57 protein-coding genes and 2 tRNA genes (2 of these 59 running past the window's edge) are annotated in these 55277 nt (G+C 69.7%); 29 read left to right on the forward strand and 30 right to left on the reverse strand.

Translation table 11 applies throughout. From position 1 onward, the window contains the following. Positions 1–260, reverse strand: the beginning of a protein-coding gene (locus ACESMY_RS02020) for a lysine--tRNA ligase (protein WP_372781647.1). The gene continues 1423 nt to the left of window position 1, outside the view; the window shows 260 of its 1683 coding nt (coding positions 1–260); it begins with the start codon at positions 258–260; the stop codon falls past the left edge of the window. Positions 261–340: 80 nt separating this feature from the next. Here ACESMY_RS02020 and phnD point away from each other — a divergent pair, with 80 nt between their 5' ends. Continuing rightward, positions 341–1345: a phosphate/phosphite/phosphonate ABC transporter substrate-binding protein gene (phnD, locus tag ACESMY_RS02025; protein ID WP_372781649.1), complete on the forward strand. Its 1005-nt coding sequence runs from the start codon at positions 341–343 to the stop codon at positions 1343–1345. Here the strand turns inward: phnD and ACESMY_RS02030 are convergent. From ACESMY_RS02030 to ACESMY_RS02040, 3 genes are all read right to left on the reverse strand, one after another. After that, positions 1311–1745, reverse strand: coding sequence for a PaaI family thioesterase (locus tag ACESMY_RS02030; RefSeq protein ID WP_372781651.1), 435 nt, complete (start codon positions 1743–1745; stop codon positions 1311–1313). The genes phnD and ACESMY_RS02030 overlap by 35 nt on opposite strands. Before the next feature lie 11 nt (positions 1746–1756). Continuing rightward, complete coding sequence (locus ACESMY_RS02035; RefSeq protein WP_372781652.1) at positions 1757–2197, reverse strand: PaaI family thioesterase; 441 nt, start codon at positions 2195–2197, stop codon at positions 1757–1759. Between the two features lie 65 nt (positions 2198–2262). Then, on the reverse strand, positions 2263–2433 hold the full coding sequence (locus ACESMY_RS02040; RefSeq protein ID WP_372781654.1) for a hypothetical protein: 171 nt from the start codon (positions 2431–2433) through the stop codon (positions 2263–2265). Between the two features lie 93 nt (positions 2434–2526). Here ACESMY_RS02040 and ACESMY_RS02045 point away from each other — a divergent pair, with 93 nt between their 5' ends. Beyond that, positions 2527–3546: a ligase-associated DNA damage response exonuclease gene (locus ACESMY_RS02045; RefSeq protein WP_372781655.1), complete on the forward strand. Its 1020-nt coding sequence runs from the start codon at positions 2527–2529 to the stop codon at positions 3544–3546. Beyond that, complete coding sequence (locus ACESMY_RS02050; RefSeq protein WP_372781657.1) at positions 3547–5184, forward strand: cisplatin damage response ATP-dependent DNA ligase; 1638 nt, start codon at positions 3547–3549, stop codon at positions 5182–5184. It begins immediately after the preceding gene. A gap of 366 nt (positions 5185–5550) precedes the next feature. On the opposite strand, the gene ACESMY_RS02055 is transcribed toward ACESMY_RS02050, so the two are convergent. The 4 genes from ACESMY_RS02055 to ACESMY_RS02070 form a co-directional block, all read right to left on the reverse strand. After that, positions 5551–7836: a TonB-dependent receptor domain-containing protein gene (locus ACESMY_RS02055; protein WP_372781659.1), complete on the reverse strand. Its 2286-nt coding sequence runs from the start codon at positions 7834–7836 to the stop codon at positions 5551–5553. Between the two features lie 101 nt (positions 7837–7937). Then, positions 7938–8870: a FecR domain-containing protein gene (locus ACESMY_RS02060; RefSeq protein WP_372781661.1), complete on the reverse strand. Its 933-nt coding sequence runs from the start codon at positions 8868–8870 to the stop codon at positions 7938–7940. A gap of 130 nt (positions 8871–9000) precedes the next feature. After that, complete coding sequence (locus tag ACESMY_RS02065) at positions 9001–9546, reverse strand: RNA polymerase sigma factor (RefSeq protein WP_372781663.1); 546 nt, start codon at positions 9544–9546, stop codon at positions 9001–9003. Between the two features lie 70 nt (positions 9547–9616). Next, positions 9617–10183, reverse strand: coding sequence for an HAD family hydrolase (locus ACESMY_RS02070; protein ID WP_372781665.1), 567 nt, complete (start codon positions 10181–10183; stop codon positions 9617–9619). Between the two features lie 94 nt (positions 10184–10277). Between ACESMY_RS02070 and ACESMY_RS02075 the strand changes: the two genes are divergently transcribed. The 5 genes from ACESMY_RS02075 to ACESMY_RS02095 all read left to right on the forward strand — a co-directional run bounded on the left by ACESMY_RS02075 (position 10278) and on the right by ACESMY_RS02095 (position 15405). Further along, on the forward strand, positions 10278–12104 hold the full coding sequence (locus ACESMY_RS02075; protein WP_372781667.1) for a dipeptide ABC transporter ATP-binding protein: 1827 nt from the start codon (positions 10278–10280) through the stop codon (positions 12102–12104). 9 nt (positions 12105–12113) lie between these two features. After that, positions 12114–13175, forward strand: a complete 1062-nt coding sequence (locus ACESMY_RS02080) for a mannose-1-phosphate guanylyltransferase (protein WP_372781669.1) — start codon at positions 12114–12116, stop codon at positions 13173–13175. A gap of 79 nt (positions 13176–13254) precedes the next feature. Then, a complete protein-coding gene (locus ACESMY_RS02085) occupies positions 13255–14463 on the forward strand; it encodes a threonine ammonia-lyase (RefSeq protein WP_372781671.1) in 1209 nt (402 codons plus the stop codon). A 5-nt stretch (positions 14464–14468) separates the two neighbouring features. Continuing rightward, positions 14469–14972 (forward strand): FKBP-type peptidyl-prolyl cis-trans isomerase, encoded by a 504-nt coding sequence (locus ACESMY_RS02090; RefSeq protein ID WP_372782284.1) that lies wholly within the window; start codon positions 14469–14471, stop codon positions 14970–14972. Positions 14973–14979: 7 nt separating this feature from the next. Continuing rightward, the gene (locus ACESMY_RS02095; RefSeq protein ID WP_372781673.1) at positions 14980–15405 is read left to right on the forward strand and encodes an NUDIX domain-containing protein; all 426 of its coding nucleotides are present in this window, start codon (positions 14980–14982) and stop codon (positions 15403–15405) included. A 16-nt stretch (positions 15406–15421) separates the two neighbouring features. Here the strand turns inward: ACESMY_RS02095 and ACESMY_RS02100 are convergent, their stop codons facing one another. After that, complete coding sequence (locus ACESMY_RS02100; RefSeq protein WP_372781675.1) at positions 15422–15886, reverse strand: N-acetyltransferase family protein; 465 nt, start codon at positions 15884–15886, stop codon at positions 15422–15424. Between the two features lie 14 nt (positions 15887–15900). Further along, complete coding sequence (locus tag ACESMY_RS02105; protein ID WP_372781677.1) at positions 15901–17562, reverse strand: spinster family MFS transporter; 1662 nt, start codon at positions 17560–17562, stop codon at positions 15901–15903. Positions 17563–17701: 139 nt separating this feature from the next. On the opposite strand from ACESMY_RS02105, the gene argE reads away from it, so the two are divergent. Then, positions 17702–18868: an acetylornithine deacetylase gene (argE, locus tag ACESMY_RS02110; RefSeq protein ID WP_372781679.1), complete on the forward strand. Its 1167-nt coding sequence runs from the start codon at positions 17702–17704 to the stop codon at positions 18866–18868. Here the strand turns inward: argE and ACESMY_RS02115 are convergent. Further along, positions 18828–19868, reverse strand: a complete 1041-nt coding sequence (locus ACESMY_RS02115; protein WP_372781681.1) for a glycosyltransferase family 2 protein — start codon at positions 19866–19868, stop codon at positions 18828–18830. The genes argE and ACESMY_RS02115 overlap by 41 nt on opposite strands. Before the next feature lie 32 nt (positions 19869–19900). On the opposite strand from ACESMY_RS02115, the gene rfbC reads away from it, so the two are divergent. Then, positions 19901–20455 carry a dTDP-4-dehydrorhamnose 3,5-epimerase gene (gene rfbC / locus ACESMY_RS02120; protein WP_372781683.1) on the forward strand — a complete coding sequence of 185 codons (555 nt, stop codon included), beginning with the start codon at positions 19901–19903 and terminating at the stop codon, positions 20453–20455. 101 nt (positions 20456–20556) lie between these two features. Here the strand turns inward: rfbC and queG are convergent, their stop codons facing one another. The 4 genes from queG to ACESMY_RS02140 all read right to left on the reverse strand — a co-directional run bounded on the left by queG (position 20557) and on the right by ACESMY_RS02140 (position 24780). Next, positions 20557–21750, reverse strand: a complete 1194-nt coding sequence (queG, locus tag ACESMY_RS02125) for a tRNA epoxyqueuosine(34) reductase QueG (RefSeq protein ID WP_372781685.1) — start codon at positions 21748–21750, stop codon at positions 20557–20559. Then, the gene (locus tag ACESMY_RS02130; protein ID WP_372781687.1) at positions 21731–22417 is read right to left on the reverse strand and encodes a glutathione S-transferase family protein; all 687 of its coding nucleotides are present in this window, start codon (positions 22415–22417) and stop codon (positions 21731–21733) included. The genes queG and ACESMY_RS02130 overlap by 20 nt, the downstream gene beginning before the upstream one ends. Positions 22418–22495: 78 nt before the next feature. Then, a complete protein-coding gene (locus ACESMY_RS02135) occupies positions 22496–23443 on the reverse strand; it encodes a cation diffusion facilitator family transporter (protein WP_372781689.1) in 948 nt (315 codons plus the stop codon). 251 nt (positions 23444–23694) lie between these two features. Continuing rightward, entirely contained in the window at positions 23695–24780 is a 1086-nt protein-coding gene (locus ACESMY_RS02140) for a citrate synthase/methylcitrate synthase (RefSeq protein WP_372781691.1), read from the reverse strand. Positions 24781–24861: 81 nt separating this feature from the next. On the opposite strand from ACESMY_RS02140, the gene ACESMY_RS02145 reads away from it, so the two are divergent. Both ACESMY_RS02145 and ACESMY_RS02150 read left to right on the forward strand, forming a co-directional pair. Beyond that, a complete protein-coding gene (locus ACESMY_RS02145; protein ID WP_372781693.1) occupies positions 24862–26025 on the forward strand; it encodes a citrate synthase in 1164 nt (387 codons plus the stop codon). Positions 26026–26034: 9 nt separating this feature from the next. Beyond that, the gene (locus ACESMY_RS02150) at positions 26035–26406 is read left to right on the forward strand and encodes a TfoX/Sxy family protein (RefSeq protein WP_372781695.1); all 372 of its coding nucleotides are present in this window, start codon (positions 26035–26037) and stop codon (positions 26404–26406) included. Here ACESMY_RS02150 and ACESMY_RS02155 read toward each other — a convergent pair. After that, positions 26403–27572 (reverse strand): aspartyl/asparaginyl beta-hydroxylase domain-containing protein, encoded by a 1170-nt coding sequence (locus ACESMY_RS02155; RefSeq protein WP_372781697.1) that lies wholly within the window; start codon positions 27570–27572, stop codon positions 26403–26405. The genes ACESMY_RS02150 and ACESMY_RS02155 overlap by 4 nt on opposite strands. A gap of 143 nt (positions 27573–27715) precedes the next feature. Here ACESMY_RS02155 and ACESMY_RS02160 point away from each other — a divergent pair, with 143 nt between their 5' ends. Next, positions 27716–28519: an undecaprenyl-diphosphate phosphatase gene (locus tag ACESMY_RS02160; RefSeq protein WP_372781699.1), complete on the forward strand. Its 804-nt coding sequence runs from the start codon at positions 27716–27718 to the stop codon at positions 28517–28519. Here the strand turns inward: ACESMY_RS02160 and ACESMY_RS02165 are convergent. Further along, positions 28516–29487 carry a complex I NDUFA9 subunit family protein gene (locus ACESMY_RS02165; protein WP_372781701.1) on the reverse strand — a complete coding sequence of 324 codons (972 nt, stop codon included), beginning with the start codon at positions 29485–29487 and terminating at the stop codon, positions 28516–28518. The two genes, ACESMY_RS02160 and ACESMY_RS02165, sit on opposite strands and share 4 nt — an antisense overlap. A gap of 125 nt (positions 29488–29612) precedes the next feature. On the opposite strand from ACESMY_RS02165, the gene ACESMY_RS02170 reads away from it, so the two are divergent. The 6 genes from ACESMY_RS02170 (at position 29613) to ACESMY_RS02195 (ending at position 33106) form a co-directional block, all read left to right on the forward strand. Continuing rightward, positions 29613–29699: transfer RNA gene (locus ACESMY_RS02170), tRNA-Leu, on the forward strand. A gap of 133 nt (positions 29700–29832) precedes the next feature. After that, entirely contained in the window at positions 29833–30450 is a 618-nt protein-coding gene (locus ACESMY_RS02175) for a ribonuclease D (RefSeq protein ID WP_372781703.1), read from the forward strand. A gap of 8 nt (positions 30451–30458) precedes the next feature. Then, positions 30459–31088 (forward strand): LPS export ABC transporter periplasmic protein LptC, encoded by a 630-nt coding sequence (gene lptC / locus ACESMY_RS02180; RefSeq protein WP_372781705.1) that lies wholly within the window; start codon positions 30459–30461, stop codon positions 31086–31088. A gap of 14 nt (positions 31089–31102) precedes the next feature. Beyond that, positions 31103–31657, forward strand: a complete 555-nt coding sequence (locus ACESMY_RS02185; RefSeq protein WP_372781707.1) for an LptA/OstA family protein — start codon at positions 31103–31105, stop codon at positions 31655–31657. Positions 31658–31702: 45 nt separating this feature from the next. Then, positions 31703–32440, forward strand: coding sequence for an LPS export ABC transporter ATP-binding protein (lptB, locus tag ACESMY_RS02190; RefSeq protein ID WP_372782286.1), 738 nt, complete (start codon positions 31703–31705; stop codon positions 32438–32440). Positions 32441–32464: 24 nt separating this feature from the next. After that, positions 32465–33106, forward strand: coding sequence for a hypothetical protein (locus tag ACESMY_RS02195; protein WP_372781709.1), 642 nt, complete (start codon positions 32465–32467; stop codon positions 33104–33106). A 37-nt stretch (positions 33107–33143) separates the two neighbouring features. On the opposite strand, the gene ACESMY_RS02200 is transcribed toward ACESMY_RS02195, so the two are convergent. The 4 genes from ACESMY_RS02200 to ACESMY_RS02215 form a co-directional block, all read right to left on the reverse strand. After that, positions 33144–34721: a M48 family metalloprotease gene (locus tag ACESMY_RS02200; RefSeq protein WP_372781711.1), complete on the reverse strand. Its 1578-nt coding sequence runs from the start codon at positions 34719–34721 to the stop codon at positions 33144–33146. Further along, on the reverse strand, positions 34718–35089 hold the full coding sequence (locus ACESMY_RS02205; protein WP_372781713.1) for a hypothetical protein: 372 nt from the start codon (positions 35087–35089) through the stop codon (positions 34718–34720). The genes ACESMY_RS02200 and ACESMY_RS02205 overlap by 4 nt, the downstream gene beginning before the upstream one ends. Continuing rightward, positions 35076–36803 (reverse strand): CHASE2 domain-containing protein, encoded by a 1728-nt coding sequence (locus tag ACESMY_RS02210; protein ID WP_372781714.1) that lies wholly within the window; start codon positions 36801–36803, stop codon positions 35076–35078. Before ACESMY_RS02210 ends, ACESMY_RS02205 begins: the two co-directional genes overlap by 14 nt. A gap of 82 nt (positions 36804–36885) precedes the next feature. After that, positions 36886–37626, reverse strand: a complete 741-nt coding sequence (locus tag ACESMY_RS02215) for a helix-turn-helix transcriptional regulator (RefSeq protein WP_372781716.1) — start codon at positions 37624–37626, stop codon at positions 36886–36888. A gap of 200 nt (positions 37627–37826) precedes the next feature. On the opposite strand from ACESMY_RS02215, the gene rpoN reads away from it, so the two are divergent. The 4 genes from rpoN to ACESMY_RS02235 all read left to right on the forward strand — a co-directional run bounded on the left by rpoN (position 37827) and on the right by ACESMY_RS02235 (position 42381). Beyond that, entirely contained in the window at positions 37827–39332 is a 1506-nt protein-coding gene (gene rpoN, locus ACESMY_RS02220) for an RNA polymerase factor sigma-54 (protein ID WP_372781718.1), read from the forward strand. A gap of 1212 nt (positions 39333–40544) precedes the next feature. After that, complete coding sequence (locus tag ACESMY_RS02225; protein WP_372781720.1) at positions 40545–41168, forward strand: exopolysaccharide biosynthesis protein; 624 nt, start codon at positions 40545–40547, stop codon at positions 41166–41168. A 32-nt stretch (positions 41169–41200) separates the two neighbouring features. After that, on the forward strand, positions 41201–41830 hold the full coding sequence (hpf, locus tag ACESMY_RS02230) for a ribosome hibernation-promoting factor, HPF/YfiA family (protein WP_372781722.1): 630 nt from the start codon (positions 41201–41203) through the stop codon (positions 41828–41830). 77 nt (positions 41831–41907) lie between these two features. After that, positions 41908–42381, forward strand: a complete 474-nt coding sequence (locus tag ACESMY_RS02235) for a PTS sugar transporter subunit IIA (protein WP_372781724.1) — start codon at positions 41908–41910, stop codon at positions 42379–42381. A 62-nt stretch (positions 42382–42443) separates the two neighbouring features. Here ACESMY_RS02235 and ACESMY_RS02240 read toward each other — a convergent pair whose 3' ends face one another. The 3 genes from ACESMY_RS02240 to ACESMY_RS02250 form a co-directional block, all read right to left on the reverse strand. After that, positions 42444–42698 carry a DUF1150 family protein gene (locus ACESMY_RS02240; protein ID WP_372782288.1) on the reverse strand — a complete coding sequence of 85 codons (255 nt, stop codon included), beginning with the start codon at positions 42696–42698 and terminating at the stop codon, positions 42444–42446. A 114-nt stretch (positions 42699–42812) separates the two neighbouring features. Next, positions 42813–43235 (reverse strand): Hsp20 family protein, encoded by a 423-nt coding sequence (locus ACESMY_RS02245; protein WP_372781726.1) that lies wholly within the window; start codon positions 43233–43235, stop codon positions 42813–42815. Between the two features lie 137 nt (positions 43236–43372). Further along, the gene (locus tag ACESMY_RS02250) at positions 43373–43918 is read right to left on the reverse strand and encodes a hypothetical protein (protein ID WP_372781728.1); all 546 of its coding nucleotides are present in this window, start codon (positions 43916–43918) and stop codon (positions 43373–43375) included. Between the two features lie 180 nt (positions 43919–44098). Here ACESMY_RS02250 and ACESMY_RS02255 point away from each other — a divergent pair, with 180 nt between their 5' ends. Together ACESMY_RS02255 and ACESMY_RS02260 are read left to right on the forward strand one after the other, a co-directional pair. Next, the gene (locus ACESMY_RS02255) at positions 44099–46255 is read left to right on the forward strand and encodes a TonB-dependent receptor (protein ID WP_372781730.1); all 2157 of its coding nucleotides are present in this window, start codon (positions 44099–44101) and stop codon (positions 46253–46255) included. 73 nt (positions 46256–46328) lie between these two features. Continuing rightward, positions 46329–47000: a TetR/AcrR family transcriptional regulator gene (locus ACESMY_RS02260; protein ID WP_372781732.1), complete on the forward strand. Its 672-nt coding sequence runs from the start codon at positions 46329–46331 to the stop codon at positions 46998–47000. Between the two features lie 143 nt (positions 47001–47143). Here the strand turns inward: ACESMY_RS02260 and ACESMY_RS02265 are convergent, their stop codons facing one another. Beyond that, the gene (locus ACESMY_RS02265) at positions 47144–48511 is read right to left on the reverse strand and encodes a cation:proton antiporter (protein WP_372781734.1); all 1368 of its coding nucleotides are present in this window, start codon (positions 48509–48511) and stop codon (positions 47144–47146) included. 236 nt (positions 48512–48747) lie between these two features. Between ACESMY_RS02265 and ACESMY_RS02270 the strand changes: the two genes are divergently transcribed. Both ACESMY_RS02270 and ACESMY_RS02275 read left to right on the forward strand, forming a co-directional pair. After that, positions 48748–49326 (forward strand): DoxX family protein, encoded by a 579-nt coding sequence (locus ACESMY_RS02270; RefSeq protein WP_372781736.1) that lies wholly within the window; start codon positions 48748–48750, stop codon positions 49324–49326. A 71-nt stretch (positions 49327–49397) separates the two neighbouring features. Next, positions 49398–50342 carry a hypothetical protein gene (locus ACESMY_RS02275; protein WP_372781738.1) on the forward strand — a complete coding sequence of 315 codons (945 nt, stop codon included), beginning with the start codon at positions 49398–49400 and terminating at the stop codon, positions 50340–50342. A gap of 122 nt (positions 50343–50464) precedes the next feature. On the opposite strand, the gene ACESMY_RS02280 is transcribed toward ACESMY_RS02275, so the two are convergent. After that, entirely contained in the window at positions 50465–50869 is a 405-nt protein-coding gene (locus tag ACESMY_RS02280; RefSeq protein WP_372781740.1) for a winged helix-turn-helix transcriptional regulator, read from the reverse strand. Between the two features lie 136 nt (positions 50870–51005). Here ACESMY_RS02280 and ACESMY_RS02285 point away from each other — a divergent pair, with 136 nt between their 5' ends. After that, positions 51006–52061 carry an alpha/beta fold hydrolase gene (locus tag ACESMY_RS02285; protein ID WP_372781742.1) on the forward strand — a complete coding sequence of 352 codons (1056 nt, stop codon included), beginning with the start codon at positions 51006–51008 and terminating at the stop codon, positions 52059–52061. A 121-nt stretch (positions 52062–52182) separates the two neighbouring features. On the opposite strand, the gene ACESMY_RS02290 is transcribed toward ACESMY_RS02285, so the two are convergent. The 4 genes from ACESMY_RS02290 to ACESMY_RS02305 form a co-directional block, all read right to left on the reverse strand. Then, on the reverse strand, positions 52183–52890 hold the full coding sequence (locus ACESMY_RS02290; RefSeq protein WP_372781744.1) for a DUF4336 domain-containing protein: 708 nt from the start codon (positions 52888–52890) through the stop codon (positions 52183–52185). A gap of 11 nt (positions 52891–52901) precedes the next feature. Further along, positions 52902–53120 carry a hypothetical protein gene (locus ACESMY_RS02295; RefSeq protein WP_372781746.1) on the reverse strand — a complete coding sequence of 73 codons (219 nt, stop codon included), beginning with the start codon at positions 53118–53120 and terminating at the stop codon, positions 52902–52904. A 149-nt stretch (positions 53121–53269) separates the two neighbouring features. Beyond that, a tRNA-Ala gene (locus tag ACESMY_RS02300) sits at positions 53270–53345 on the reverse strand. Between the two features lie 125 nt (positions 53346–53470). After that, on the reverse strand, positions 53471–53944 hold the full coding sequence (locus ACESMY_RS02305; RefSeq protein WP_372781748.1) for a TIGR02300 family protein: 474 nt from the start codon (positions 53942–53944) through the stop codon (positions 53471–53473). A gap of 183 nt (positions 53945–54127) precedes the next feature. On the opposite strand from ACESMY_RS02305, the gene aroA reads away from it, so the two are divergent. Continuing rightward, positions 54128–55277: the 5' portion of a 3-phosphoshikimate 1-carboxyvinyltransferase gene (gene aroA, locus ACESMY_RS02310; RefSeq protein ID WP_372782290.1), read on the forward strand. It continues 173 nt past the right edge of the window; the window shows 1150 of its 1323 coding nt (coding positions 1–1150); the start codon lies at positions 54128–54130; its stop codon lies beyond the right edge, outside the window.

The raw sequence follows: 55277 nt of genomic DNA on the forward strand, positions 1-55277 counted from the left end.
GTCGGCCGCGCGGCCTCGCCGAAGGTGCCCATGTGCGGCAGGCCGGACGCGCCGTAGCCGCACTGGAATATCACCGGCCGGGCCAGCTCCGGCAGGGTCTGGACGGCCTCGGAGAACTTGCCCTGCGCGAACAGCGCCGCCGCCAGGTCCCGCTCGCCGTCCGAGAGGCGCAGCTTCAGGATCCGTTCGAGCAGCAGGCGCGCCTGTTCGAAGGGCCAGCTCTTCGCATCCCGAGCCTGGTGGGAAAGACCGTGCAACATGGGCTGGCGGTAGCGTCCCGGGCGGGTGGGCTCAAGCGGAGTTTTGCGCCGCCGTCACGAAGCTGGGCTATGCTTCGCCCATGATCAAACGCCACATCCCGCTCTTCGCCGCCCTCGGGGCCCTGCTGGCGCTCGGCGCCTGCGACAAGCCCGCGTCCAAGGCCGAGGCGCCCAGGACGCTGACCTTCTCCATCGTCTCCACCGAGGCGAGCCAGACCCAGATGCTGGAATGGGGTCCGTTCCTGAAGGACATGGAAAAGGCCACCGGCATGACGGTGAAGCCGTTCTTCGGCTCGAACTATTCCGCCCTCATCGAGGCGATGCGCTTCAAACAGGCCGACGTCGGCTGGTTCACCAACCAGTCGGGGCTCGAGGCCGTGCGCCGCGCCGGCGGCGAGGTCTTCGCCCGCACCACCCATCCCAACGGCAAGGACGGCTACCAGGGGGTGATCGTCGTCAAGAAGGGCTCGGGCGTGACGCTCGACAAGCTGCTGGCCTGCGGCAAGCGCTACGACTTCGGCATGGGCGACGCCAAGTCCACCTCCGGCACTCTGGCGCCCAACGCCTTCCTGTTCGGGCCGCGCGGCATCGATCCGCAGACCTGCTTCAAGACCGTCCGCTCGGCCAGCGCCGAGGCCAACCTCTATGCCGTGGGCTCCGGCGTCCTGCCCGCGGCCACCGACAACACCCGCTCGATGGACCGCCTGGCGGTGATCGGCACGCCGATGGCCAGGAAGACGATGGACAGCCTGCAGGTGATCTGGACCTCGCCGACCATCCCCGAGGACCCGATGATCTGGCGCGCCGACCTCGACCCGGCGGTGAAGGCCAGGATCTCGCGGTTCATCTTCAGCTACGGCGTCGGCGACACCGACGAGGCCAAGCGTCAGCGCGCGATCCTGGAGCGCATCCAGACCGGCCCCTTCAAACACGCCGACAACACCCACCTGCTGCCGGTGCGCGAGATGGAGGCCACCGGCCAGCTCGTCGCAGCCAAGGCGAAGAAGGATGCGGCCGGCGTCGCGAAGGCCCAGGCCTCGCTCGACCAGATCAGGACGGAAGAGGCGGCCCACCCTCAGAGCTGAGCAGGAAGTGGCCCCTGAGCGAGGCGAAGGGCTGGCTGCGGTCGTCCTGCCAGGCCTCGACGTGCACATTGGCGATGCGGCGGCCGACCTTGCGGAGATGGGCGCGGGCGTAGGAGGTCAGCGCCCGGCCGGGCCGCAGGTATTCGATGGTGATGTCGATGGTCTTGTGCACCCGCGCGGACGGCTGGGCGACCGACAGCTGGGCCAGCGCGGTCATCTCCAGGAACGCCCCGATCACCCCGCCGTGCAGGGCCTTGATGAAGGTGTTGCCCACCAGGTGCGGCGCGAACGGCAGGATGGCGGTCATCTCGTCACCGGCCAGCTCGGCGCGCATGCCGAGGAAGCGCACGTAGGGAACCCGTTGCAGGAAGGTCTCGAGCTGCTCGGCGGAAGGGTTCACGGCCGGGACGCTCACGGGCGCGGCCGGTTGAGCACGAAGGCCGCCTGGGCGGTGGCCACCAGGTCGCTGCGGTCGACGTCCCAGGCCTCGGCGCGGACGAAGCCGATGGTGCGGGTGAGCTTGTAGCAATGGGCTTCGGCGACGACGCCGGTGCGCGGCGCGGCGGGCCGCATGTAGTCGATGCGCAGGTCGAGCGTGGCGGTGGAGAAGGCTTCGGTCCCGGCCGCGGCGGCCATCGCCAGGCCGCAGGTATGGTCCAGCAGGCTGGTGACCACGCCGCCGGCGATCACCTGGGTGTCCGGGTCGCCGACCAGGTCTTCGCGCCAGGGCGCTTCGATCGATCCGCGGGCGGTCTCGACGGAGACCAGACGAAAGCCGAGGGCGGCGGCTTGGGGGACGGTGGTGGCCATGTGCTCGGCCATCTCTCGGACGACGTCAGGAACGGTGGTCATTCTCAAGCGGGTAGGGCCGAAGCCGCCCCGCGGTCAATTGCCCGATGTGGGCGCGCGGCGCGAGCCTAGTGGGCGAAGCTCGACACATAGGCGATCAGCACGGCCATCAGCGGGGTGGCGGCCATCGCGAAATTGGCGAAACCCAGGAAGGGGGAAGCGGCGTTCGACATGGTGTCCTCGTCGGTCTCGGGCGGGTGGGCGCCGGCTGGCGTCCTGACGAGGACCGATATATGCAACCGAACTCGCGAATACTTGTTAAGTCTTGGTCATGACGCCGATTTAACATGATGACGACTTGGTAAGGTTGCTAAATGAGGTCGTTCGCCTAGATGCCAGGGATGATCCGACCGCAGGACCTGCTCTGCCCGAGGCCCGAGGGGCTCTATTGCGCGCCCGGCGATTTCTACATCGACCCGGTGCGGCCGGTACCGCGCGCGGTGATCACCCACGGCCACGCCGACCACGCCCGCGCCGGCCACGGCGCGGTGCTGGCGACGCCCGAGACCCTGGACATCATGGGCGAGCGCTACGGCCTGGAGTTCGCCGGCTCGCGGCAGGCGGCGGCCTATGGCGAGGCGGTGCCGCGCGACGACGTCGAGGTGACCCTGGTCCCAGCCGGCCATGTGCTGGGTTCCGCCCAGGCCGTGGTCCGCTGGAAAGGCCTGACCATGGTGGTCTCCGGGGACTACAAGCGCCGCCGCGATCCGACCTGCCCGGCCTTCGAGCCGGTCCCCTGCGACGTCTTCATCTCCGAGGCCACCTTCGGACTGCCGGTGTTCCGCCACCCCAGCGACAAGGATGAGATCGCCCGCCTGCTGCGCTCGGTGGCCCAGTTCCCCGAGCGCAGCCACCTGGTCGGCGCCTATGCGCTGGGCAAGGCCCAGCGGATCATCCGCCTCCTGCGCGAGGCCGGTTGGGACCGCCCGATCTACGTCCATGGCGCCCTTGAGCGGCTGAACGCCCTCTATGAGCGCCACGGCATCGACCTTGGCCCGCTAGAGCCCGCCACTACCGGCAAGAAGCCCGACTTCGCGGGCCAGATCATCGTCGCCCCGCCGTCGGCCACCCAGGACCGCTGGAGCCGCCGCTTTCCCGACCCGGTCACCGCCTTCGCCTCCGGCTGGATGCAGGTCCGTGCGCGCGCCCGCCAGCGCGGCGTCGAACTGCCCCTGGTGATCTCCGACCACGCCGACTGGGACGAGCTCACCGGCACCGTCGACGAACTGCGCCCCGGCGAGCTCTGGATCACCCACGGGCGAGAAGAGGCGCTGGCGAGATGGGCGGAGATGCACGGCGTCCCGGCCCGGGCCCTGGCGCTGGTGGGCTATGAGGAAGAGGACGACGACTAGGTGCGCGCCTTCGCCGAACTCCTCGACCGGCTGTCGCTGACCGGGTCGCGCAACGCCAAGCTGACCCTGGTGCGCGACTACCTGCGCGAAACGCCGGACCCCGACCGCGGCTGGGCGCTCGCGGCGCTGACCGGCGAATTGAGTTTCGACGCGGCCAAGCCCGCCTTTATCCGCAAGGCGGTCGAAGAGCGCATGGATCCACAGCTCTTCTGGTGGTCCTACGACTATGTCGGCGACCTGGCCGAGACCGTGGCCCTGGTCTGGCCGGCCCGTCCCGGCGCCAACCGCGAGCCGGAGCTCTCGGAGGTGGTCGATGCGCTGCGCGGCGCCACGCGGGCGGAGGTGCAGGCGCTGATCGAGGGCTGGCTCGACGCCCTGCAGCCGACCGGCCGCTGGGCGCTCCTGAAGCTGATGACCGGGGGCTTGCGCGTCGGCCTGACCGCGCGCCTCGCCAAGCGCGCCGCGGCGGACATGTCCGCCTTTGGGGGCGCGGAGCCCGTGCCGGTCGCCGAGGTCGAGGAGCTGTGGCACGCGCTGCATCCGCCTTACGAGGACCTCTTCGCCTGGCTGGAGGGCCGCTCCGAACGCCCCTCCTCGGACAACCCCGGGCGCTTCCGCCCCGCCATGCTGGCCCAGGCGATCGACGAGGCCGTCGACTTCGCCAGGCTCGGCCCGGCCGACTACGCCGCTGAGTGGAAGTGGGACGGCATCCGCGTGCAGGCGGTGAACGAGGGCGGCGCGCGGCGGCTCTACACCCGTACCGGCGACGACATCTCGCGCACCTTCCCGGACGTCGTCGACGCGCTTTCCGCCGAGGGCGTCATCGACGGCGAACTGCTGGTCATGCGCGACGGCAAGGTCGCGAGCTTCGCCGACCTGCAGCAACGGCTGAACCGCAAGGCGGTCGACGCCAAGCTGCTGACGAAGTTCCCCGCCGCCATCCGAGCCTACGACATCCTGGCTGAAGGGGCTGAGGACACCCGGACCTTGTCCTTCGCCGAGCGCCGCAAGCGTCTGGAGGCCTTCGTGGCCAAGGAGGCGAGCCCGCGGATCGACCTGTCGCCGCTGCAGCCCTTCGCGAGCTGGGCCGAGCTCGCCGCGCTGCGCGCCGCCCCGCCCGCCGGCGACCCGCAGATCGCCGAGGGCCTGATGCTGAAGCGCTGGGACTCGGTCTACGAGGCCGGCCGTCCCAAGGGCCCGTGGTTCAAATGGAAGCGCGACCCGTTCCTGATCGACGCGGTGCTGATGTACGCCCAGCGCGGCCACGGCAAGCGCTCGAGCTTCTACTCCGACTACACCTTCGGGACGTGGACGCAGGATGAGGCCGGCAAGCGCATCCTGACGCCGGTCGGCAAGGCCTATTTCGGCTTTACCGACGAGGAGCTGAAGCAGATCGACAAATACGTCCGCGACAACACCCTCGAACGGTTCGGCCCCGTCCGCTCGGTCCGCGCCGAGCCGCACGCCGGCCTGGTCTTCGAGGTCGCCTTCGAGGGCCTGCAGCGCTCCACCCGCCACAAGTCCGGCGTCGCCATGCGTTTTCCGCGGATCAACCGCATCCGCTGGGACAAGCCGCCCGGCGAGGCCGACGACCTTACGACGCTGGAACGGATGCTGGAGCAGATGGAGGGGCGCTGAGGCTGCGCGTGATGCCCCGGCCGAGTGTGTGACAACTCAGGCCGGGGCGCTATCTCTGGCCGGCGACTGGAGAGAGCCGGCCATCGAAGTCTACGCGAGCACGCGTCACGCGCGGCCCGGGGTGGCCTTGCATGACACCTCAACCGTAGCATCGACGGGCGGCGCAGACAAATGGGCATGCAAACGGACACGGCGCGGCCCTTGACGCTCTCCTTCGTCAGGGCCGCGCTCGGCCGGATACGGCGCGCGAGTTGGGCTCAGGAAACGCGCCATATCGCCGTTGACCTTTAGAGCCGTGTAAGCCCGCGGGTCACGGCAATGACGTCCCAGCGCCGCGGAGTCCCTAGGTCGCCGCGAAAAAAACCTTCAATAGGCGGCGAAAAGGGTGACGCCGAGCGTCGTCGGCCTCTGCGGGGTGATCTGGCGCGCCTGGGTCGGGTTGAACTGGTTGCCGAAGGCGAAGGTGTCGCTGAAGGCGTTGGTCGGGTTGGTCACGAAGACCTGGAATCCCATCGACTTGCGGTGCATCTCGACCAGCAGCTTGGTTCGGACATAGCCGCCCATTTCCGGGAACAGCGTGTCGAAGGTCACCCGGGATTTGCCGACATAGGCGGTCTCGCCCGCCACCCGCAGGCGCCAGCCCCCCGGGACCGCCCGCTCATAGCTGACCAGCCCGCCGCCGGAGAACGGCGGGGCGTTCGGCAGGCCGTTGATCAGCACCGACAGGAAGTTGATGTTCGGGTTCGAGGTCTGCGTCTCGGTGTAGCGCCCGTTCAGCTCGAAACTCAGGCCGTTGTCGGCGCGGTAGGCGATTTCCGTCTCCACGCCCCGCACCGTCGCGTCGCCGGCGTTGGTCGTGTAGGGCAGGCCGGATTCGCGATACTGGTCGGTCTGGATGTCGGTCCACTTGTCGTAATAGATCGCCGAATTCACCGACAGCCGGCGGTCGAACGCCTGCAGCTTCAGCCCGATCTCGTAGTTGCGCAGCCGGTCCGGCGCATAGGTCGCCTGGGCCTCGGGCAGGGGCGTCGTGCCCCCGGAGTTGAAGCCGCCCGCCCGATAGCCTTCGGAATAGACCGCGTAGAGCAGGTCGCCGCCGACGAAGGTGTGCTGCAGCGAGATCTTCGGCGTGAAGCCGTTGAACCGCCCCGAACGGTCGAGCTCCCGCGGCCTGAAGTTCTCGCTCTCGGATTCGACGAGCGAGCGGGTGTGGGTGAGGATCGAGAAGACCCGGCCGCCGACGGCGAGCGTCCAGTCGGGCGCGAAGGTCCAGGACGCCTCGCCATAGGCCGCGCCCTCGTCGATCCGGTCGTGCCGATTGTCGCTGTACGCGACCTTGTTCGTCCCCGTGACGAGGTGCGCCAGGAAGTCGCTCGGCGAGTGCTCGGTGGTGCTCGAACCATAGACGCCGGCGAGCCACTGGAAGCGGCCGGTGCCGCGCGACGTCAGGTACAGGTCTTCCACCAGCATGGTGGTGGTGGTGTGCTCGACATAGGCCGAGGAGAGCGCGCCGGTGGTGAAGAGGTTCTGCGACGCCGTCGCGTCATAGAGGCTGCCGTAGGCGTGCTCGACGACGCCGGTCGACGAGGTGAGTTCGCCCCAGCTCCAGGAGCGCCGGACCTGCGCGCTCCACAGGGTGATGTCGTTGGTATGCGGCTCGGCGATCCGGGTGTCCCGCGTCAGGCCCGAACCGGCGGTCGTATATTGCGTGTCGTCCGACCTCAGGTGCTGGTCGGCGGCGGTCATCAGGACCGTCCAGTCGTCGCGGGGCTCGAACAGGACGGACAGCCGCGCGCCCTTGCGCTCGGTGCGGTTGACGTCGTCCTTGCCCAGCCGGACGTTGTCGAGATAGCCGCCGTCAATCTGGTCGTAGGCGGCCAGGCGCACGCCGATCAGGTCGCTCCTGATCGGCAGGTTGACGTAGCCTTCGATGGCCCCGCTGGGGGTGCCATGGTCGGTGACCGCCGCGGTGATGGCGCCCTCGGCCGAGACCTCGTGCAGGTTCGGCTTGTTCGAGATGATCCGGTAGACGCCGCTCAGGAAGCCGGCGCCGTAGAGCGCGCTCTGCGGGCCGCGCGCAATCTCCACCCGCTGCACATCCACCAGCCGCAGGTCCGGGTCCGGGGCGTTGTAGTTGAGCGGGATGTCGTCGAGGTAGGTGGCCACCGTGGAGCGGGCGCGTCCGGTGTAGGCGCCATCCGACAGGCCGCGCAGCAAGAGCTTGTCGCGCGCGGGCCCAAGGTTCGTGGACAGCATGCTCATCCGCGCCGCGCCCTCGGCCGCGTCGCTCGCGCCGGTCGGATAGAGGTCGGCGCCGCTCACCGCGGTGATCGGCACGGCGAGCTGCCGGGGATCGCGCACCCGCTTGGTGGCGGTCACCAGGAGCTCCGAAACCGAGGGCGGCGGGGCCGGAGGTCTGGCGGCCGGGGGCGCGGCGGCCGAGACCTGGATGGTGTTGGGCGCGATTTCCTTCCAGGCGCAGTTGGTGCCCGCCAGCAGCCGGTTCAGCGCCTGTTCGACGGTCAGCGACGCCGAAAGGGCCTCCCGGGAGTAGCCGCTGCAGGCCGCGGCGCCGACCAAGGTGACATTGGCCTGTTGCGCCAGGTCGAGCAGCGCCTCGGAATAGGGCTTGGCCTCGATGTGGAAACGCACAAGCGCGGGCGCGGCCGCGGCCGTTCCCGCACAGCTCGCCGCTGCCGCGACAAGTGCGACCGCGGCCGCGAGTTCCCGACGCCCCAGAATCGTCTTCCGCCCTATTTTCGAAGCAGCAACAGCCCCTGGGTGGAAGGTACCGCTCTAATGGGCAGCATCAAGGACAGACGCATCATAACCGACTTGGCGTCGTCCAGGACGATGACGCCGGTGATCGGGATGCGGCCCAGCTCCGGATCTCCGATGTCGATCCGCTCGGGGAACTGGCGATTGAGGTCCGCCACCACCTCGCTGAGAGGTTCGTTGCGGTAGACGAGGCGGCCGGCCCGCCAGCTGAAGGCCTCGGCCGGATCGACGAACTGGGTCTTCTCGAGCCCGGCGGCGCTGACTTCGAGCCGCTGGCCGGGGGTCAGGGCATAGACGCGATCGGCGGAGGGACGCACCTCGACCTTGCCGCGGGCGACGGTGACGGTCAGCGCGCCCTGGCGGTTGCGGACGTCGAACTGGGTGCCGACCACCCGCACCGTGCGCCCGCCCGCCGCCACGATGAAGGGCCGGGTCTTGTCGGAGACGACGTCGAAGATCGCCTCGCCGTCGTCCATCGCGACACGGCGTTCGCCTCGCTCGAACATCACCCGAAGGCGGGTCTCGGCATTGAGGTCGACGACCGAGCCGTCCGCCAGCGTGAACCGCTGGCGCTGGCCGCGTCCGGTGCCCAGGGTCTGGATCGCCGGTCCGCTGGTCAGCGAGGGCAGGATGGCCAGCGAGAGACCGGCGGCGATGCCGACGCCGCCCGCCCCGACCAGCCATCGCCGCGTCGGCGCGCGCGGGGCGACGCGGCGTCCGGCCGGCGACGCCAGCGCCTTGAGGACGCCGTCCGCGCCCGCGTCGAATTCGTGCCAGACCGAAAGCGCCGCGCGATAGGCGTGGCCGTTCTCGGGCGATTCCGCCAGCCAGGCTTCGAACGCCAGCCCGTCGCCTTCGGCCACGTCGTCGCGCTGAAGACGCGCCAGCCAGCCGGCGGCGTCGTCCATCGCGCGGTCCGCGTGTGTCGGAATGCTGGTCATCGGTTCAATCGCCCGGTCCGCGCCCACTGCGCCAGACAGCCTTTGAGACGGCGCCGTGACAACCGATCCCTAGGTCCGCGGCGAAATTCCACGCGCCTCATGAGCCCAGCCGCCGGGTCAGGTTCTTCATCGCCGCCTGGATGTGCTGCTCGACCATCTTGCGGGAGATGCCCATTTCGTCGGCCGTCTGCCCCTGGGTCAGCCCTTGCAGCTTGTTGAGCCGGAATGCCCGGCCCATCTGCGGGGGAAGCGCCGCCACCGCCTCGGCGAGCTGGCGCGTCCGCTCCCGGCCGATGATCGCCTGGTCGGCGGACGGTTCGGCGACGATGTCCTCGCCGCCGAAGGTCAGGCGCGTATCGCTGCGCCACTGGGTCTCGCGGCGGCGTGCGCGCTGGTCGGTCCGCACGTGGTCCACCATGAGGTTCGACGCCATCCGGTAGAGCAGGGGAACCGGCGCCCGCACCTCGATATCCGGCTCCAGGGCGGCGACCTTCAGATAGAGGTCCTGGACGAGGTCCTCGGCCATGGCCATCGAGCGCGTCCGGGCCGCCAGGAACAGCACCAGGGTCTCGCGCTTCTCCAGGAACGCACGGACCAGCGGGCGGTCTTCCAGGCCTCGTTCGGACGGCTCAGAGGGCGCCACGGCCATTTCCCCGCTTTGCTCAGCGCCGGCGCAGGGTCGCTGAATGCGCGGTATGGATCAGCCCGCGCAATTAGCCAACCTCGGGCGCGGGCGGCGGCAGCAGCGTCTCGGCCGCCAGGAACGCCGCCAGGTCCCCGCCCTCGAACAGCACGCCGCGGATCCCGGCCCTGAGCGCCGCCTCCAGGTCCGAGGGTTTGTCGCCCACCAGCAACGAGGCCGCCTTGTCGATCGGCCACTCGGAGAGCGCGCGCAGAATCATCCCGGGGTTCGGCTTGCGGTCCGGCGGATCGGGGTGGCGATAGGTCTCGAGCGGCGCGTCCGGGTGCTGCGGCGCATGATAGAAGGCGTCGATGTGGCCGCCGACCTTGGCCAGGTCCTCGCCCATCCGCGCGTGCAGCGCGTGCACGTCGGCCTCGCTGTAGAAGCCCCGGCCCACCCCCGACTGGTTGGTCACCACGATCACCAGCCAGCCGGCGCGGTTGAAGGCCGCCACGACCGCCTGGGCGCCGGCGATCCAGCGGAAATCCTCCCAGCGGTGGACGTAGCCCTGGTCCTCGTTCAGCACCCCGTCGCGGTCGAGGAACAGCGCAGGCCTGGGCTTACTCTTGGGCGGACTGGCGGGCGGGGTCTCGGGCACGGGGGCGACTATAGCGGCCCGGCGGGCGGTGAGGCGATTTCAAAAACCCGGGGACGCCGTCTAAGGTCGCCGCTGCCCTGCCCCGAGGTGGTGTTTGCCCGCGTCCCCGCCCGCCGTCCTGACCCTCGACGACCTGCGGGTGGACTTCGAGACCTACGACGGGACCGTGCGGGCGGTGCGCGGCGTCTCGCTCACGATCCCCCGCGGCCAGACCCTGGGCGTGGTCGGCGAGAGCGGCTCGGGCAAGAGCCAGACCTTCATGGCGGTGATGGGCCTCCTGGCCCGCAACGGCCGCGCCTCCGGCTCGGCGAAATTCCTCGGCCAGGAGCTGCTGGACCTGAAGCCCCGCGCCCTCAACCGCCTGCGCGGCTCGAAGATGACCATGATCTTCCAGGACCCGCTGACCGCGCTCACCCCCCACGTGCGGATCGGCGAGCAGATCGCCGAGCCGCTGCGCCTGCACCAGGGCCTCTCCGACCGCGACGCCACCGCGCGGGCCAGGCTCTGGCTCGAAAAGGTGCGCATTCCCGACGCGGCGGCCCGGCTGCGGCAGTATCCGCACGAACTTTCCGGCGGCATGCGCCAGCGGGTGATGATCGCCGCGGCCATGGCCGGCGGGCCGGAGCTCCTGATCGCCGACGAGCCCACCACCGCCCTGGACGTCACCGTCCAGGCCGAAATCCTCGACCTGATGGCCGAGCTGCAGCGCGAGACCGGCGCGGCCGTGGTGCTGATCACCCACGACATGGGCGTCATCGCCCGTCTCGCCGACCGGGTCTGCGTGATGCGGGACGGCGCTTACGTCGAGGAGGGGACTGCCGCCGAGGTCTTCGCCGCGCCCAAGACCGACTACACGCGGGCCCTGCTGGATGCGATCCCGCGCCTCGACCGCGAGGGCCGCGGCGGGCGGCCGGCGCCGGCCCCGGTGGCCCCGGACGCCCCGGTGGTGGTCGAGGGCCGCGAGGTGAAGGTCTGGTTCCCGATCCGCCAGGGCTGGTTCGGCGCGCCCAGGCCGCTGCGGGCGGTCGACGGCGTCTCCTTCCAGGTCCGCCGGGGCGAGACCCTGGGCGTGGTGGGCGAGAGCGGCTCGGGCAAGTCGACGCTGGCCCGCGCGGTCCTCAACCTGATCCCGGCCACCGAGGGCGCCGTCACCCTGATGGGCCGCGACATCACCCACGCCGAACGCGAGGCGATGCGCGCAGCAAGACGCGACCTGCAGATCGTCTTCCAGGACCCGCTGGCCAGCCTCGACCCGCGCGTCACCATCGGCGATTCCATCGCCGAGCCCCTGCAGGTGTTCCGCCGCGACCTGGGCCGCGCCGCGCGGGACGCCGAGGTCGCCGCCATGATGGCCAAGGTCGAGCTCGATCCCGGACTGATCAACCGCTACCCGCACGAGCTGTCCGGCGGCCAGAACCAGCGGGTCGGCATCGCCCGCGCCATGATCCTGAAGCCGCGGCTGGTGATCTGCGACGAGGCGGTCTCGGCCCTCGACGTCTCGATCCGCGCCCAGATCATCGACCTGCTGATCGCGCTGCAGAAGGACATGGGCTTGGCGATGATCTTCATCAGCCACGACCTGGCGGTGGTCCGCGAGATCAGCCACCGGGTGCTGGTGCTCTACCTCGGCCGGGTGGTGGAGACCGCCACGCGCGAGCAGATCTACCGCGCGCCGCAACACCCCTACACAAAAGCCCTGCTGTCGGCCGCGCCGATTCCCGATCCGGCCATCGAACGCTCCCGCAAGCGCGTGAAGCTCTCCGGCGAGCCGCCCAGCCCGATGGACCCGCGCGCTGCGCTGCGCTTCCTGCCCTCGCGCCTGCCGGCCGATCCGAACGCGCCGATCCTGCCGCCGCAGCTCCGGGAGATCGCGCCCGGCCACCTGGTCGCGGAGTTCGACCCGCCCGCCGAAGCGGCCTAAGAGGCGCGCGTGGCGAAGATCACCCCCGTCCTGATGTCCGGCGGCGCCGGCGCCCGGCTCTGGCCCCTGTCGCGGCGCGCCAAGCCGAAGCAGTTCCATGCCCTGGTTGGCGCCCGGACCCTGATCCAGGACACCGCCCTTCGCTTCACCACCGAGGCCTTCGGCCCGCCGATGGTGATCTGCAACCTCGCCCACGCCGATCTGGTGCGCGAGCAGCTGGCCGCGGTCGGCGTCACGCCACGGGCCCTGATCCTCGAGCCCGAGGGGCGAAACACCGGAGCCGCCGCCGTGGTGAGCGCCGCCGCGGCCGAGGAGGCGGGCTGCGATCTCGTGCTGCTGCTGAGCGCCGACGCCCGGGTGCACGATCCCGCCGCCCTGCGCGCCGCCATCGCCACGGGCGCCCCGGCCGCCGAGGCCGGCGCCCTGGTGATCTTCGGCATCACCCCGACCGCGCCCGAGACCGGCTACGGCTATATCCGCGCCGAGGCCGGCGAGCAGGCCGTCCGCAAGGTCGCGGCCTTCGTGGAGAAGCCGGACCTGGCGACCGCCCGGCGCTACGTCGCCGACCCCGCCTACAGCTGGAACGCCGGCATCTTCCTCTTCCGCGCCGACGCCTTCCTTCGCGAGGCCACCCGGGTCGCGCCGGACCTCACGGTCGCCGCCCGGGCCGCCTTGGCGCAGGCCGCGCGGGCGGGCGACACGATCGCCCTGGGCGAGGCCTTCCGCGCGACGCCCGCCGTCCCGGTCGACGTCGCCGTCTTCGAGAAGACCGACAAGGCCGTGGTGGTCGCCGCCGCTATCGGCTGGAGCGACGTCGGGACCTACGACGCGCTCTGGAGCGAGGCTGAGAAGACCGCGTCCGGCGACGTGCTCCAGGGCTCGGTCATCGCCGCCGATACGGCCAATTGCCTCGCGGTCTCCGACGGCCCCACGGTGGTGCTGTCCGGGGTCGAGGGCCTGGCGGTGATCGTCGAGAACGGCGTGGTCCTGGTCACCCGCCGAGACGCGCCGTCCGCCGTCCGCGCGGCGGTCGAGGCGGTGCGCCAGGCCGGCCGTGAGGATCTGCTCTAGACGCCGCCCGAAGACGCTGCATTGCAGCAGGACCGGCCCGCCGTTAGGTTGCGCCCCTTTTCCAAGCCCCGGCCCCGCCATGTCCCTCGCCTTCGACGACATCCTCGCAGCCAAAGACCGGCTGCAGGGTCATATCGAGCGCACGCCCTGCCGCCATTCGCGGACGCTGTCGGAAATCACCGGCGCCGAGGTCTGGGTGAAGTTCGAGAACCTGCAGTTCACCGCCGCCTTCAAGGAGCGCGGCGCGCTCAACAAGCTGCTGCAGCTCAATGCGGCCGAGCAGAAGCGCGGCGTGATCGCGGCGTCGGCCGGCAACCACAGCCAGGGCCTCGCCTATCACGCCTCGCGCCTGGGCATCCCGGTGACCATCGTCATGCCCCGCGGCACCCCCTTCGTGAAGGTGCAGCAGACCCGCGCCCACGGCGCCGAGGTGGTGATCGAGGGCGAAAGCTACGACGACGCCTCATCGGCCGCCATGGCTCTGCGCGACGAGCGCGACCTGGTGTTCGTCCACCCGTTCAACGACCTCGACGTCATGGCCGGCCAGGGCACCGTGGCGCTGGAGATGCTCGAGGACGTGCCCGAGCTGGAGATCCTGCCGGTGCCGATCGGCGGCGCGGGCCTGATCGCCGGCATGGCGACGGCCGCCAAGCATGTGAAGCCGCAGATCAAGGTGATCGGCGTCGAGCCGGCCATGTATCCCTCGTTCACCGCCCGGATGCGCGGCGTCAACGCCGGTGCGGCCTCCGGCGGCGCGACCATCGCCGAGGGCATAGCGGTCAAGCAGGTGGGCGACGTGAGCTACAGCGTCGCCCGACCGCTGGTCGACGAGGTGCTATTGATCGAGGAGCCGTTCTTCGAGCGCGCCGTGGCCCTCTACTGCAATGTCGAAAAGACCGTGACCGAGGGAGCGGGCGCCGCCTCGCTCGCCGCCCTGCTGGCCTTCCCCGAGCGGTTCCGCGGCAAGAAGTGCGGCCTGGTGATCACCGGCGGCAATATCGACACCCGTCTGCTGGCCTCGGTCCTGACCCGCGAGCTGGTCCGCGACCAGCGCCTCGTCAGCCTACGGATCATCGGCGACGACCGGCCCGGCCTGCTGGCCACGGTCTCGCGGGTCATCGGCGACATGGGCGCCAATATCATCGAGGTGGCCCACAACCGCCTCGCGCTGGACGTGCCCGCCAAGGGCGCGGAGTTCGACATCATGATCGAGACCCGCGACGCCCAGCACACGCAAGAGATCATGGATGCGCTGCGCGAGAGCGGCTATCCGCCGAGGGCTGTATGACGATGATGTTCCGTATTCTGACGATTGCCCTGGCGAGCCTCGCCCTGGCGGCCTGCCATCCGAAGCCCGCCCCGGCCGGGCAGAGCGCCGCGGCTGAGAGCGCCGCCGCCAAGACCTTCCTGGCGCAGAACGCCAAGAAGCCCGGCGTCAAGGTCCTGCCTGACGGCCTGCAGTACGAGATCGTCCATTCGGGCCCCACGACCGGCCTGAAGCCGCACCTCAACGACGAGGTGAAGGTCATGTACGAGGGCAAGCTGGTCAACGGCCTGGTCTTCGACTCCTCCTACGAGCGCGGCCAACCGGCGGCCATGCCGCTCAAGGGCCTGGTCAAGGGCTGGCAGGAAGCGCTGCAGATGATGCGGCCCGGCGACGTCTGGACGCTCTACGTCCCGCCGGAGCTCGGCTACGGCGCCGACGGCCAGGGTCCGATCCCGGGCGGCGCGGCCTTGATCTTCAAGATCGAACTCATCGACGTCCTGCCGGGCCCCGGCACCATCCAGGCGGGCTGAGGTCGCGGTGAGCGGCGGGCCGGACAACCTCGCGGCGGCCCCGGCCGGACAACCGCGGGTCGGCGTCGGCGCGCTCATCACCGACGACGCCGGCCGCGTGCTCCTGGTGCTGCGCCGGCGTGCGCCGGAAGCCGGCCATTGGGGAATCCCCGGCGGCAAGGTCGACTTCGGAGAGTCCGTCGCCGAGACCTGCGCGCGGGAAATTCGCGAGGAGCTGGGCGTCGAGATCGCCGTGGGCGACCTCGTCTGCCTGGTCGATCAGATCGACCGCGCCGAAGGGACCCATTGGGTGGCGCCAGTCTTCGGGGCCCGGATCGTCGAGGGCGAACCGTCCAACCGGGAGCCGGATGCGCTCGCCGAGATCGGCTGGTTCGAGGTCGGCGATCTGCCCGCGCCCCTGACCCTGTCGACCCGGCGCGCGCTCGGCCTCTAGCCGCGCCGAGCCGGGGTCAAAGCGCCCGGCGCATGCCGACGTGGCTGCGGGCAAAGCCCAGCCGCTCGTAGAACCGCTGGGCGTCGGTGCGGCTGTTGTGGCTGAGCAACTCGATGTTGCGGCAGCCGCGGCGGCGCGCCTCGTCCATCGCCCACGCGATCATCACCTGGCCGAGGCCCTGGCCGCGCAGGCTCGAGGCCACCCGCACCGCCTCGATCAGCGCCAGCTCCGCCCCCTGGTTGGAGAGACCGGGGATGAAGGTCATCTGCAGGGTTCCGACCACCGCGCCCGAGCCGTCCTCGGCCACCGCCAGCAGGTTGCGCGGATCGCGGTCGACCTTGTCGAAGGCCTCGAAATAGGCCGCCGGCGGCGGGTCGGCGACGACCTCCCGGCCGGCGCCCAGCGCATCATCGGCCAGTAGCCGCACGATGGCGGCCACGTCCTCGCGCCGGGCTTGCCTGAGCGTGATCGGCGACGGCATGGGTTCGGCCGGCCCTAAGCCTCCGCCCGGCGCCCGGCGGCGGCGATCATCACCGCCAGGATGACGCCCACCGCCCCGCCGGCCACCAGGCCGTCGAGGTAGAACAGCGGCGGCGGGCTCTTGAAGAACATCGAGGACGCGTTGGCCAGCGCCGCGCCGGGCAGGGCCCCGGCCACGAACAGATAGCCGGCGAGCCGCCGCGTCGACATGGCCTTGGCCGGTAGGGCGTCGGCGTTGGCCACGTCGCGGCCGATGGTCCGGCGGCTCAGGAAGAAGCAGATCATCGCCAGGGGGATGATCGCCGTCGACAGATAGACCGTCACCTTGATGCCGTGCGCCGAGGCCGCCGCGCAGGTCGCCTTGGCCGCGCCCACGGCCGCCTTGCAGGCCTGGACGTCCAGCCCCGAGCCGATCAGCCCGCGGTTGGTCATGGCGTCGGTCATCATGCCGAACGCGGTCGGTCCGCCGCCCAGGCCGATCATGTTGATCACGAACAGCAGCACCGCGGCGCTCAGCGCCCGCATGGCCGGCGGCACCAGGCTCTGGACCCCGCCATAGACCGGGCCCCACCAGGCGCCGACCCCGATGTTGGGGATCAGCAGCAGGATCAGCGCCAGCATCATGTTGTCGGTCCCGGCGGCGTACCACAGGACCGGGATGCTGACGAAGGGCACCAGGAGGGGGAAGAGCGCGTAGTTCCGCACGTCCTTGGCGCCCCAGCGGTCGGCCAGCGCCCCGCCCAGCCAGGAGCCGAACGCGCCCCCGATCCCGGCCCCCAGCCCCAGCGCCAGGCTGATGAAGCCAAGCGGCGGCTTGCCGGGCGCCGGCGCCATGCCGAACTGGCCGGCCAGCACCGTCAGCTCATGGGCGTGGTTGCGCAGGAAGAACGGCGTGAAGAACTGGCCGTGGGCGTAGCTGACGAAGGAGGTGAGCGCCCCGCCCAGCGCGAACAGCCAGAAGGTCGGCCGCATCTCGAGCGCGGAGAACACCATCAACAGCGGGATGTGGCTCGACGCATTGGCCGCGGCCTGTGCGTCGCGGCTGAGCTGGCTGCGCGGTTCGCGCAGGGTGAAGATCGCCAGCACGGCGAAGGCCAGGCCCGGCGCGCCGGCCACCAGGAAGGCGGTCCGCCAGCCGTAATGCTCGGCCACGATGCCCCCGATGGCCATGCCGAGCAGGGTGCCGATCGATATGCCCATGGAATAGATCGCCAGCGCCGTGGCCCGCTTCTCCTGCGGGAAGTAGTCGGCCAGCAGCGAGTGGGCGGTGGGCGAACAGCCCGCCTCGCCGATCCCCACCCCGGCCCGGGAGATCGCCAGCACGGCGTAGTTCTTGGCGAAGGCCGACATCACCGTGAACCCGCTCCACAGCGCCAGCGAGATCGTCATCACCCAGGGCCGGTTGCTCTTGTCCGCGATCCGGGCGATCGGAATGCCCAGGATGGTGTAGACCGCCGCGAAGAAGATGCCGCCCAGCGCCCCCATCTGGGTGTCGGTCAGGTGCAGGTCGTTCTTGATGCTCTCGCCGATGGTCGTGATGATCTGCCGGTCCAGGAAATTGACCGTGTAGATCGCCACCAGCAGGGTCAGCGCATAGCGGCCATAGCTGGCGCTGACCGGCGCGAACCGCGGCGCGGAGGGCGCAGCGGCGCCCGGCTCCAGTACGATGTCTGCCAATGTAACTCCCCTTGGATCGTCTTCTTGTTGCCCGACTGTAGGCATGGCGCCGCGATCCACGCCAGTCTCGGCGGCCCGCCGCCCGCGCCCGAACGCTTTCCTTTGAGCCCTCCGCCCAGCCGGTCTATGGCTCTCGCCCATGAGCGAGCTGGGCGCCGTCCGCGAGATCCTTGAGACCCTGGTGGGGTTCGACACCACCTCGCGCCACTCGAACCTGGCGCTGATCGAATGGGTCGAGGCCTACCTCGACGGCCACGGCGTGCCGCACCGCCGGGCCCCCAACGCCGACGGCACCAAGTCCAACCTGCTGGCGACCGTGGGGCCGGCCATCGAGGGCGGGGCGGTGCTCTCCGGCCATACCGACGTGGTGCCGGTGGACGGCCAGCCCTGGACCTCCGACCCGTTCGCCATCGTCGAGCGTGACGGCCGGCTCTACGGGCGCGGGACCTGCGACATGAAGGGCTTCCTGGCGCTGGCCCTCGCCGCCGTCCCCGATCTGGTCGCCGCCAACCCGCGCCGGCCGGTGCACCTGGCCTTTTCCTATGACGAGGAGATCGGCTGCCTGGGCGCGCCGGACCTGATCGAGGTCATCGGCCGGGAGCTGCCTCGACCGGCCTTCGTGGTGGTGGGCGAACCCACCGACATGGTGGCGGTGAACGGCCACAAGGGCATCGCCACCTTCCACGTCACGGTCAACGGCCGCGAAGCCCACTCCAGCCAGACCCAGCAGGGCGTCTCCGCGGTGATGGAAGCGGTGAAATTGATGGCGTCGCTCAGCGAGCTCGCCGAGCGGCTGGAGCGCGAAGCCGATCCCGCCTCGCCCTTCACGCCGAAGGGCGCGACGCTCACCATCGGCATCGTCCACGGCGGCACGGCGCACAACATCCTGGCGCGTGAGTGCGGCTTCGTCTTCGACCTGCGCACCCCGCCGCCGCTCGATCCGCAGGTGCTGCTGGCGCCCTTCTTCGCCCAGGCGCGCGCGCTCGACGCCGCCCTGAAGGCCCGCGCGCCGGAGGCGGGCGTGGTGGTCGAGATGCACTCCAGCGTGCCGGCCTTCGCGCCCGAGCCGGACGGCGCCGCGGAATCCTTCGCCCGGCGCCTGGCGGGCGACAACGGCCCGCCGCGCGCGGTGGCCTTCGCCACCGAGGCCGGTCAGTTCCAGCGCGCCGGCTTTTCCACAGTGCTCTGCGGCCCGGGCTCGATCGAACAGGCCCACCAGCCCGACGAATATGTCGAGATCGCCCAGATGGAACGCGGCCAGGCCTTCATGCGCCGCTTGGTGGAGTGGGCTGCCGCGGCTGGATGAACGCCCGGCGCAGCAGCAGGTCGAGTGGGTTCCAGGTCATGGCGCGCGCGATCTCCCAGGAGCTGGCGGTGCGCGTCGACTGGGCCTCGCGCCGCGCCTCCAGCGCCACGCCGATATGCCGGATCCCGGCGGCCAGGCCGCGCACCGGCGTCACGATCTCGCCCCGCGTCGCATGCCGCGCGAAGAGCACCAGGGTCGCCAATATGTGCAGCGGCAGGGTCAGCCAGAACAGCACGGCCGGCGTGTTCTTCACGAAGACCCAGAAGCGGTTGCGGGTGCCGTGGAACACCGCGAAGTCGCTGCGCCGGCCGCCGGTCGAGGCCGACCCTACGTGACGCACCACAGCGTCGGGGACCAGCAGCGTCGGCTCGCCGATCAGCCGCAGCCGGTAGCCCAGGTCGACGTCCTCGCAGTAGCAGAACAGCCGCTCGTCGAAGCCGCCCAGGCGCAGGAAGAGCTCGCGGTCGATCAGCATCGCCCCGCCGCAGGCCGAAAACACCCAGCCGGGTTCCATCGGCCCGGGGTCCTTGTGGGTGAAACCGCCGCGGAACGGATAGCCGGCCAGCGCCATGACGTCGCCCAGGCCGTCCAGCCGGGTCGGGTCGTCCGCCATCAGCTGGCGCGAGGCGAAGGCGTGGACCCCGGGGCTCGCATCGGTCGCCGCCATCAGCCGCGCCAGCCAGGCCGGCTCGGCGAAGGCGTCGGGATTGAGCAGCGCCAGCCACCGCCCCCGCGCCGCCCGCGCGCCCTGGTTCACTGCGGCCGCGAAGCCGAGGTTCTCGCTGTTCTCGATCAGCCGGATCGCCGGGTCGGCCTTGGCCGCGGCCTGGGCTGTGCGGTCGCTGGAGGCGTTGTCGACCAGGATGACCTCATAGTCAGCGAAGGTCTGGGCGCGGACCGCGGCCAGGCACTGCGCCAGCGTCGGTCCGCTCTCATAGACCACCACCACGACGCTGACCTGAGGGCCAAGGGGCTTGCCAAGCGCTGCGGCTCGCGCCATCCGAAGGGTCACTCCCACACATCTGGGCGAACATGACGAAAATCACGCCCTTGGCCCTGGCCGAGGTTCTGCATATCACGCCCAAGCGCCATGGCGATGCGCGGGGCTGGTTCGCCGAAACCTGGAGCCGCGAGGCGATGTCCGAGGCCGGCGTCGAGGCCGAGTTCGTGCAGGACAACCAGGCGTTCAGCGCCAAGGCCGGCACCGTCCGCGGCCTGCACTTCCAGCAGACGCCCCACGCCCAGGCCAAGCTGGTCCGCGTGCTGAGCGGCGCGATCTACGATGTGGCCCTCGATGTGCGCCCCGGCTCGGCGAGCTACGGCCAGTGGGTGGGCGCCGAGCTCACCGCCGACCGCGGCGAGCAGCTCTTCATCCCCCGCGGTTTCGCCCACGGTTACGTGACCCTGACCAACGACTGCGAGCTCTTCTACAAGGTCGACGGCCTCTATGCGCCACAGACCGAGGGCGGCGTGCTCTGGAACGATCCCGACCTCGCCATCCCCTGGCCGATCGCCGGCGACCCGATCCTCTCCGACAAGGACCGCATCCTGCCCCGCCTGAAGGACCTGGCGAGGGTTAGCTTCTAGGCGCCTCCTCTCGCCCGCGAAGCGAGAGGGAGAGGGTAGGGAGAGGGCGGCTCTGAGAGTCCGCCTCCGAGGCCCTGGTCCGAGGGTCCTCGCGCGACCGCCTACGCCGCATGAGGGTCTGATCCGCCCTCTCCCTGCCCTTTCCCTATATTCGCTGCGCTCGGGAGAGAGGCGATGTCCCATTCCGCCTTCACGTCGAAATCATCCTCGGCCGCACCAGGGCCCGCCCGCAATCTCTCGAACGCCTCCGCCCCAAGCAACCGCCCCAGCGCCCAGACCGCCGCGCCGCGGACCAGGGGCGAGGGGTCGTCCAGCAGCCGTTCGGCCTCCGCCGCCAGCGCCGGCTCGCCCGAGTTGCCGATCGCGTAGGCGACGTTGCGCACAAACCGGTCGCGGCCGATGCGCTTGACCGGGCTCTTGGCGAAAAGCGCGCGGAAGGCCGCGTCGTCCAGGCGGGCGAGGTCGCCCAGCGACGGCGCGCGCAGGGCCTCGCGCGCCTGCAGCTTCTGCTCGGCGGCCACGGCGGCGAACTTGTTCCACGGACAGACCGCCAGGCAGTCGTCGCAGCCGTAGATCCGGTTGCCCAGCATCTCGCGGAACTCCGGCGGGATCGGTCCCTTCAGCTCGATGGTCAGGTAGGAGATGCAGCGCCGCGCATCGAGCTGGAAGGGCGCGGCGAAGGCCTTGGTCGGGCAGATGTCCAGGCAGGCCTGGCAGGTCCCGCAGTGCAGGGTCTCCGGCGGATCGGGCGCGAGCTCCAAGGTGGTCAGGATCGAGCCCAGGAAGAGCCAGGAGCCGAAGTCCTGCGAGACCAGGTTGGTGTGCTTGCCCTGCCAGCCCAGGCCCGCCTGTTCGGCCAGCGGCTTTTCCAGGAGCGGGGCCGTGTCGACGAACACCTTCAGCTCGCCGGCGAACCGGGCCTGCAGCCAGCGGGCAAGCGCCTTCAGCCGGCTCTTGATCAGCTCGTGATAGTCGTCGCCCTGGGCATAGACGCTGATCGCGCCCCGGGTCGGCTCGCCCAGCACCGCCAGGGGATCGCGGTCCGGTCCGTAGTTGACGCCCAGCACGATGGCCGAGCGGGCGTCGGCCCACATGGCCCGCGGATGGGCGCGGCGCTCGGCGGTCTCGGCCATCCAGCCCATCTCGCCGTGCCGGCCGGCTTCGATGAACTCGGCGAGCCGCGCGCTGGCGGGCCAGGTCTCCTCGATGGCGGTGAAGCGGCAGAGGTCGAAGCCGAGGTTGAGCGCCTCGGCTCGGATCAGGTCTTCAGCTCTGTCAGAAGTCGAGATCGTCATAGTGCTTGGCGGGCGCGAGGCCCGGCCAGCGGTCCGTGAGCAGCGGCCGGAAACACGGCCGGGATTTCAGCTTCATGTACCAGGTCTTGACCGCCGGGAAGCCCGTCCACGGCATATCGCCGCAATAGTCGATCACCGACAGGTGCGCAGCGGCGGCGAAGTCGGCCAGCGACAGCTTGCGCCCGGCCAGCCACTCGCGCTCCTGCAGGAGCTTGTCGATGTAGACCATGTGGTCGCGCAGGCCATCGCGGCCCTGGCGCAGGTTGGCGAGGTCCGGCGCGCCCATGCCCAGGAGGCGCTTTTCCATCTTCTCGTGCAGGATGTAGCCGCCGGCCTCGAAGTCGAACTTGCGGTCGAACCAGGTGAGCAGCCGCCGGGCTTCGGCCCGCTCGCCGGCGTCGCGGCCCAGGAGCGCCGGCTCCGGATAGGCTTCCTCCAGGTGGTCGAGGATCGCGCGGCTCTCGCAGAGCACCAGCTGCTGGTCGCCGTCCGCCTCGACCAGCACCGGCAGGAGGCCGGAGGCGTTCATCTCCGTCAGCTCCTTCGGCCGCTCCCAGTAGCGGACCTGGACCTCGGTGAAGGCCAGCCGCTTCTCGCCGAGCGCAAGCCGCACCTGGCGCGAGGCGGGGTCGAGCGGAAAGTGGTGCAGGGTGCGCTTGAGGGTCATGTCCGGCGAACGCAGGGCGGATCGAAAGGTTGAGCCCAATGGACCCCGCACCCGTTAAGGGCGCGTTTACTAGGATTTCTAAATCGTGGATTTCGCGGCTTTTGGCTCAGCGAAGGCTCCGCCATGCGGCTCGGCCCGCCCGCGCGGATCGGCGTGGATGATGATGTCGGCCGAGGGGAAGGCGGAGAGCACGCGATTCTCGGCGGCGACGATCACCTGGTGCGCGGCCTCGAGCGTCAGCTCCGGGTCGAGGTCGACGTGCATCTGCATGTGGACGTAGGGGCCCGACGCGCGGGTCCTCAGCTGGTGGACGTCGGTGACCCGGCGGTCCTCGGTCATCAGCTCGACGATCCTGGCGCGCACGTCGTCGGGCAGTTCGTGGTCCATGAGCTGGCCGGAGGCCTCGCGGAACACGCCCACCGCGCCCCACAGCAGGAGGGCGGCGATGACCAGGGCGGCGGCCGCGTCGACGCCGTTCAGGCCGAGCCAGGCCGAAACCCCGATCCCGATCAACGCGACGATATTGGACGCCAGGTCCATGGCGTAGTGCGCCCGGTCCCCGGAGACCGCGACCGAGGCGGTCTGCTTGAGGACCCGCGACTGGGCCGTGAGCAGGGCCGCGGTCATCACCGTCGAGACCGCCATGACGACGATCGCCCAGGTCTCCTGCTGCAGGCCATGCGGATGGATCAGGTCGACCACCGCCTCGCGGGCGATCAGGGCGGCCGAGGCGAACACCAGGCCCGCCTGCATCAGGCTCGCGAAGCCCTCGGCCTTGCCGTGGCCGTAGCGGTGCTCGGCGTCCGGCGGCGCGACGGCGTAGCGCACCGCGAAGAAGGTGGTCAGGGAGGCCAGCAGGTCGAGGCCGGAGTCGGCGGTGGAGGCCAGCAGGGCGACCGAGCCGGAGGCCAGCCAGGCTGCGATCTTGATCGCCACCAGCACCGCCGCCGTCGCCACCGAATAGAGCGTCACGCGCCGGGTCAGGGCGGCGCTTTCGGCAGGGGTCAGGCCATGGGCGGCGTTCATGGCCGGAACCTAGCGGCGCGGCCGCGCCATGCCAGCGCGAACGACTCTCAATGCGCTTTCCGGCGGGGCCGCTCACGAAAAGGCCCCCGGCGCGGGAGGGCGAAGTGCGCCGGGGGCCCAATCGACTGAAGCAGACGGGTCCTGTCGCAGGGCCGTCGAGCGCACCTTGTGGTCGCGCTTGTTTATTGTTGGTTAGGACTTGTGGTGAAATTCCCGGTGACCATGTTGCGCCATCCCGAGGCGAAACGGCCTCAAGCCGCCTGCCGCGGCATCGGCCCCACATAGCGCGACTGCGGCCTGATCAGCCGCCCGCCGGCCAGCTGTTCGCGGGCGTGCGCGATCCAGCCGGCCACCCGCCCGGTGGCGAAGACGCAGGTGAAGGCCGAGGGCGGATAGGCGAGCGCCTCCAGCAGCAGCGCGGTGTAGAACTCCACATTGGTGTCGAGCGGGCGGTTCGGCTTCTCCGTCTTCAGGATGGCTAGCGCGGCGGCCTCCACCGCCTCGGCGAAGGCCAGGCGTCCCGGCATGATGTTGGAGCCTTCGGTGAGGCGCCGCACGGCGGCCTTCAGCGCGTCGGCGCGCGGGTCGCGCACCCGGTAGACCCGGTGGCCGAAGCCCATCAGCCGGTCGCCGTGGGCCAGCGCGTTCTCGATCCAGGCGCGCGCGTTCTCCGGCTTGCCGATGCCGTCCAGCATGTCGATCACAGGTCCCGGCGCGCCGCCGTGCAGCGGCCCCTTCAGCGCGCAGATCCCGCCCAACACCGCTGAGGTCAGGCCGGCGCGCGTCGAGGCGATCACCCGCGCGGCGAAGGTCGAGGCGTTCAGCCCATGGTCGCTGACGGTGACCAGATAGGTGTCGAGGGCGTCGACCTCGGCGGCGCTGGCGGGCTTGCCGCGCAGCATCCGCAGGGCGTCGGCCGCATGGCTGAGCGTGGGGTCCGGCCGCACCGGCGCCTCGCCCGCCTGGGCGCGGACCACGGCGGCGGTGAAGACCGCGGGCGCCGCGACCAACCTCAGCGCGACGGCCAGGTCGTCGCCGTCGGCCAGCCGCGCGGTCAGCGCGCGCACGCCCTCGATCGGCGTGCGGTCGAGGAGGCCGGTGTCCAACGCGGAGACCTCGGCGAACACCTCCAGCCGCGCCGCGCCGAGCGCCGGGGCCAGGTCGTCCGGCAGGTCGTCGAAGAACCCGTCCCACAGCAGGCGGGTCACCGCCTCGTAGGTCGTACGGCCCGCCAGCTCGTCCAGCGAACGGCCGCGGATGATCAGCCGCCCGGCCTTGCCGTCGACCTCCGACAGCACGGTGTCCGCGGCGACGACGTCTTCCAAACCATCCGACATGGCGATCTCCAGATCTCGCTTGCTGGCCGTCAGAAAAGCCGTCAACCTTACGTCGTCAATCTTGATCAATATAATCAACATATGCCAACGACCGAGTGGATCGCCGCCGAGGAAGCCCGTGACCGTCTGGGGGTGCGCCCGCAGACGCTCTATGCCTACGCGAGCCGCGGCCGGGTGCAGGTGCGCCAGGACCCCGTCGACCCGCGCCGCAGCCTCTATCGCGCCGCCGACATCGCAGCCCTCGCTCAGCGCAAGACCCGCAGCCGCAAGGTCTCCGACGTGGCTGCCGGCGCCATCGCCTGGGGCGAGCCGGTGCTGGCCTCGGAGATCACCACCGTGGCCGGCGGGCGGCTCTTCTATCGCGGCCGCGACGCCATCCGGCTGGCCGAGAGCGAGACCCTGGAGTCGGTCGCGCGCCTCTTGCGCGGCGGCCACGGCGCGGCGCTGAAGCGCACCGACCGCCCGGCGGCGCCCCAGCATCCCGACATGCGCACCCGCGCCTACCTGGCGCTCGCCGCCCGCGCCGGGACCGATCCCCCGGCCCGCGGCCGCAACGCGCTCGTCCTGGCCGTGGAGGCCGCCACGCTGCTGGACGTCCTGGCCGACGCCGTGGCGGGCGAGGTCGGCGGCGGGGCGATCCACAACCGCCTGGCCCTGGCCTGGGGGCTCGGCCCCGGCGGCCCGGGCGCGGACCTGATCCGCCGCATCCTGGTGCTGGTCGCCGACCACGAGCTCAACGCCTCGGCCTTCGCCGCCCGGGTGGCGGCCTCGACCGGCGCCTCGCTCTCCGCCTCGGCGCTGGCCGGCCTCGCGACCCTCTCGGGCCCGCGTCACGGCGGGGCCACCGCGGCGGTCCGCACCTTCGCCGCCGAGGCCGCCCGGCTCGGCCCCCGCCAGGCCATCGCCAACCGCCTGGTCGAGGACCGCGCCCTGCCGGGCTTCGGCCACATGCTCTATCCCGACGACGACCCGCGCGCCGCCGCCTTGCTTGAGAGATTTAGTCCGCCGCCGGACCTGCGGGCCCTCCAGGAGGCCGTGCTGGCGGTCGCCGGCCTCGCTCCCAACGTCGACTTCACCCTGATGGCCGGCTGCGAGGCGCTGAACCTGCCGCCCGACGCGCCCTTCGCGCTCTTCTCGGTGGCCCGCTGCGCCGGCTGGATCGCCCACGCCATCGAGCAGGGCCAGGCCGACACCCTGATCCGCCCCCGCGCCCGCTATGTCGGCCCGGAACCGGATTTCGGCTAGGGATCGCCGATGGTCGCCAGCGACAGCTTCGCCCGATTCCTGCGCGAGCAGCTCGCCCCGCTCGGCCGCGTCACCCTGCGGCGCATGTTCGGCAAGACCGGGGTCTTCTGCGACGGGCTGATGCTCGGGATGGTGACCGAGGACGCGCTCTACTTCCGGGTCGATGACCTGAACCGCGCGGCCTTCGCCGAGGCCATGGCCTTTCCGCCGCTCAGCTACGAGAAGCAGGGCCGCATCATCGACCTCGCCTTCTGGCGCGCGCCCGACCGGCTGTTCGATGACCCTGACGACCTCCTCGCCTGGGCGCGGGCGGCGCTGGGCGCGGCGCGCCGGGTCGCCGCGGAGCGGGGCCGCACGGCGCTCAGGCCCGACGAGCCCTAGCCCGCGAAGAACTCCTGCCGCGCCGCCAGCAGGGCGTTGACCAGCTCGCGCTCGCCGGCGTCGAGGAACGGGTTCCAGATGTCGAAGATCAGGATCACCCGCAGCTCGCCCGCGTCGTTCCAGGCCTCGTGCTCGATGGTGTCGTCGAACACCCAGGCCTGGCCCATCTTCCAGTCCCGCGTCTCCGCGCCCACCCTGAAGCGCGCCGGCCCCGGCAGGATCAGCGGCAGGTGGCAGAGCAGGCGCACATTGGTCGAGCCGGTGTGGGCCGGGATCCGGGTATGCGCCTCGAGCGCCGAGAACATCGCGGTCGGCGCAAAGCCCGGCTGCTCGGCCATCGGCAGGCTTTCCAGGAGCGCCGCGGTCTTCAGGCAGAGCTGGCAGGCCCCGTCCTGCCGCGCGCCATCCTTCCACAGGAAGAACGAGCTCCAGCGCCGCGAGTGGTTGAGCTCGCCCCACTGGTTGACCGGCGCGCCCTTCGGATAGGCGATGTAGGGCGAGAAATCGTCCTTGGCCGCCGCCAGCGCGCCCTCCAGCTCGCCGCGGATCGTGTCGGTGGCGGCCTCCAGCTCGGGCAGCCACGGGAACAGCGCCCGGTCGTGGAACGGGATCGCCGGCAGCCGCGGATAGTGCAGCAGGAGCGGCTCCTGGTTATAGGCCCGGGCGCGGCCCGCCAGGATGCCGACGCTCTCGTCGAACCGCCGGCGGGAGGCCTCGGAGCAATCGGCCTTCACCGCGTCCGTCCGCGCCTTCAGGTGGGCCTCCAGCGCCGCCATGGTGTTGGCCACCACCTGCCGCGCCCGCTCGGTCGGCGCGCGCAGGGGCGGGGGCAGCTGGTCGTCCGGCGGGCCGATGGAAAGCGCGTTCCTGTAGATCGCCGCCGCCGCGCGCTCGCCGTCCATCCGCTCCACCACCGCGCCCTTGGAGAGCAGGGCGACATAGTCGTAGGGGTCGAGGCTGAGCGCTTCCTCCAAGGCCGCCAGCGCGCCGGCCAGGTCGCCCAGCGCACGGCTGACCATGGCGCGCTGCAGCTTCAGCCCGATGTCGCGCGGCGCCGCCTGCTCGGCCTCCAACACCAGGGCCAGGGCGCCCCGCCGGTCGCCGCGGCCCAGCGCGTCCTGCACGCCCGCGCTCAGGTCCGGTTGGCGGATTTCCGCCGACGCCATCGCTTCTCATCCCCGCCGTCGTTCGAGCGACAGGGATATACGCGAGCGCTGGCGGCTGCGAGGGGAAAGGCGGATAAACGCCTTCTTCACCATAGTTCACCATTCCTGAACGCGAGCGGTTCGGGGCCGCGTCGGGGAGTGTCATGTCGGACTGGATTTACGCGGTCATTCTGGGAATCGTCGAAGGGCTCACCGAGTTCATCCCCGTCTCCTCCACCGGCATGCTGCTCCTGACCAAGAAGGCGCTCGCCCTGCCGGACGCCAACTGGGACACCTTCATCGTGCTGATCCAGCTGGGCGCGATCCTGGCGGTGGTGGTGCTCTACTTCAGCCGGCTGTGGAACGTGGTCGTGCGTTTGCCGTCGGACCCGCGGGCCCGGCGGTTCGTGCTGAGCGTCCTCCTGGCCTTCCTCCCGGCCATGGTGATCGGCTTCCTGTTGCACGACTTCATCAAGCAGGTCCTCTTCGAGAGCCCCAAGGTGATCTGTGTCTCGCTGATCGTCGGGGGCGTGGTGCTCCTGCTGATCGACCGGTTCGCGCCACACCCGACGCGCAACGACGCCATGAACCTGCCGCTGGGGGCCTCGCTGGTAATTGGCTTCTTCCAGTGCCTGGCGATGATCCCCGGCACGTCCCGCTCGGGCGCGACGATCGTCGGCGCCATGCTGATGGGGGTGGAGAAGCGCGCAGCCGCGGAGTTCTCCTTCTTCCTGGCCATCCCGACCATGACCGGCGTCTTCGTCCTCGACGCCTGGAAAAACCGCCATGAACTCGCGCACGGCCACATCGGCCTGGTGGCCATCGGCTTCGTGGTCTCCTTCGTCGTCGCGCTCGGGGTGATCCGGGCGATGCTGGCGATCGTCACCAAGCGCGGCTACGCGCCCTTCGGCTGGCTCAGGATCGCGATCGGCGGCGTGGGCCTGGCGCTCCTGATGCGCGGCGGCTAGATCGCCGCCAGCTCGCGGTCTTCCTGGTCGGCGTACTGGCCGCCCTTGCGGTAGCGGTAGAGGTAGCTCGGCAGCACCGCCTCCAGCGTCGTCGGCGTGATCCCGAGCTCGGCCAGGCCCGGACAGCCGCCGCTGACCACATTGTCCGTCTTGAGCAGGGTCACCTGGTCGCTGGTCAGCGGCGGGGCGATCACCGCGCCGGCCAGGTCGCCCACCGCGCCGATCAGCCCGGCCACCGGCCACGGGACCGGAGCCAGGAAGCGCCGCTTGTCGATCTCGGCCAGCATCAGCTCCATCAGCTGGCGGAAAGTGAAGACCGCGGGGCCGCCCAGCTCATAGGTCCGGCCCGCCGCCTCCGGCGCGCTCGCGAGCCGGGCCAGCGCCTTGCTGACGTCGCCCACGAACACCGGCTGGAACCGCGTATGGCCCCCGCCGATCAGCGGCAGCACCGGGCTCACCTGCGCCATGGCGGCGAAGCGGTTGAAGAAATCGTCCTCCGGTCCGAACACCACGGACGGCCGCACCACCACCGCGTCGGGATAGACCGCGCGGGCGGCGGCCTCGCCCTCGGCCTTGGTGCGCGCGTACTTCGACTCCGAGGCCGCGTCCGCGCCCAGCGCCGAGACCTGCACCAGCCGGCTGACGCCCTCGGCCTTCGCCGCCGTCGCCACGTTCTGCGCGCCCATAACGTGCAGCGCCTGGAAGCCCTGGCGGCCGCTCTCGTGCATCACCGCCACCAGGTTCACCGCCGCCGTCGCGCCCGACAGCGCCCGGCGCAGCGACGGCGCGTTGCGGACATTGGCCTGCACGATGTCGATCTGGCCGACGTCGCCGTGCAGGCGCATGGCGTAGGCGGCGGCGGGATTGCGCACCGCGACCCGGATCCGCCAGCCGGCCTTGGCGAGCTGGCGCACGGCCTGCGCGCCGATGAAACCGGATCCGCCGAAGACGGTGACGAGGTTCTGCATGAGCCTGCCGATAGACGATGCCGCCCGCCGCTGCAATCCGCCCCAAGGATGCAAGCCGTCAGCAGCCGTTGACCGGCGTGAGGCGGGGCTTTAAGGAAGCCGGCTCGCGCGATCCGACGGATCGGGCCCAGGTGGCGGAATTGGTAGACGCGCTGGCTTCAGGTGCCAGTGGCTTAACGGCCGTGAAGGTTCGAGTCCTTTCCTGGGCACCACCCTTGTCTTAGGTGGCGCCGAAGCCCTTTTCGGGGCCCATCCATTGGCTGGCGTTCGCCGGTACTTACTTAGGCTCCATCGAGACCTCTATAGTGAGGGCTGGATCGGGTTCGGCGGAGCGGCGTGAAAAAGGTGACCACCTTCCTGTATGAGGGCGACCTCCCGGCCGACGCCTTGGCCGGCGCTTCCGTCGTGGCGATCGATTCGGAGACCATGGGCCTGCGTCTGGGCCGCGATCCGCTCTGCGTCGTGCAGCTCTCCGACGGCGCCGGCGACGCCCATCTCGTGCGGCTCGACCGCTCGACCTACGACGCGCCGAACCTCAAGCGCCTGCTCACCGATCCCACTGTGCTGAAGATCTTCCACTTCGGCCGCTTTGATATAGCCATGTTCTGGCTGCACCTTGGGGTCGTGACGGCCCCTGTCTACTGCACCAAGATCGCCTCGAAGCTGGCGCGGACCTACACCGACCGCCATGGGCTGAAGGACGTCACCAAGGAGCTGATCGGCGTCGATCTCTCCAAGGCCCAGCAAAGCTCCGACTGGGGCGCGCCCAAGCTCAGTGAAGAGCAGGTGGCCTATGCGGCCTCCGACGTGCTGCACCTGCATGCGCTGCGCACGCGGCTCGACGAGATGCTGGTCCGCGAGGGCCGCGAGGGCCTGGCGCGCGCCTGTTTCGAATTCCTGCCGCACCGCGCCCTGCTGGATGTCGCCGGCTGGGAAGACGTCGACATCTTCGCCCATAGTTAGGCGCGCGCATGGTGGTGTCGGTCTCTGATATCTCCCTGATGCCGCCGCCGGCCCGGCGGGCGTCGATCCAGCGCTGGCGGCGCCGCTCGCGGGTGATCGCCGCCCTGCGTATCATCCTGCCCGGCCTGATCGGCCTGATCCTCGCGGGACTGGCCGCCACGGTCGCTTACAACACCTTCACCGCCCAGCCAGTCGCGGCCGGCTCCTCGAACGAGCCGATCCGCCTGGTGAACCCGCGCTTCGTGGGACGCGACGACCGCGGCCGGCCCTTCGTGCTGATCGCCGCGACCGCGACCCGCGACCCGCAGGACTATCAGAAGGTCTATCTCGACAAGCCCGCCCTGGTGCTCGACGACGAAGGTCCCGATCCGCTGCGGATCACCGCGGCCAAGGGCGTCTATCACGAGGCCTCACGTAAGCTTGAGGTGAGTGGCGGCGTCCGTCTGGCCGGGGCTCGCGGCGCCTTCGAAACCGCCCAATCGCTGTTCGACACCCACACCGGCGAACTGGTCGGTTCAGGCCCCATTCAGGGCGCCGGGCCGCTTGGACAAATCGACGCGAAGTCCTATGGCGTTTACGACAAGGGCGCTCGCATGGTCTTCAAGGGCGGCGTCCACACGCGTCTGCAACCGAAATGAGGCTGAGGCCGTCGATGAAAAGCCTGATCGCGATGGCGGCGCTAATGGCCGCAGCCGTGGCCGCCCAGCCCGCCGCGGCCCAGCTTGGCGGCTCCAAGTCGCCGATCGACATCACCGCCGACGAGGGCGAGACCCACAACGCCGACTGCACCGCCACCTGGCGCGGCGCGGCCGAGGCGCTGCAGGGCACTTCGCGCCTCAGGGCCGACGTTATGACCGCCACCATGGAGCGCCAGACCGAGAAGGTGAAAACCTCCGGGAGCGGCGGCGGCGGGTGCGGCGAGCTCGTCACCCTGGAGGCCAAGGGCTCGGTCTATTTCGTCACCCCGACCCGCCGGGTGCACGGCGACCGCGGCGTCTATGACGCGGCCAGCACCACGGTCACCATCACCGGCGACGTGACCGCGGTGGAAGGCGACAACGTCATGCGCGGCGCCAAGATGGTCTACAACACCCAGACCGGGGAGGGTCACGTCGAGGGCGGCGCCAAGGGCCTCGGCGCCAAGAACCGGCCGCGTGGTGTTTTCTATCCCAAGCAGTCCCCATCTAAGGACGGCCAGCCGAAATAGCGGCGGCCAGACCAGGTGACCCTTTTGAAGCCGGAACGCTTCGACATCCGTCCAGGCCTCGCCGGCGAAGGCCTGGTGGTGGACAATATCGGCAAGTCGTTCCGCGGCCGCCCGGTGGTCAAGGGCGTCTCCATACGCCTGGGCAGGGGGGAGGTCGCGGGCCTGCTCGGCCCCAACGGCGCCGGCAAGACCACCTGCTTCTACATGATCACTGGCCTGATCGCGGCCGACTACGGCGCGATCTATCTCGACGGCGAGAACATCACCGCCCAGCCGATGTACCAGCGCGCCCGCATGGGGGTCGGCTACCTGCCGCAGGAGACCTCGATCTTCCGCGGCATGACCGTCAGCGAGAACGTCATGGCGGTGGTCGAGCTGCGCGAACGCGACAAGAAGCGGGCCCGCGGCGTCGTCACCGAGCTTCTCGAAGAGCTGCATATCGAGCACCTGCGCAACGCGCCGGCGATCTCGCTCTCGGGCGGCGAACGGCGGCGCGTCGAGATCGCCCGCGCCCTGGCCTCGGAGCCGTCGTTCATGCTCCTCGACGAGCCCTTCGCCGGTATCGACCCCTTGGCCATCGCCGACATCCGCGAGGTGATCGCCTACCTGAAACGGCGCGGCATCGGCATCCTGATCACCGACCACAACGTCCGCGAGACGCTCGACATCATCGACCGCGCCTCGATCATCCACGCCGGCGAAGTGCTGTTCGAAGGCCGCCCCGACGAGATCGTCGACGACCCCGAAGTCCGCCGCGTCTACCTCGGCGACACCTTCGCCTGATCGACAGCGCTGGAGGGCGCCCGGATGATGCGAGCTTCCCTACGAATTTTCGCCGTCGCGGCCCTGGCCCTGGTCCTCGCGACGCCCGCCGCGGCCGCCGGGAAGATGGTGGACGCCTCGAAGGTGTTCGCGCGGCTCGACGCCTACCTCAAGCTGCCGCCCGCGGAGCGCAGCCATTTCACCATGGCCTATTACCTGCGCGTCGGCGACGCGCCGCTGACCGCGCCGGCCTGGCTGGTGGAAGGCGACAGGAAGACTGCGATCCCGCTGCGCGCCGACGGCCGGATCCTGCGCCTGCCGACCGCCGCCCAGCTCGGCGCCGCCAAGGTCGAGATCGGTGTCGACGCCGCGACGAAGGTGAATGAGAACATCGGCCTGGAGCCCCTGGCGGCGCCGGCCCAGGACCTCGACGCCCGCGAACTCGCCATCGCCCTGGCGCAGGCTCAGGGCGGCATGCGGAAGATCGCCGGGCCCATGGGCTTCGCCCTTTCGACGCCCAAGGCGATCCTGTTCGTCGGCGCCCAGTCCGGCGAGGCCGAGCTCGCCGACGGCAAGCGCGTACCCCTGCCGATGATCAAGGGCGCGCCGGCCTACGATCCGGCCGCGCTCGCGAACGCCAAGCGCATCCACCTCGCCAGGACGCCCCAGAAGCTCGACATCGACTGAACGTCGGATCGCCGTCACCCGAGGCTTCGGTCCTGATTCACTTCGGGCTCGGGCCCGCCGCCAGCTCGCAGTCCCTCTTCAGCGCCTCGTCGCCGCTCGCCCGGCAGCGCTGCAGCACGGCCTGCGCCTGGTCGGTGCGCCCGGCCTTGAGGTCCAGCGCGATGATCAGCGACAGGAACGGCTTCTCGTCCTCGAACCGCGCCTCGCCGGCCTCGATGACGTTGAACGCCGGATCGGGGTGGCCGGTCCGGTAGAGCATGCGCGCGTGGTCGAGGTAGCCGTCGATGGTCTGGTCGGGGCTCCTGTGGGCCTGCTGGAAGAGCTGGGCGCTGCCGGTCACATCGCCCTGGTCGCCGCGCAGCCGGGCGGCCTCGTTCAGCACCAGGGGCGTATCGCGGTAGCTGGTCTTCAGCGCCCGGGCGAGCTGGCCCTGGGCGCCGGCATAGTCGCCGTCGGCCCGCAGTTTCATGGCCTGCCGGACGGCGGGCACCACCACCTGGGCCTCGGCGTATTCGCGGCTCGCCTTCACCAGGTTGAGCCAGGTCCGCTGCTCGTCGCGCAGCGGCAGGCCCTTCGGATAGGCGTCGGCGGAATAGGCGGCGATGCCGGCCTTGCGGGCCTCCGGCGAGCGGTGCTTGGGCCCGCCCTCCAGGCTGCCGGCGACGCCCAGCGCCACCCGGCCGGCGCCGCGCAGCAGGCTGCCCTTGATGCCGCTCATGCCGCCGGCCATGGCGTTGGCCGCGGCGGTCGGGGAAACCTTGGTGAGCTGCGTCTTCAGCTGGGTGTCGAGCGTGTCGCTCAGCGACTTCCTGTTCACCTGGTCGGCCTGGATGGTGTCGAACACCCGCGCCGAGGCCGATTCCGCCGAATAGTCCGCCGCCTGCGACAGGTCGAAGCCGAGCGCGTCGGCCTCGTCTTCCTGGGAGCGCGACCAGGCCGGCTCGACCATCACATTGTTGATGAAGTGGATCAGGTCGTTGGTGGCGTCGGCCTGCCGCCCGGCGGCCTCGGCCGCCGCATTGGCCGCGCTGCCCGCGCCGCCGCTGCGCAGGGCCGAGGCCACCGCATAGGCCTGGCCCAGCCGGCTGATCATCTCGGCCCGCTTCTTCAGGCTGTCGTCCTTGCTGAAGTGGCCCAGGCGCACATGGCCGAGCTCGTGGGACAGCACGAAGGCGATCTCGTCGTCCGTCTGCGCCTGCTCGAGCAGGCCGAAGGCCACCATCAGCGAGCCGTCGGGCAGGGCGTAGGCCTGGTAGAAGTCGAGGCCCAGGATGTAGACGCGGATCGGCTGGGTCTTGTCGTAGGGCCAGCCGGCCTCGGCCTTGTCGAGCAGCGCCTTGATGCGCGCCTCGGTCTGCGGCATCCGCAGCCGCGCCGCCTGGAACTCGCCCCGGTTCACCGCGTCGGCGGCGAGTCCGAGCGCGCCGCCCTGGCCCTTGCCGCCCGGCGCCGCGGCCGCGCCGAACTTGCGGTTGGCCACCTGCTTCACGAAGGGGCCGTTCTTGCCGGACACGCTGAAGGCGTCGCGGCCGGGCAAGGACACCGCCCCGGCCGCCGGGCCGAGCGCCAGCGCCGCCAGGACCCCGAGCGCGATCGCCGGCGCGAGGCGCCTCATGGCCGCTTGCAGTCCGCGGCGCCGCCCAGGCCCATGTTCGAGGCCGCGTAGGAACTGCCGGACGCCCGCGCAGCGCCCGCCACCGCCGTGCAGGCGGCCTTGGCGCCCTCGGTCTGCACGTCGAGGCCGCGCAGATAGACCACGCCCGCCCCGTGCTTCACCCCGATCGAGTTGCCGACCCCGTAGCCGACGATCGGCTGCGGCAGCTTCAGCTCCTCGGCGGAGAGCTGGCCCAGCGGCTGGCCCTTGTCGTCGAAGGTGCGCAGCTGAGGCCGCAGCGCCTTGGTCACGCTGCCCATCGTCTCGGCGTGGGCGGCGGCGGGGATCGCCAGGAGGAGGACGAGCGCGAGCAGTCTAGACTTGGACATGGACGGTCTCCGATGAGGCGGGGGTGACGGGCGCCGGCGTCGCGGCCGGCGGAGCGGGAGCGGGGGCAGGCGGGCGCGGCCGGGCGAGGCGGTCTTCCTCGAACTTCAGCGCGCGGCTGCAGAGGCGGATGTAGGCCAGGATCCGGCGGACCACCGGGATCCGCTCGATGGAGCCGGAGATGTCGGCCGGCAGGGTCTGGCGCGTGGCGTAGAACAGGAAGCCCAGGGCCACGCTGGACAGCCCGATCCAGTTGATCGGCGAGCGGTGCGCATAGGCGACGCCCAGCCAGGTGGCGAAGCCGATCACCCCCAGCGACGTCGTGAACATCAGCAGGTAGAGCGGCCCGTAGACCGCCGAGCGCAGGCGCGGCTCGACGCCCTCCTCGATGGCCCGGTCGAGCAGGGTGTTCCGCGCCATCACCCCCATCACCCCGCAAAAGGCGAGCGCGAAGATCAGCAGGCTCTTCAGGAAGTCGGAATCGACCATGGCGTTGGCGTTGCGGCGATAGTCCGCGCCGTCCTCGATCAGGTTGTCGAGCGCCATGGCGTGGTACTGGACGCCCGGCACCTGGCCGTGCACCGGGCTCTCCACCCAGTCCGACGAGGCGTGGAACTGGCCGCCGACCATCACCAGCCTGCCGGCCAGCAGGCGCTGCAGGTCTCTGCTCTCCAGGCCCTGGCCGCCGACCATCCGGTCGTAGCCGAGGCTGAGCGTATAGGCGCATTCCTGGCGCGCCCCGGCCGCGGGGCCCCGCAAGCCCGCCATCTGCTCCATCAGCCGCCCGCGCCAGCCGTCGGCGTCGGCCCGGCAGGGCGCCTTTCGCCCGCTCACCGCCTCGGTCATCCGCAGGTAGTCGGGATCCGGGCGCGAGCCCCAGACCACGTCCAGCGGCGCATCGAAGGTCTTTGCGAGGTCCGGCGCGCGCGTCGTTCCCCCGGCCAGCGCGCTCCGCCCCGCCGCCTGCAGCGCCTTGAAGCCCGCGATCCCGCAGGCGTCGGCCCGGCGCAGGCAATAGGCCGCGTAGAGCGCGAAGGCCGGCGAGACGTCGAAGCGGTGGACGCTTAGCCGCGCCGCCTTGGCCGCGTCGAAACCGTAGACGGTGATCGTCGGATAGGCCTGCTGGCCGACCAGCGCTGGGGCCATGACGCTCACCCCGTCGAGCTTGCGCTGCACGTCGGTGAAGAGGTCGAGGTCGGCCGGCGACGGCTTGGCCACGACGATCGGCACGCCCCCCGCAGCGACGATGCAGGCGATCTTCATCAGCGGGTCGGCGGTGCAGGCGGGCCTGTCCGCCCAGGCCTGCGCCCGGGTCGCCGCCGCGATCCCCGCCAGAAAGGCGTCGAAGCCATCGGTGGGGCCGCCCTGGCCCATGTAGACGAAGTCGACGAACACCGCGGCGGGCGGCGCGCCGCCGGCGTTCAGCACGTCGTCGATCATCGTCCACTGCTGGTCGTAGGTCGGCGGAAACCGCGTCCAGCCATAGCCCTTCATGGCCTCGACGGAGGTCTCGTCGAGATAGACCAGGCTGACCGCCTTCTGTCCCTTGCGGTCGGGGCCGTAGTCCGCCGCCGTGATCCGCTGATAGACCCCGTCGGCCAGGCGGTCGGAGGCGTTCTCCAGGCCGAACAGGTTGATCTTGGAGACCGCATAGGCGGACGCGGCCAGCAACAGGCTGACGACCAACGCTTTCAGCACCCTGACCAACGCGACCAAGCCTTGGTCCTCCCCGCCGCCGAGTCTTCGCAGCGCCCGGGGCTTAGTCAAGCTCGCCGCTCGGCGTTCAGCGACCCGCGGTCTAGTCCGGCGGCCGGCCCCAGGGCCCCCGTTCACCGTCGCCGGCGCGCATCTCGCTCATCTTGTCGCTCATCAGCTTGCGCCAGCGGGCCCGGAGCATCGCCGGCCGCTCCGGATAGCGCTCCTCCAGGAACTCCGCGGCGGTCACCCGGTCGGTGCGGAAGCTGCGGAAATCCTTCCTCAGTTCGCACCAGGTGATCATCAGGCGCACGGTCTCGTGATAGCCGACCGCGAACGGCCAGACGGTGCGCGCGCTCATCCGGTCCTGCTCGTCGCGGTAGCTGAGCGCGATCTTGTGGCCGGCGCGGATCGCGTGGCGCACCAGCGCCATGTCGAGGCCGTCCGGCGCGATGTTCCAGCGCGGCGCCGCGCGGGTCGCCGGCTCGAGCGCGAAGGGCCGCAGCCGCTCGGGCACCGCGGCCCCGATCTTGGCGATCAGGTCGAGCGCGGCGCGGGCCAGCGCCGGGTCGCCGCGTCCGGCCACCCATTGGGCGCCCAGCACCGCGGCCTCGATCTCGTCGGGCGTCAGCATCAGCGGCGGCAGGTCGAAGCCGCCGTCCAGCACATAGCCCACCCCCGCCTCGCCGCGGATCGGCACCCGCTGGGCCATCAGGTCGGCGATGTCGCGATAGATCGTGCGCTTGGAGGTCTCGAGCTCGGCCGCCATGGCGTCGGCGGTCACCGGCCGGCGGGTGCGCCGCAGCACCTGGATGATCTGGAACAGCCGATCGGCGCGTCTCATGGGCGAGGTCCTGCTGACAGGCTGCCGCCAGTGAACCCGCCGCCCGCCGCCCGTCAAGCCCGATCGGCCGCCCACGCGATCTTCCGCTGAGCTGCGCCGTATCGTCGGCCGTTAACCTGTCGGTGGGGTTCGCGCCGTTAAGGTCCCCAGCAAGAAACAGGCCAAGGGCCCCGATCAGGGCCGCGGCGAGGGGATCGATTTTGGCGCTCAGCGCTCGACTAGAGATTCGGCAGGGCCAGGGTCTGGTCATCACGCCGCAGCTGCAGCAGGCGATCAAGCTGCTGCAGTTGTCGAATCTCGAGCTCGAGGCCTTCGTCGACGAGGAGCTGGAGCGCAACCCGCTCCTGCAGCGCGACGAGCGCGACGCCGAGCCGGCCGCCGAGACCCCGGCCGAGGCGGCCACCGACTTTTCCGCCGACCGCATGGACGACGCCGGCGCCCGCGCCGACCTCGACACCTCCCACGACGAGGCCTCGCCCGGCGAGCGCGTCACCGGCGACGCCGAGCACGACATGGGCGCGTCCGAGGCCGGCGCCTCGGTCGACTGGTCCAAGGCCAGCCGCGGGAGCGGCTCCTTCGAGGGCGACCCCGAGGCCATGGAAGGCGTGCTCACCCGCGACAAGACTCTCAACGAACACCTGCACGACCAGCTCTCGGCCTCGGGCCTGAAGGGGCCGGAAGCCGCCGCGGCCATCGTGATGATCGACGCCGTCGACGAGGGCGGCTACCTGCGCGCCGAACTGGCCGAGCTCGCCGATCGCCTCGGCTGCGCCGAGGAGCTCCTCGAACGCGTGCTCACCGTGCTCCAGGGCTTCGAGCCGGTCGGCGTCTGCGCCCGCGACCTGCGCGAATGCCTGATGATCCAGCTCAAGGATCGCAACCGCTTCGACCCGGCGATGTCGGCCCTGCTCGACAACCTGCAGCTCCTCGCCCGCCGCGACATGCCCGCCCTGAAGCGCGCCTGCGCCGTCGACGACGAGGACCTGCGCGAGATGGTCGCCGAGCTGCGCGCCCTGACGCCTAGGCCCGGCGCGGCCTTCGGCGGCGAGCCAGTGCAGGCCGTGGTGCCGGACGTCTATGTCCGCGAGGGCCTGGGGGGGCTCTGGCTGGTGGAGCTCAATTCGGAGACCCTGCCGCGCCTGCTGGTCGACCAGCGCTACCACGCCCGCGTCAGCGCCTCGGCCCGCACCGACCAGGAGAAGACCTTCGTCTCCGACTGCGCCGCCCAGGCGAGCTGGCTGGTCAAGAGCCTCGACCAGCGCGCCAAGACCATCCTCAAGGTCTCCTCGGAGATCGTTCGCCAGCAGGACGGCTTCCTGGCCTATGGCGTCGAGCACCTGCGGCCGCTGAACCTCAAGACCGTCGCCGACGCCATCGGCATGCACGAATCCACCGTCAGCCGGGTGACCTCGAACAAATACCTCTCCACCCCGCGCGGGGTCTTCGAGATGAAGTTCTTCTTCACCTCGGCGATCCAGGCCACCGAGGGCGGCGACGCCCACTCCGCCGAGAGCGTGCGCCACAAGATCCGCCAGCTGATCGACGCCGAGGCCAGCGAGCGCGACGTCCATTCCGACGACTCGATCGTCGACATCCTCAAGGAAGCCGGCGTCGACATCGCCCGGCGCACTGTCGCCAAGTACCGCGAGGCCATGCGCATCCCCTCGTCCGTCGAGCGCCGCCGCAAGCTCAAGGAAACCGCCTAGCCCTCCTCTCCGCCGCGAAGCGAGAGGGAGAGGGTAGGGAGAGGGCGGCGCGGGAGCCGGCGCCACGGGTGGCCGGCAAGCCGACATTCCGAAGGTCCGCTATGGGTGGAAAGCCTTGCCCCTCGCGGGTCAGGGTCTAGTCTTCGGCCAGATAGTGGATGAAGGCTATGAGCGACGCTGTCGGCCCTGGCGATCTGGTTCTATGCGTCAATGCCGCCCCAAACCATGCCACGGGAAGGGCGGTGCCGCTCCAGGCCGGAGAGACATACCGCGTCATCGCGGTCATGGAATTTGGCTGCCCGTGCGGCCGTTCGGATGCTTTGCTCGATGTGGGCGTTGACTTCGCGTGGTGCCAGACGCGCTTTCGGCTACTGCCAAAGCCCAAGGCCCAGGCCAGGACCCGCCGAGTTTCGGCCCCCAGGGAGAAGGAAACGATACGCTGACAGCCGACGTCGGCTTCGGCTGTGTGCCGACCTCCCGAACTTCGGCCAAGGGTGGATTGCGGACATCGGCCCACTTAAGCTGACGGCATGCTAGCCAGCCTGATCCGACTCTCAGCGATGGCCTTGGCGGCGGGGCTAGCGGCTGCGGCGACGGCTCACGCCGACGAAATGGTGCCGGAGCCGATCTGTTACGATGCCTTGGTGTTGGCGAAAATCGTGCGGCAGGTACCAACGGAGTACCCAAGTTGCGGCGACTGCATTGTAATGTCGTGGCCCTGGATCGTTGAACTCAACGTCGAACGGATCTTGAAGGGGAGCGCCCCAGAGGGTGTGGTCACGGTTCTGACCGTCCAACACGCGTACTTGCGAACAGACCTTGGCGCCCGCCACTGGTGGCTTAGGCGCAATGTGCTCGGAGCCTTCAACGTACTGCAGCTTGAGGGCGAACAAGGCCCATCGCGCTGCAGCAAGGACCTCCCGCCGGCCAGGCCCTTCATCTCACCAGTCGCCGGCAAGACATTGAGCGACCTGCGGCGAGAGAGTGAGCGAGCCAACAAGCAGGGCACTGAGCGCTAACGTCCGCTAAGGGTCGCAAACGGACATCGGCCTCATGCCCGGTAGCGGATTATGAGTCCACGCCCTGGCTCACCTCTCCCACACACCCCCTCCCTTACTGACGCTCGGCGCGCACGAGGGCGTCGGCCCCGCCGGGCCCCGACCGGCTCGATTTCCCTTGGCCGCGGGCGCCCTCGCCCCCCACATGAGGGCCATGCCCCTCGATCCACAGGCCCGCCGGCCGCTCTCCGAAATCCTGCGCGAAATCTCCGAGCAATCCGCCCCGACGGTCTCCATCGGCGAGCTGATGGAGCGGTTCGGCGGCCGGGCCATGGGCGCTCTGCTACTGATCTTCGCGCTGATCTGCATCCTGCCGCTGCCGCCAGGCGCCACGACCATCTTCGGCGCGCCGCTGGTGCTGCTGGCGCCGCAACTGGTGATCGGCTCGCGCGCGCCCTGGCTGCCGGCGCGGATGCGGGCGCAGTGCATCGCCACGGCGGACCTCAGGCGCGGCCTGCCGCGCCTGTTGCGGGGACTGGAGCGCGTCGAGGCGGTGTCGCGGCCGCGGCTGCTGTTCCTGTTCGGGACCTGGGGGCACCGGGCGATCGGCCTGGTCTGCACGGTGCTGGCGCTGGTGCTGATTCTGCCGATCCCGCTCGGCAACATGCTGCCGGCCGCCGCGGTCACCGTCCTGTCGCTTTCGCTGGTGCAGCGCGACGGGTTCCTGGCGCTCTTCGGCTACACGCTGGCCGCCCTCAGCGCCGGCGTGCTGATGCTCGCCGCGAGCCTGATCGCCCGGGTCCTGACCCACGTCTTCGAGCTTTTATCCCTGGCTTGACACCTTCCGGGGCCCGGCGCGTTGATCTGGGTATGCAAATCCAAGTCACCGGCAAACACGTCGACGTCGGCGAGGCCTTGCGCTCGCGGGTCTCCGACGAACTCTCCTCCAGCATCGGCAAATACTTCGATCGCGACGGCGGCGGCGCCGACGTGGTGGTCAGCCGCGACGGCCACGCGTTCCGGGTCGATTGCGCGGTCACGCTGGCCTCGGGCCAGCAGCTCACCACCCATGGCCTCGGCGGCGACGCGCACCTCGCCTTCGACGCGGCGAGCGCCAAGATGGAAAAGCGCATCCGCCGCTACAAGAACCGGCTGAAGGACCACCATCCCCAGGCCATGGCCCGCCAGGCGGAGACCGCGGCCTATTACGTCCTGCAGGCGCCCGAGGACGACGAGGGCGAGGACACGCTAGACGTGGAGACCGCCAGCTTCCCGGAGCCGATGGTCATCGCCGAGACCGAGACCCCGATCAACGTCATGACCGTTTCCATGGCGGTGATGGAGCTCGACCTGACCGAATCTCAAACAATCGTGTTTCGAAACGCCGCGCATGGCGGATTGTCCGTGGTATATCGCCGCCCGGACGGCAACATCGGGTGGATCGACCCCGAACGCACCAAGGCGAATGGGACCAGATCGGACGGAACCGGCAAGGCCTAGGAACGCCTTGATCGACCGTCTGGAGGCGGCCCGTCAGGGGGGCGGGTCGAGTTAGTGCGAGCTTCGTAAGAGACACCATGCAAATCGGCGAACTACTCGATCGCAATGCGATCGCCCTGCGCGTGAGCGCCGCCAACAAGCGCCAGGCCCTGGCGGTCATCGCCGAGATCGCGGCCCGCAACTTCGGGCTCGACGCCGGCGAGGTGCTGAACGCCCTGACGGACCGCGAGCAGGCGGGCTCGACCGGCGTCGGCCACGGCGTCGCCGCCCCCCACGCACGGCTGGACGGCCTCACGCGCCTGCGCGGCGTCTTCGTGCGGCTCGATCATGCCGTGGAATTCGAGGCGGTGGACGACCAGCCGGTCGACCTGATCTTCGCCCTCTTCGCCCCAAAGGAATCGGCCGGAGTGGAGCATCTGCGGGCGCTTGCCCGGGTCTCGCGGCTTCTGCGCCAGTCGGAACTGCGCCAGCAACTGCGCCAGGCCCGCACCGCCGACGCCATCCACGCCCTCCTGGTCCAGGACCCGATCACCCGCTCCTCAGCGGCGTAGCGCCAATGCCCCATCCCTCCCCCAAAGAGGAGGGATGAGTTCTGTGGGAGGGGCTTTGGGTCTTAGTGGACGGAAACCGGCGCCAGTTCATGGGCCAGGGCGGCGGCGACCGCGGAGTCGCGATCGGTCAGCACGGCAAGGCGTTCGCCGTCGGCGCGGTGCACCGCGTAGAGGGTCTGGTCGGGGGCCAGCTCGAACCCTTGGATCTGGGTCGAAGGAACGCTGGCCAGGATCTCGGCCGCACTGACTGGACGCACGTAAACAAGGTCGGGCGCGCCAAGAGCGGCAAAAGCTTCAGTCGATAGAATAGGCGTCATCATGACCACCTCCGTAAAACTCAACGCCTCGGACGGTCGCAGGTTCAGCGGGCCGTTCGATAGCTGAGACGACGGACATCCGACCGTCTCATTTTTGCACAGTTTGATCTTTGCTTAGGCCCGGGTGCGGATCGGCACCTTGAGAACTCGCCGTTCCGGCTCGGGCCTGGCCAGATCTATGTGCAGTAGGCCGTGTTCGAGGCTTGCCTCTTCAACGACCATGCCATCGGCGAGAACGAAGCTGCGGATGAACCCGCGCGCGGCGATGCCGCGATGCAGGTAGGCGTCCTCGGAAGCCGCGGCGTTGCCGTCGCGGCGTCCCATGACCGTCAGTTGCCGGTCCTCCACGCTCACCTCCAGCTGATCGGGCGAAAAGCCCGCCACGGCCAGGGTGATCCGGATACCGCCATCCCCGCGGTCTTCCACATTGTAGGGTGGATAGCTCTCGGCGGCCGCCTTGGCGGCGCGCTCGATAAGACTGCGGGTGTGCTCGAAGCCCAAAAGGAACGGGCTGTCGAAGAGTAGCGACCTGTTCATCCTCAACGAGTCCTTGTCGAAAGCGACTCTCCGGCCGGGCCGCCCAAGAAGGCGCGGCTCGACCGGATGTGGATTATTTGGGGATCGGGGCCGGTGTTTTCAATGTGCGGACCGCGCCGGGCGGCTCAGCGCGCGCGCTACTTCACCTCGAAGCGGATCGGCGGGCTCTCGTAATAGCCCGCGCCGTCGGCGGCCACGACCCGCACCAGGGCGATGTGCGGCCCGGGCCCAAGCGTCCCCGCCGGCAGCGTCGTCGAAAAGCCCACCGCCGCCAGGCCGGGCGTCCTGGTGTAGTTGGCGACGTCCGGCCGGTGCTTGCCGTAGGCCGTCCCATAGGCCTTGCCGTCGATCACCACGTCGACGCCCTTGCCGGGCGCCTTGGCGATGGGATCGAACCCGAAGCCGTCGAGCAGGATCGACCGCGCCGCCGACGTCACCGCCGGCTGCTTGTTCAGGGGGTCGTGTGCGTCGCCGGCGTGATCCAGGGTGAAGCCGCCGAGCTCCGGCCGCCGGGGCAGGCCCTTGCTCAGGCCCGCGGTCGAGACCGTCTGGTTCGGCTCCGGCGGCAGGGATGCGAACGGGTCCGGCGGCGTCGGCCGCTCCTTCGGCTTGTCACAGGCGCCCAATGCCAGAGAGGCCGAGAGGGCGGCCAGCAGCGCGGCGGTCAGGATGCGGCGTGTCACGTGGCGAACCCCGGTTTGGCCAGTCGGCCCGCCTTGCATAGTCCGCCGCGCCGCGCTTCGCCTAGGGTCCAAGACATTCACTCGTGTGATAGTCAGTATTGACGGACGAGTGAGTTAGGCTCAGCTTCCCTCCACACGCGCCGAAGAGCGCAGGCCGATTCCGGCATAGGGGGCGGAACCATGAAGATCCACGCATTGTGGCTGAGCGCGTCTGTTGTGACCCTGGCGTGGTGCGGGGCCGCGGCCGCGCAGACCACCTCGTCATCGGCGGCCAAGGACGAGAAGGCCTCGGCGGTCGTGCAGGAGCTGGTGGTCACCGCCGAGCGCCGCACCACCAACCTCCAGACCACCCCGATCGCGGCAACGGTGCTGAGCGGCGCCTCCCTCGACCAGAAGGGCGTGCTCACGGTCGACCAGCTGCAGTTCGCCATGCCCGGCGTGACGGTCAACAATTTCGGTCAGGGCAACGACTTCAACATCCGCGGCATCGGCAAGGCCGAGCACAACAGCCAGACCACCACCGGCGTCATCACCTACCGCGACGGCGTGGCGACCTTCCCCGGCTACTTCCAGGGCGAGCCCTACTTCGACATCGCCCGGGTGGAGGTGTTGCGCGGCCCGCAGGGGACGTTCGTGGGCCAGAACGCCACCGGCGGGGCGGTGTTCATCACCTCGCAGGACCCGATCATCGGCGGCGAGCATCACGGCTACCTGGCCGGCCAGCTGGGCAACTACGCGGACGCCGCCGCCCAGGGCGCGGTCAACCTGCCGGTCAGCGACACCTTCGCCGCGCGGCTGGCGTTCGACACCGAACGCCGGGACAGCTTCTACAAGGTCACCGGGCCGGGTTCGAACAATCCGGACGTGGGCACCGGCAGCGTGCGGCTCGGCCTGCTCTGGAAGCCCACCGAGGCGCTGTCGGTGCTGTTCAAGACCGACTACAACTATCTGGACTTCGGCGGCTATCAGGCCGACCCGGTGCTCGCCACCAACGATCCCTTCCACATCACCGCCAACTTCCCGACCAAGGCCCTGGACCGCTTCGTCCGGACCAGCCTGAAGATCGACTATGTGATGGCCAATGGGATCACCCTGCGATCGGTCACCGGCTTCCAGAAGGGCAACACCGCCTACCAGGCCGACCTCGACGGCACCAGCGCCGCCAACTTCACCTTCGGCGACTCGGTGAACGAGACCACCTGGTCCGAGGAGCTCAACCTGATCTCACCGAGCACGGGCCGCGTCTCCTACGTGCTGGGCGTCTACCTGCAGACCGACAAGCTCGACTTCCTGCCGGGCCAGTTCTTCATCGACACGCCCACCGGCAGCATCTTCACCGAATACCGCCTGGAGGGGACCAATCCCAAGCAGACCGGCGCGGTCTTCGGCCAACTCGGCTTCAAGCTGACCGACAGTCTCGAGCTGCAGGTGGGCGGCCGCTATTCCGACGCGCGGACAACCAACCACGTCGCGATCGTCCAGTTCGGAACTCCGATCCGCGACGACCAGACGGTCAAGTTCTCCAACGCCTCGGGCAAGGTCTCGCTGAACTGGACCATCGACCCGCACAACTTCGTCTACGGCTTCGTCGCCACCGGTTTCCGACCCGGCGGCCTCAACGTGCCGGTGGGCCTGGGCATCCCCGCCCCCTTTGGCTCGGAGAAGGTCACCGAATACGAGATCGGCTGGAAGGCGGGCTTCCTGGACGGCCATCTGCGCACCCAGCTCAACGCCTACTACAACAACTATCAGAACTTCCAGGTCACCATCGGCTTCCCGACCTTCCCCACCTTCGGCTTCGAGCTCAACACCCCCAACCCGACCAAGATCTACGGCATGGAAGCCCAGGCCGAGGCGGTGTTCGGGCCCCTGTCCTTCGACGCCGGCCTGGGGCTGATGCACAGCGAGATCGGCGCCTTCTTCGCCACCGATCCGCGGATCCCGAACACCGGCGCCTGCAATCCGGCGTCGGGCCCCGCCAGCCCGTCCTGCATCAACCTCGACGGCCACGAGCAGACCTATGCGCCGGAATTCACCTTCAACATCGGCGGCCAGTACGTCTTCGACCTGGCCGGCGGCGACACCCTGACGCCCCGGCTCAACTACGGTCACGTCTCCAAGCAGTGGGCGACGCTGTTCGAGAACGCCGCGCGGGGTGACCAGGTGAGCGCGCGGGACATCGTCAGCGCCCAGCTCACCTGGACGCACAAGGACCTGGTCGCGACGCTCTATTCGACCAACCTCACCGACCAGCACTACATGGGCGCCCTGAATTCAGGCCTCCGCTTCATGGGTCCGCCGCGCCAGTACGGCGTGCGGCTGATGAAGACCTTCTAGCCCGCCCCGCGATTGACAAGCACCGGCCGCGCGCCAACTACGGGGCGGGGAAGCGGTTGAAGGGTTAGGCGCGATGCCTCGGGATTCCACGGCGAAACGCGTCCGCCGCACCAAGGCGGAACAGCGCGCCGAGACGCTCGAGCAGATCCTCGACGCGGCCGAGTACCTGTTCTCGATCGACGGCCTGCACGGCGTCACCCTGCGCGACGTCGCCCTGCGGGTCGGGGTCCACACCACGCTGCTGCACTACTATTTCGAGGACAAGCGCAGCCTGTTCGAGGCGGTCTTCGCCCGCCGGGCCGGCCTCACCAGCGGCCGCCGCATCGAGGCGCTCGACCGCTACGCCGCCGAGGCCGGCGACCGCCCCACCGTCGAGGGCGCCCTGCACGCCTTCCTCGACACCGACCTCGACCTCTACATCGAGGGCGGCGAGCTCCTGATGACCTACGCCACCTTCTGCGCCCGGGTCAGCAACATGCCGGAGGGCGCCGAGCTGATGGACGTCCACTTCGACCCGGTGGTCCTGAAGCTGGTCTCGATCCTCAAGCGCGCCATGCCCGGCACGCCGGAGGAGGACATCTTCTGGGGCTACCACTTCGTCACCGGCGCCCTGATGAACACCTTCGCCCGCACCGGCCGCATCGACCGCCTCTCCGGCGGCCTCTGCCACTCCGACGACTTCCCGGCGGTCAAGGCCCGCATGGCGAGGTTCATGGCCGCCGGCTTCCTGGCGTTGAAGGGCTAGCCCTCCCGCCCGGCTCATCCTCCGAGGCCCCAGCCCGATGCACCGCCCCCGGCCGATGCCGCAGCCGCACCAGCTGCCGCTTCAGCCGCCCACGCGGCGCTCCCGGTCCTCCACGGGCCCCGCCGGCGCCCCCTCGACGATCATCAGGAGGCGACCCCAAGCTTTCGCGCCACCCAGGGCGTTAGCGGCGGAGCTATGATCAAGGTGAGGAGGATGACCCACATTCCGATTTCAACCAGGCCATGGACGGGCGTCGTCATCCGCGAGACCGCGGTCACCAGCAGCACCGCCGGGATCGCGCCGGTTTCGCGCACGAAGGAAATAAACAGCAACTCCCTCCAACTCAGCCCCCGGCCGCCGCGCACAAAACCGAAGACGCCGATCATCAGGAACACCATCGCGGGACGCAGGATGAACATAAAGACCAGCGCCGCGGCGATGCCCAGCGGGGCATAGGCGATCAGGGCGCGGACATCCACGAGCGCGCCCACCAGCAGGAAGATCACCGGCTTCGCGACCCCATCGATCACCTGGTAGAAGAAGTGCTCGATCTCCTTCATGTGCTCTTCGACATCGAACAGCAGGCCGGCGACGAACGCGGCAAGGAAGCCGCTGCCACCGAAGACGGCGGCCCCGACGAAGGCGATGATGGGCGCGGCGAGGAAGTAGACCTGATCGGCGCCGTAGCGCGCGGCGTGCCCGCGCTTGACGTGGGTGAGCAGCCACAGGAGCAGGAAGCCGCCGATCCCGAACAGGACGCCGAACCCTACCTGCTCGCCCAGGAACCGGTAGGTTCCGGGGGTGGCCAGGGCGCGATAGGCCGTCGTCACCGTCAGCCCGACCAGCGACAGTTTCAGGAATGCCGAGGTCAGGAGGGAGCCCGCCACGTCGTTCAGCGCGCTCTCGGCCACCACGATGTCCTTGGCCGTGCGGCGCTTGAACCGGACGTCCTGGAGCACCGGGATGATCGCCGCCGGGTCGGTGGACGCGAGGATGGCCCCCAGCAGAATCACCACAGGAGCCGCGAGCGCGACGCCGAAGCCGCCGCCGATCCGCCCGACCACCCATGAAAAGGCGAACCCTGTGATCAGCACGCCCGGCAACGCCAGCAGAGCAATCTTCACAAACAGGCGCCAGAAATCCTTCAGAGGCATTTCGACGCCGCCGCTGAACAGGATGATCGCCGCGCTTGCGGTGACCAGCGACGCCAACGCCACCGGATTGGCGACGATGGGCGCAAACAGCGTATGGCCGGCGACGCCCAGCGCGATGGCGACCACAAACGACGGCAAGGGGGTGCCGCGCGTGGCATGGAAACTGATGAAGCTGCAGACCGCGAACAGCACGAGCGCGGCGAGCACCGGCGCGGTCGGCGCGTCCTCAAGGCTCGCCAGCCGTTGCAGGATCTGATCGCCGACGCCGTAGGAAATACCGGCGAAGCCGGCCACCGAGAAGATCAGCCAGAGGTAGGGCCGCAGCCTCGCGCGTGGCTGTTCCACGACGGTTCCCATCGGCGATCCCCCGGGGTTTTGCGTCACACACCTCCCCGTTGGCGACAGCGAAGCTTCACCGACTTGGCCCGCGGAGTCGCCGGCTGTCAAATGCCCGCCATCGGAGACGCGCGGCGGCGAGGCTCACCGAAGCGGACATTCCCAATGTCAGCTAGGACTCAGTTGCCGACCTGAGGTCATCGCCCCACCCAGGCCGAGTTCGGCGCGGCCAGGGCAGCATCCAGGCCACCAGGTAGATGAACGAGCTGGCGATCGCCGTCTGGCAAAGCATCAGCATCATCGCGCGCCGCTCAGCAATGGGCGTCCGACTCATTGCGGACGGTCAGAGACTCCGGTTACGGGATTTGGGCGTTGTCGAGGGCCGGTTCATGGACGGACGCACGACGGTGGAGCGAGGGACGCTTCTGCTGAGACTGCTCCTGGGCGCCCTGTTCATCGCGCACCTTTACTGGAAGTTCGCGGTTCTGCCTGGCGGCCTGGCGGCGTGGTGGGGCAACCTGCTGAAGGCCGGCTACCCGTCCGTCGTGCCGGCCTACGTGCTGTCGGCGGAGATTGCGGGCGCTCTGCTTCTGATACCGGGTGTGCTGGCGCGCTATGTGGCCGTCTACGCCATGCCGATGATGATCGGAGCGGCGCAATTCTGGTTCGTACGAAAGGGATTCTATTTTACCGCAGGCGGCGCGGAGCTCCCCCTTGTGTGGTTGGCGTTGTTGGGTCTTCAGGCGGTCATGGGAGATGGAGCCTTCGCACTCGTCCGATCGCCGGGCTGGCGTGTGCTGACATCAAGGGCGGGCGTGGTGGCCGAGGACGAATAAGCGCCATTCCGGCGGGGGACCTTTTAAGCATGAATGTGAAGTCGATTGGGAGCGCGCTGTGCGGGCTGACCGTGGCTTGCCTCGTATGCCTGTCGGCGGCCGGCGCCGAAGGGCAAGCCTATCAGGCCCCGCGCAACGCTTTCGGCGCCCCTGACCTCAGTGGTGTTTGGAACAACAATTCGCTCACCCGGCTGCAACGCCCCGCCGGGCTCCTGCCGCTGGCTGTGCAGCCCGACGATGTGCCGGCGGCCGAGCGCAAACTGATGACCAGCTACTCGCCGGCCAGCACGGCGGCAAACGTCGGCGGAACCGAAAGCGAGTGGTGGGACGGCGCGCGCCTCGCCCGGGTGGACGGGGAGTTTCGGACCTCGTGGCTGATCGACCCCGACGACGGGCAGCTGCCGTACTCGGCCGAGGGCAAACGTCGGGCGGCGGTGTTCGCCAAGGCCCAGATCGAAGCTTTCGACGGTCCCGAGTCACGCCCCGTGGCCGGCGATCGCTGCCTGCTTCCGAGTTGGGGCGCCATGGGGCCGATCATGCTGAACGCGCCCTACAACGCAAACTATCGGTTCGTGCAGACCCGCGACCAGATCGCGATCCTGGCGGAGAACAACAGCGAGTTGCGGATCATCCGGATGGGCGGGGCGCATTTGCCGTCGCAGATCAGGCCTTGGACCGGCGACTCCATCGGTCATTGGGAGAAGGACACCCTGGTCGTCGAGACAACCAATCTGCGCGCGGACGCGCCGTTGAGCCAGGCGCCGTTCTTCTCCACCGCCGAAGCGAAGGTTGTGGAACGGTTCACGCGGGTCGCGCCTGCCGCCCTGAAATATGAATTCACCGTCGAGGATCCCGCGATCTTTGCCCGTCCCTGGCGGGCGGAGATGGCGTTCGTCAGCATCGATGCGCCGCTCTACGAGTTCGCCTGTCACGAGGGCAACTATGCGATGGCCAACGTCCTGGCCGGCGCGCGCGCCGTCGAGCGAGCCCTGAAGCTGGCGACGCCTGCGCGCTAGGCGTCGCGCTTGGGTGAGGGCGCGGGCGCTTTGGCCTGCGACTTTGCCGCCAGCGTTGATCCAGGTCCGATGTCCGCAGCGCGCCAGAAGCAGACATCGACGCTTCGCCAAAGAGCAGACGTTCAATTTGGATCGTCAGTCAGCCCAAGCTCCGTCTGCAACAGATCTTCCGCACGCGCGGCCTTGAACCAGTCCGGCGTCCGCCAACGGCCCGGGATGTTCGCCTCCCCCCAGGCGGACAGCGCTTGCAACACCGGGAGGAGATCGGCGCCAGCACGCGTCAACCGATAGGTCTTTCGAACCTTGCCCACGCCACGCCGCGCGCTGGCGCTGACAAGGCCTGAGGCTTCCAGCCGGGCAAGCCGATCAGCCAAGACATTGGTGGCGATCTTCTCGGGCGCCGCCAGCAGATCACTGAAACTGGTGGCGCCGGCCATCAGCGTCCGGATCACCACGAGAGTCCACCGGTCTCCCAGGAGATCGAGCGAGGACGCGATCGGGCAGCGAGACCGGAACGGCGCATTCATGAACTTATCCTAACTTGCACTATGCAATTTAGGAAGGCACCGTTCACTTCAGACGTTGCTGCGCCCTCGGAAGATGGCGAGCCGGCACGCCGGGGGATCGGATATGGCGCGCACCTTTCGACGTCTCGCGATCGCGTTGACCGTCGCAATCGGATTGGCCCTGCTGGGGATGGCGACCAGGATGGTCTGGCCGGTCTCGACCCCGGCCTTCCGCGGTCCCGACGGCAGGCCCCTTCCACAAAGCGTCGCGACCATGGAGCGAATCTCGGTGAATGGCGTGCCGCAGTCGGTGACGATCCGCGGGCGCGACCGACGCAATCCGATTTTGATCTGGATTCATGGCGGGCCCGGCTCGAGCGAGACGACCGCGCTGCGTCACTATGACTCCGGTCTCGAGAACCATTTCGTGGTGGTCTATTGGGACCAACGGTACGCCGGACAGAACTACGATCCGCATGCGGCGAAGCCCACCGCCCTCACCATCCAGCAGTACGTGGACGACCTGAGCGTGGTGATCGATACGGTCCTGACGCGGTTCGGCCAGCGCAAGGTCGTCCTGGTGGGTCATTCCTGGGGCACTGTCCCAGGTGTCCTCTATGCGCAGCAGCATCCCGAAAAGGTGGCGGCCTACGTCGGGGTGGGTCAGGTGGCCGATGTGCCGAAGAGCGAACGGCGCTCCTACGCTTGGGCGTTGGCCGAAGCCCGGGCGCGCCATGACAAGCGCGGCGAGGCCCAGCTCGTGGCCCTCGGTCCGCCGCCGCGGCCAGGCCAGCCGATCTTTACGCCCCGCGACCTCATGATGACCTACGGCGGCTCCTTCCACCGCGACATGGGCTACGGCGATCTGATCCTGGCCGGACTGCGTCATTCGGAGGCGAACTGGCGCGACTTCCTGGCCTTCCAAGGTAGCGGCGAGTTCAGTAACCGACTCACCCAGGGTGAGTTCTCGCGCTTCGTGATGGACGACCGGCCGCAGGTCTTCTCGACGCCGATCTTCCTGCTGTCTGGCCGTTACGACCGCCAGTCCGAGGCCAGCGTCGCCCACGATTTCTATGAGCAGGTTCGCGCGCCCCGAAAGGCGTTCGTCTGGTTCGAGCAGAGCGCCCACAACCCGCCCTTCGAGCAGCCGGCCGCCCTGGACGCGTGGATCGTCCGGAATGTCCGACCGCTTGCATCACCCGCAGGCGCCTAACCGCACTTTAGGACGGCATCGCGCCAGGAGCGGACATCGGGTCCGCGCCCGCAATCGGACTGTCAGGCGCGCCGCTCGATGTCCGCTGCGCGCGCGGCGCAGGTGCGACCCGGAGTGGAATTCAGCGGCTCCGGAGGAGCCAGGAAAAGGATCGAAGCAAAAAGGACTCGCCGCCTGTTCTGACGACCTCGCCATGCGCGACGAGGACGTGCTGGGGATGTCGTTCGATCAAGGTGCGGATCTTGGGACGCGCTTTCGCGCGGTGGCGAAAACTGAGCCGGTAGTCGATGGGGGCGGCGCCTCGCCCTTCGATCATTCCGGAGCGCCTCGCAATCGACCTCAACCACCATGGCCAATGGCGCTCAAGGAAGGCTTCGCTGAACGTTTGCGACAGGTCGGCGATGATCGCGGTGCTGGAGGCGCGATGGAAGAAGATCACCTCGTCCACGAAGGGCGAATTGGTGAAATAGAACTGATCGATCTGGCCGGCCCAGCCAGCCGGCGGCTCGTCCGCCAGCGCGCCGGCGAACTGGAGAGCGTCCCGCTTTCTGATGGTCGAGGCGGTTCCCCAGAGTTTCGCATCCGGAAAGGCGGCCTGCCACTCTGCGAGAAACAGATAGTGCAGGTTGTTGGGGCTCACGATGTGTCGAACCGAGCCTAGGGCCCGAACCTCGTCCTCGATCGCCGCGGTCTTTGCTATCGGCGACCATAGCCAAAGGCCGCCATCGGCGAGGCGGACGACGGCCATCCGGGTCGGATAGGCGAAGCCGTTGAAGGAAACGAGTCCTCCATCCGCGAACCAAAGGTCAGTGCCCAGCGGCTCCAGCATCGCACCGCAGGCTAGTGCCCGAGGGATTCATTTTCCACCCATTGCGGGACCGCGAGCGCGAAAGCGGCAATCGTGACATCTATCCCGAACGTGCGTCGAACGAAGTCGTTGAAAGTCTTATCGCTGAAGTCGAGCACATAGCCTTGGGTCATTCCCAGGGCCTCGTCCACAAGCCACATATCGAGTTCCGGTTCTGGCGGCTCAGGGTCAATTTGTTCCGTTCCGAACACACCTTACCGCCTACTCTATGTTGGCAGCGATACGCGCGGCCGCGCCAACAAGCCGACCTCGCGAATGTCTTCAATGAGTCAGAAGCGGACCTAGGTCCCCACCCCACCCCCAAAAGGCGAAGGCCCGCCGGTTTCCCGGCGGGCCTCCATGGTGGAGCTAAGCGGAGTCGAACCGCTGACCTCTTGAATGCCATTCAAGCGCTCTACCAGCTGAGCTATAGCCCCAAGGTCCTTGGGTCTTCCTGCGCGACCTTTCGGCCCGCCGGGAAGGCGCGGAACCTATTCAAACAGCCCCCGGCGATCAACCCGCCATTTTCGGGGTTTTTCGCCGCGGGCCGAATCCGCCCGGATCAGCGGTCGTCGACATCCCCTTCGTCGGGCAGGCCTTCGATCTCGGTTTCGTCGAACTCGTCCTCGTCGTCGTCCTCCAGGAACGGCACGTCGGCGTCGTCCTCGACCTCTTCCTCGTCGGTGAATTCGCCGAGGTCCTCGGAGACGGCGGGCGCGGGTTCCGCGTCCTCGTCGTCGTCGGCGGCCAGCACGGGGTCGTCGATCACCTCGTCGAGCTCCGGGGTGACGACTTCTTCTTCCTCTTCTTCCTCCTCCTCGGCCTCGGCGTCGGCGGCGACCTGGTCGTCGCGCTCTTCCTCGGCCTCGGGCTCGGGGACGACCGCGCGGGCGCGGGTGCGGCGGTTGCGCACCGCCTCGTCAGGGTCGAATTCGGTGTCGCACTTGGGGCAGTGCGCCGGCCGCTTGGTCAGGTCGTAGAATTTCGCTTGGCAGTTGGGGCAGACTTGCTTGGAGCCCAGCTCGGGATTGGCCAAAGGCGATGGTCCTTTGAGAATATGTTGGGGGTCGCGATTGCGAGGCGGGCTCCCTTGCCACGCGGGGGGGCGGCTGTCAAAAGCAAACCCCCCTCTCGAAACCGCAAGCCTGCGGAGGCTCGGACCAAACAGATGACGGCGGCGTCCATGACCGCCCCGGCGGCCGGCTCGGCCGCGGTCGAGATGAAGGCGAGACGCGCCGGCCCGCTGACGGGCGTGCTGCGCGCCCCGGGGGACAAATCCATTTCGCACCGCGCGCTCATCCTGGGCGCGCTGGCCCATGGCGTCACCGAGGTCGAGGGCCTGCTGGAGGGCGACGACGTCAAGCGCACCGCCCAGGCCATGGCGGCGTTTGGCGCGGGGGTCGAACGGATCGGCGAAGGCCGCTGGCGGATCGAGGGCAAGGGCGGGTTTTCGGAGCCGGCCGACGTCGTCGATTGCGGCAACGCCGGCACCGGGGTGCGGCTGATCATGGGGGCCGCGGCCGGCTTCGACCTCGCCGCCACCTTCACCGGCGACGTCTCGCTGCGCGGGCGGCCGATGAACCGGGTGCTGAAGCCGCTGGGCGAGATGGGCGCGCGCTGGATCTGCCGGGCGGGCGGGCGGTTGCCGCTGACCTTGCGGGGCGGGGGCTTGAAGCGGATCGCCTATCGGCTGCCGGAACCCTCGGCCCAGGTGAAGTCGGCCGTGCTGCTGGCCGGGCTGCAGGCCGAGGGCGGGGCCGAGGTGATCGAGCCGGAAGCCACCCGCGACCACACCGAGCGCATGCTGCGGGCCTTCGGCGCCGAGGTGCTGGTGAGCGAGGAAGGCGCCAACGGGGGGAATGCGCGACGCATCGTCCTGGCCGGCGGCCAGTCGCTGACCGGGACCGCCGTCCGCGTCCCCGGCGACCCGTCCTCGGCCGCCTTCCCGCTGGTCGCCGCCCTGATTACCCCGGGCTCGTCGGTCACCGTCGAGGGCATGCTGCTCAACCCCTTGCGCATCGGCCTCCTGGAGACCCTGGGCGACATGGGCGCCGACCTTTCCGTCACCAATGTCCGCGAGGAGGGGGGCGAGACCGTCGCCGACGTCACGGCGCGGCATTCCGAGCTCACTGGCGTCGAGGTGCCGCCCGAGCGCGCGCCCTCGATGATCGACGAATATCCGATCCTCGCCGTCGCCGCGGCCTTCGCCCAGGGCCCGACGGTGATGCGCGGCATCGGCGAGATGCGGGTCAAGGAGAGCGACCGGATCGCCCTGATGGCCGCGGGCCTCGCCGCCTGCGGGGTCGGCGTCGAGGAGGGGCCCGACAGCCTGACGGTGGTCGGCTCGGTGCGCGCCAACCACGGGGTGG

Source organism: Phenylobacterium sp., assembly GCF_041691455.1.
Lineage (GTDB): Bacteria > Pseudomonadota > Alphaproteobacteria > Caulobacterales > Caulobacteraceae > Phenylobacterium.

Coding starts and splice junctions, on each gene's coding strand:
- phnD (WP_372781649.1), top strand. CDS start 341: ATGATCAAACGCCACATCCCGCTCTTCGCCGCCCTCGGGGCCCTGCTG.
- ACESMY_RS02035 (WP_372781652.1), bottom strand. CDS start 2,197: ATGACCACCGTTCCTGACGTCGTCCGAGAGATGGCCGAGCACATGGCC.
- ACESMY_RS02045 (WP_372781655.1), top strand. CDS start 2,527: ATGCCAGGGATGATCCGACCGCAGGACCTGCTCTGCCCGAGGCCCGAG.
- ACESMY_RS02060 (WP_372781661.1), bottom strand. CDS start 8,870: ATGGACGACGCCGCCGGCTGGCTGGCGCGTCTTCAGCGCGACGACGTG.
- ACESMY_RS02085 (WP_372781671.1), top strand. CDS start 13,255: ATGTCCCTCGCCTTCGACGACATCCTCGCAGCCAAAGACCGGCTGCAG.
- ACESMY_RS02090 (WP_372782284.1), top strand. CDS start 14,469: ATGTTCCGTATTCTGACGATTGCCCTGGCGAGCCTCGCCCTGGCGGCC.
- ACESMY_RS02100 (WP_372781675.1), bottom strand. CDS start 15,886: ATGCCGTCGCCGATCACGCTCAGGCAAGCCCGGCGCGAGGACGTGGCC.
- argE (WP_372781679.1), top strand. CDS start 17,702: ATGAGCGAGCTGGGCGCCGTCCGCGAGATCCTTGAGACCCTGGTGGGG.
- ACESMY_RS02115 (WP_372781681.1), bottom strand. CDS start 19,868: ATGGCGCGAGCCGCAGCGCTTGGCAAGCCCCTTGGCCCTCAGGTCAGC.
- rfbC (WP_372781683.1), top strand. CDS start 19,901: ATGACGAAAATCACGCCCTTGGCCCTGGCCGAGGTTCTGCATATCACG.
- queG (WP_372781685.1), bottom strand. CDS start 21,750: ATGACGATCTCGACTTCTGACAGAGCTGAAGACCTGATCCGAGCCGAG.
- ACESMY_RS02130 (WP_372781687.1), bottom strand. CDS start 22,417: ATGACCCTCAAGCGCACCCTGCACCACTTTCCGCTCGACCCCGCCTCG.
- ACESMY_RS02135 (WP_372781689.1), bottom strand. CDS start 23,443: ATGAACGCCGCCCATGGCCTGACCCCTGCCGAAAGCGCCGCCCTGACC.
- ACESMY_RS02140 (WP_372781691.1), bottom strand. CDS start 24,780: ATGTCGGATGGTTTGGAAGACGTCGTCGCCGCGGACACCGTGCTGTCG.
- ACESMY_RS02145 (WP_372781693.1), top strand. CDS start 24,862: ATGCCAACGACCGAGTGGATCGCCGCCGAGGAAGCCCGTGACCGTCTG.
- ACESMY_RS02150 (WP_372781695.1), top strand. CDS start 26,035: ATGGTCGCCAGCGACAGCTTCGCCCGATTCCTGCGCGAGCAGCTCGCC.
- ACESMY_RS02155 (WP_372781697.1), bottom strand. CDS start 27,572: ATGGCGTCGGCGGAAATCCGCCAACCGGACCTGAGCGCGGGCGTGCAG.
- ACESMY_RS02160 (WP_372781699.1), top strand. CDS start 27,716: ATGTCGGACTGGATTTACGCGGTCATTCTGGGAATCGTCGAAGGGCTC.
- ACESMY_RS02165 (WP_372781701.1), bottom strand. CDS start 29,487: ATGCAGAACCTCGTCACCGTCTTCGGCGGATCCGGTTTCATCGGCGCG.
- lptC (WP_372781705.1), top strand. CDS start 30,459: ATGGTGGTGTCGGTCTCTGATATCTCCCTGATGCCGCCGCCGGCCCGG.
- ACESMY_RS02185 (WP_372781707.1), top strand. CDS start 31,103: ATGAAAAGCCTGATCGCGATGGCGGCGCTAATGGCCGCAGCCGTGGCC.
- ACESMY_RS02195 (WP_372781709.1), top strand. CDS start 32,465: ATGATGCGAGCTTCCCTACGAATTTTCGCCGTCGCGGCCCTGGCCCTG.
- ACESMY_RS02200 (WP_372781711.1), bottom strand. CDS start 34,721: ATGAGGCGCCTCGCGCCGGCGATCGCGCTCGGGGTCCTGGCGGCGCTG.
- ACESMY_RS02205 (WP_372781713.1), bottom strand. CDS start 35,089: ATGTCCAAGTCTAGACTGCTCGCGCTCGTCCTCCTCCTGGCGATCCCC.
- ACESMY_RS02215 (WP_372781716.1), bottom strand. CDS start 37,626: ATGAGACGCGCCGATCGGCTGTTCCAGATCATCCAGGTGCTGCGGCGC.
- ACESMY_RS02225 (WP_372781720.1), top strand. CDS start 40,545: ATGCCCCTCGATCCACAGGCCCGCCGGCCGCTCTCCGAAATCCTGCGC.
- hpf (WP_372781722.1), top strand. CDS start 41,201: ATGCAAATCCAAGTCACCGGCAAACACGTCGACGTCGGCGAGGCCTTG.
- ACESMY_RS02235 (WP_372781724.1), top strand. CDS start 41,908: ATGCAAATCGGCGAACTACTCGATCGCAATGCGATCGCCCTGCGCGTG.
- ACESMY_RS02240 (WP_372782288.1), bottom strand. CDS start 42,698: ATGACGCCTATTCTATCGACTGAAGCTTTTGCCGCTCTTGGCGCGCCC.
- ACESMY_RS02245 (WP_372781726.1), bottom strand. CDS start 43,235: ATGAACAGGTCGCTACTCTTCGACAGCCCGTTCCTTTTGGGCTTCGAG.
- ACESMY_RS02255 (WP_372781730.1), top strand. CDS start 44,099: ATGAAGATCCACGCATTGTGGCTGAGCGCGTCTGTTGTGACCCTGGCG.
- ACESMY_RS02260 (WP_372781732.1), top strand. CDS start 46,329: ATGCCTCGGGATTCCACGGCGAAACGCGTCCGCCGCACCAAGGCGGAA.
- ACESMY_RS02265 (WP_372781734.1), bottom strand. CDS start 48,511: ATGGGAACCGTCGTGGAACAGCCACGCGCGAGGCTGCGGCCCTACCTC.
- ACESMY_RS02270 (WP_372781736.1), top strand. CDS start 48,748: ATGAACGAGCTGGCGATCGCCGTCTGGCAAAGCATCAGCATCATCGCG.
- ACESMY_RS02280 (WP_372781740.1), bottom strand. CDS start 50,869: ATGAATGCGCCGTTCCGGTCTCGCTGCCCGATCGCGTCCTCGCTCGAT.
- ACESMY_RS02290 (WP_372781744.1), bottom strand. CDS start 52,890: ATGCTGGAGCCGCTGGGCACTGACCTTTGGTTCGCGGATGGAGGACTC.